Below are 51108 nucleotides of genomic sequence, written 5' to 3'. Positions count from 1 at the left end.
ACCAAAGGCATTACCCGTTAGCGAGACCACACTGCTGGTACCAATGGCTAATCCCCGCAAGAGATTATTCTGGCCCAACTGCACCACACTGCTGGCGGTGTTGTTTAAAATAGGAGCCGCTCCGCCCGTGCTGGGTAAAGCCGCGCTTCCTGGCGCAGGGGTGATGCCTGCTACTGTGCTCAGACTGGCGGTAGCACCCTGCCCAATCAACTTCTGGTCGTTCAACAGCATCAACGGCGTAGTTGTGCTGGCGTAGGTGCCTGAGTAGACAAAGATGTTATCCCCCGCTGCTGGATTATTTCCCGAGCCGTTATTAGCGGCCTGGAAGGCGTTGAGCGAGTTGAAAGGTTTGGCTAACGTACCGGTCCCCCCCGCTCCGGCGGCACTGTTGACAAACCAGATCATGTCCTGAATCGTCAACGTAACCACCGCCGAAGAAGGCAGATTCAAGCCATTGTTGGCCGTGTAAGTGAAACTATCCGTACCGGTGTAACCCGCCGGTGGCTCATAGACGAATGTACCATTGGCCGAGACGGTCACCGTCCCATTCTGAACCGTGGTGATGGCTACGCCTACATTAGCCGTGCCCGACCCCCCTCGCACGGTGGTCACCACTCGCTGATCACCCGTGTCGTTGCCCAAAAGCCCGGTAGCGGTGCTGGACTGGGTATTCGTTACGTTGCCGGTGATGGTGTAGGCATTAGGCAGGGCCGTCACGGGGGTACCCACCCCGATGGTGACCGTGGCTGCATCGTTGGGTAACGTAGTAGTGGTAGTGGCTGTGTAGCCAAACCGGTCATAGCCCACAAAACTGCCAGTGGGCGTATAGCTAAACGTACCATCGGTATTGACCACTACGTTGCCTCCCTGATCGGTGGGGGAGGAGTTGGAGCCGTTGGCCACTACGTTAGCCGGGGCGGCCGAGGGACCGAAAGCAGAGACGGTTTTGGTGGGCAGTCCAAAGTCGTTGGTCAGTACGGAGGTAGCGGAGAGGGTGCCTGAGATCAGCGTCGTGTAGGCATCGGGCCGGGCCAGAGCGGAAGTTCTCAGACTGCCGGTGACCAACGTAGTGTTGGTGGGGGCGGGCATGGTGAGGTTTACCCCAGCAGCCGAACCGGAGCCGGTGTTGGAGATGACGGCGGTGTAGGAGAGTTGATCGCCGGGGTTTACCTGTCCGTTGCTGTTGGCATCGCCGGTCAAGGAGACTGACAGCGTACCCGAGACGACGGGTGTCTGGGCGTGAGCTGCGGGAAGCATCAACAGTAAACAAGCAAGCCAGAAGAGAACAGGTAGCAGTTTAGTCATAAAAAAAGCGATCTAATGTCACGTAACGATGGCTTATTGACAATCGACTTAATATGCATGGGCTTCCAGATACAATCTATTTCGGAAGGGGTTTCTGGCGGTGCCGATAGGTTGTCAAGGTAACCAAAGCTATAGAAATATTGCATATTGTTCAATGAATATTTATTAAACGTTGGTATTAGTATACTAAATTGATGCTTTTTAAAACTCATTCGTGTTTTACCAAAGACGAAGTCGCCAATGATTCTTGTTATAAACTGAGTCGATGCCTCATCGCCAGTAAGCAGGATGAAAAAAGTCGGTTTATGTCCTGGATTCGGTTTGGTACGCATAATTTGTACTAAACAGTATTTTGTAAATGGTTCTACAGGCACTCAGCAGAGCATCATCTGCACAACCGGGAGCTACGGTAAAGGATTTGTGGGTATAAGGGGAACCCCAGCACTTGGTGCCGTGGCTGTACCGGTTAGGCTGACGTTAACGTTGGCTGCCGTTACAGTCGGCGTATTCCCATTCGTGTTCCAGGTAGCAACGGCATCATCGTCAATGCCGGTTCCGCCGTCGAGAAAGCCTTGTAGAAACATCAGCGGATTGCTAGTGCCATCCAGATCAGAGACACGCAGCCGCAGAATATTGGTTGGACCTCCGGGAGCAATATCATTGTTAAGAATGTGCGCGTAAACCTGACTGGTTTCGCTAGCCGCTGACGACCCGGCCGTGATATTAATGTTGGCAAGAGCTGTAGGATCGGCATGAAGCGTGTTGTTATTAAGTGTAATATCGAGTCGGGAGGCCTGGATGCGTGCCTGAACATCTATGGGCGTACTGTTGTTTCCGGTACCCATCGTGATTGTATTGCTGCTGACTTCCACGATGGCATGAGCTGTATTCTCCTGCGGCAGAACCCGCACACCGCTACCCCCCGCACCCATTCCGTTAGCTATGATATTCGGATTGTTGTTAATTCGGCCCATCACATCTGCATCAACGAAAGCGGTTATGTTAACCGCTGAACCACCCCGGCTTTGAATCTTTGGATTGCCAATGATATTGAAATAAACCTGACTGGTTTGATCGCCGTTTATGTCAATACCAGCGCCTATATCATTCTCGCAGTCGATAGTAGTATTCGTGATATCGACGTTAAGTATGCAATCACTGCTGGCAAACGTCTGAATGCCCTGTGTTCTGAGTCGCAGAAATGAACTGTTCTTAATTTTAATAGTACTCACCGGACTTCCGGCTGCACTGCTGAAACTCCGGAATTGAAAACCACCCTCACCGTTGCCGTTCGTCGGGCCTCCTGATGAAGTAGTCTGCGTGTCGCGGAAGGTAGAGCCGTCAATCGTCAGGGTTAAATTCTTGTCGCGGTTGAAGACATCGACCGTATTTGTTTCTGAAAAAGAAAGGGTTGAATTAGTGATAAAACATGTTCCGGAGAGGTTAGCCATCCGAATTGCGTCTTCAAAGTTTCCGCCACCTGCAACATACACGCCGTCGCCGGCATTGGTAATGGTGCTGCCAGTCAGCGTAAAATTACTGACATTCACGCCGGTGATTCCCATTTGTGCAGTTGTGCCACTTATATCGATATTGTTCAGATTGATTCCGGACACGCTGGATAGATAAATGACTCCATTTGCTGCCGATGCACTTGGAAATGAAGGTACTTCGGATTCGGAACCCATATCGTTAATTGGCGCGGCTGCATCCTGGGTATTGGCGTTTATAAACGTAATGTTTTTGAGCGTTACGTTTTGGGAGTTGATGAGTTGAACACCACGTTGGGCGATGTTCTGAATCGTCCCTCCCGAACCATCTGTACTACCCGAACCAGTTACAGCAAAACTTCCGGTCGTTGTATTTAAATCAATTCCGATTGATGCTCCATTGCTGGCTACACTCCGCAGAATTATTCCAAGTACCGTATTGTCAATATCTATGGCGGTCTGATTCCCCGAGTTGATTGTGCCGTCAGTGGTATTAACCGTTCCCGCATTACTGGCGAAAATGCCGGTGCCGCCACCATTTCTGGCTACGTCTACATCACCTAAGTTTTTGGTTCCAGTACTGCTGCTGATATTCACGGCTGTGCCCGTCCCACCTGTCACATTGATACTACTGAAGTTGATACCGCTTACCCCTGCGTTTGTACTGCCGATGTTGAGTGCATTCCCATTTCCAACTTTAATGATGGTATTACCTGTACCCGTTACGTTCACTGTGCCGCCACCCGTTGCGTTGAAACCCGTACCAGTGCTGGTGGCGATGGCTAAGTTATTGCCCCCGAACGTAACACTACTGCCCGTGTTGCTGGTTAAATTAATGGCCGTCGTAGTGCTGGTGCTGGCCGTGATAGCGCCGTTAAAGCTGGTTGTGCCTCCGGTCTTGCCCGTGATGTATACAGCTGTGGTGGCGTTATTGGTCTTGATAAGGCTGCCGTTATACGTAACGGTCGGCGTGCTGGTATCCTCCCGATAGGTAATACCTGATGGGTTGGTGATGCTGGTATTACTGCCAAAGCTAAACGTACCGCTCGACCCATTCGTGATGTCGATGCCCGCATCGCCCCCGTTCAACGTAGTGGTTCCGTTGAAGTTATACGTTCCATCGGCATTGTTGAAATTCAACCCGCTACCATTAGTAGCATTGAGCGTACCGGTCTGGAAGGTGATCATACCCGAATGACCAGCCTGCACATCAACCATTTGACTATTGTTAGCTTGATTTAGGCTACCATTGTAGGTTATGTTCACGGTGCCTCCGAATATACTGAATGAGATGCCACTGGCCCCACTCCATAGGCCTCCGTTGATGCTCAAACTGCCGTTTACATTGCTAAAAGCAATATTGTTGTTACCTGCTGTGGACGTGATGGAGTCAAAACTACCTATCACCGTGCCATTCGTGAGGTATAAGCCCGGACCGGCATTATTAATGGTCGTTTCGCTCACTGTCAGGGTGTTGAAGTTAACACCCGAAATGGCAGCGGAGGTAGTTGCGCCACCAACAGTTATACCCCGCAACAGGTTATTCTGGGCCAGCCCTATTACATGGCTCCCTCCCACGTTGTTGATAATTTGCGGTGCCGTTCCACCTGTGCTGGGTAAAGCTGCACTGCCCGGTGCGGGCGTGATGCCCGCAATGCTGGCCAGGCTGGCAGAAGCACCTGCGCCTATGAGTTTCTGATTGTTCAATAGATCCAGCGTGACCGTATAACTACCCGAATATAGGAAGATGTTATCTCCCGGATCACCGTTCGTGGTGCCTCCTGCACCAATGTTAATGGTCTTGAACGAAACCAGATTGTTGAAAGGCTTAGCCAGCGTCCCCGTCCCGTTCGTTGCTGCCCCTGCGTCGACAAACCAGATCATGTTCTGAATCGTCAAGGTAACCACCGCCGAGGAAGGTAGATTCAGGCCATTGTTGGCCGTGTAGGTGAAACTGTCACTGCCCGTGTAACCCGCTAATGGCTCATACACGAACGTACCATTGGCCGATACGATCACCGTCCCATTCTGAGCCGTGGTGATGGCTACGCCTACATTAGCCGTGCCCGACCCCCCTCGCACGGTGGTCACCACTCGCTGATCACCCGTGTCGTTGCCCAAAAGCCCGGTAGCGGTGCTGGACTGGGTATTCGTTACGTTGCCGGTGATGGTGTAGGCATTAGGCAGGGCCGTCACGGGGGTACCCACCCCGATGGTGACCGTGGCTGCATCGTTGGGTAACGTAGTAGTGGTAGTGGCTGTGTAGCCAAACCGGTCATAGCCCACAAAACTGCCAGTGGGCGTATAGCTAAACGTACCATCGGTATTAACCACTACGTTGCCTCCCTGATCGGTGGGGGAGGAGTTGGAACCATTGGCTACTACGTTAGCCGGGCTGACCGAGGGCCCGAATGCGGAAACGGTTTTGGTGGGCAGTCCAAAGTCGTTGGTCAGTACGGAGGTAGCGGAGAGGGTGCCTGAGATCAGCGTCGTGTAGGCATCGGGCCGGGCCAGAGCGGAAGTTCTCAGACTGCCGGTGACCAACGTAGTGTTGGTGGGGGCGGGCATGGTGAGGTTTACCCCAGCAGCCGAACCGGAGCCGGAGTTGGAGATGACGGCGGTGTAGGAGAGCTGATCGCCGGGGTTTACCTGTCCGTTGCTGTTGGCATCGCCGGTCAAGGAGACTGACAGCGTACCCGAGACGACGGGTGTTTGCGCCTGAGCAGTGCGGGTTAGTACCCCCAGAAAAATGAGCCAGCAAAGTACCAGTAGAGATTTCCGCATAAGCAAAAAAGAGGAAAAGTGTTATAAACAATGATCTGACCGTTGGTTGAGGCCACCAACCGATCAGAAGCATTCGTAGTAGTTAATCTCAGGTGAGATGGGATAGATGAGGGACGTAAAGATTGCTATAATTTTAAGAACATTTTATGATTAAAAATAAATAATTTATTAAGTATACGTTACGGTTCTGTTAATTTGATATATTAATAAATCATAAGATTTGTTACTATTGATAGATTTTAATATCTTCTTAGTTGAATTTACGCATAAACTGGATGCACTTGATGTCAAAATACTAATACCAATTCAGAATAGCTTTTGCCTAAAACCAACATTGAATTAGTATAACAGCTTTATTTTAAGGAAAAACGAGGAGGAATAAACAGACTCTACGTTATCGCACCAGCCATTTTACGGATTCACTACGTTAATTGGATTGCCTTCCAGAAAGGCTTTCAGGTTGTCGACGGCTATCGCCATGAGTCGGCTTCGGGCTTCTTTCGTGCCCCAGGCTATGTGAGGAGTAATCAGGCAGTTTTTGGCAGAAAACAGCGGATTATTGGCTGGGGGCGGCTCAACGGATAATACGTCAATGGCAGCTCCGGCAATGACACCTTTATTCAGGGCGTCGGCTAAATCCTGATCAACAATGATGGGGCCGCGCGCCGTATTGAGTAGAAAGGCCGAGGGCTTCATCAGGGCCAGATTTTCTTTGTTGATAAGGCCCTGCGTTTCGGGTAATAGAGGAGCATGAATACTTACTACGTCCGATTGTGCCAACAGTTCAGGAATGTCGGCCCACTGAAAATTTTTCCGATGCGACTGGTCGGTACGTTGCCGTTTCGACCCGATGATGTTCATGCCAAAGGCAGTTGCTACGTTGGCCACTTGTTCACCAATGCTGCCAAAACCGATGATACCCATCGTTTTCCCCGCCAATTCAATCAGCGGATAATTCCAGTAACACCAATCCGCCGAGCGGCTCCACTGCCCCTCTTTAACCGAATCGCTGTGGCGCTGTACATGCTGGGTTAACTCCAATAGCAGCGCAAACGTAAACTGCACTACCGACGACGTACCATAGCCCGGTACGTTGCAAACAACGATTCCTTTCTGCTTCGCTACGTCGGTATTCACTACGTTGTAGCCCGTCGCCAGCACACCAATGAATTTTAAATTAGGTAACTTTTCTAAAACAGCTTCGCCAAGTGGCGCTTTGTTCGTGAAAAGAATTTCTGTGTCGGTAGCTCGTTCAAGCAGTTCGTCGGGCGATGTACGGTCATATACAGTCAGGTCACCGAGTTTTTCTAATCCGTCCCAGGACAAATCGCCGGGATTTAACGTGTAGCCATCTAATACGACAATCTTCATGTTGCACTAATTTCGTTTCAGGGTGTATTTAATTTCTAACTGGTTTTATTGGTTCATAAAATCAATTCGTGTAACCAGCAGTTGGTTGCTTTTTACGAGAATTTATCAGGATGAACGACGCTATCGCAACCAGTAAAATACCCAGCAAAAGTAAGTAGGTGTAACCTTTCGATACGTCGGGGGACGTAGTGGTTTTTGTCGAACTGAGCATTTCATAAGTCGGAATTACCCAACTCACTACGTAGGCTTGTCCCAACGTAATGAGGCAGATGAACGCCAGCATGATGAAGCTGTGTTTCACCGTGAACCGGAACAACTCCGACTCCCGCCCGACTAAATCGCCAGCCGCAGCCGCCACTGCAATCGACTGGGGAGAAATCATTTTACCCACAACACCCCCCGATACGTTGGCGGCTACCGTTACCACCGGATCGACACCGATGGATTGTGCCGTGGCATACTGAAGCTTACTGAACAGGGCATTGGCTGACGTGTCGGAACCCGTAATGAAAACGCCCAGCCAACCCAGCACCGGCGCAAAAAACGGGAATAGTACACCCGTATTGGCGAGCGCGTCGGCCAGCGTCAACGTAATGCCGGAATCATTGACGATATAGGCAAAACCCAACACAGCGGCTACGGTTAAAATCGGGAAACGTAGCTGACGTAACGTAGCACCGAAAATACGAAGTCCCTCGCCAAACGTAAGGCCAACCAGTGGAATAGAAAGTAGAGAAGCTATAAGGATGGCAGTTCCAGCGGCCGATAGATAATTGAACTTAAAGATCTTAGCCAGCAACGTACCGTCCTGTCCCTGAATGGCATTGTGCAGCCCCGGAAATTCAAACTGAATCAGGCCATTCGCATTGAGCACATCTTTGATAGACTGCAATCCCCAGAAAATGACCATAATCGTCAGAATCAGAAAGGGCGACCAGGCACGTAGCATCTGGTGATTGGTGTAACGTATCGTTGTGTCGAAAGTAGGGGCTGGTTCGTTGCTGAATCGCCAGACGGTGCGGGGTTTCCAGAAACGAAGAAAGATCATCAGAGCAATAATAGAACCTAATCCGGCAATGACATCGGGTAGGGAAGGGCCCAGGAAATTGGAGGAAACGTACTGAAGGAAGGCAAACGTAACGCCACATACCAGCACGGCGGGCATCACTTCCCGCGCCTTCTGGAACCCGGCGATAATAGTTACCAGATAAAACGGCAGCACAATCGACAGAATCGGCAGTGTTCGGCCAACCATCTGAGAAATAGGTAATTCGGGAATGCCTGATACCTGTGAAGCTACAGTAATGGGGATACCGATGGAGCCAAAAGCTACCGGAGCCGTGTTGGCAATCAGACAAATTCCGGACGCATACAACGGATTGAAACCCAACCCGACCAGCATGGCTGCTGTGATGGCAACCGGTGCGCCAAAACCGGCCGTTCCTTCCAGAAAAGCACCGAACGAGAAGGCAATTAGCAGCGCCTGTAGCCGCCGGTCGGACGTAATGGACGCCATAAAATGCTTGATGATTTCGAACTGACCACTTTTTACCGTCAGGTTGAAAAGAAACACAGCCGTCACGACCAGCCAGCAGATCGGAAACAAGCCATACATAGCTCCATGAGTCACTGATAACAGGGCCAGTTTAATGGGCATTCCGTACACGGCAATGGCAATAATCATGGCAATGCCTATCGCTATCAGACTAGCCTGATACCCTTTCATTCGACGGATAATGAGCGCCCAGAAAATGAACAGAATCGGTACCAACGCTACCAGAACCGATAACGTAATGCTGTTGAACGGGTCAATTACTTGTTTCCAGACCATGATTTTTGGCGTAAAAATTACGGGTTTTAGTATCAGCTATTTGGTCTAATAAATTGGCGTTTTTGTCATGTTGAGGAACGAAGCATCTTAACGTTTCTTTACAAGCGAGTGATAATACGTTAAGATGCTTCGTTCCTCAGCATGACAAAGGCATGTGTGCAATCGTTACGCTAAATCCAGTGCTACGATTTCGTGGTCCAGAATTTTAGGAACGACGACGGTTATTCGGTTGCCGTTACGTTCGAATTTTGGTTTTTGCCCGCTCATGAGCAGGCTGACACCCGTTACGTTGGCACCCGTTGGGACCTGAACAGAAACCCCCGCTTCGACCGGAATCAACTCGCGGAATGGCCCTTTCATCATCATCGGGTTCGTGAGATTTACTAAGTGAACGGTCATGGATTTGTCTTGACGCCAGACTGTTACGTCGATAACGCCCGGCCCTGTAACGGAAGCGACAGGCTCTTCATCGAGTGCCCAGTTTACTACGTTGCTCAATAATTGACCATGATCGACGCTGAGTAATTGCCAGAACGACCGGTCCAGGTCGCCCGGAATGTAGGCCACCCGCCCTTTGCCAACCTGACGCAAATACAACTCCCGCGTGTCGGTTTGGGCAACGCGCGGATAAACGTCCTCCATCGGCAAATCGGGGTAGGTTGGAATCAACGTAACGGGGCTGGGGAACGTAGCGGTTGGCGTTACGTTGACCTTATAAATCGCGTTGATGATACGTGGCGTATCGCCTAAGCCTCTCAAAATCAACTGCGTCTGACTATCGGGATTGGGCTGAAGCCGCAGGTAGCTGTTGCGCATGGGGCCTTCCACTTTCTGGCTGTACAATACCCCGAATAAGCCCGCCAGCCCAAAATCGCTACGTTGCTTGCCTTCTTCGTCGTAGAGCGAGGTTTCGAACGTAGCAACCAGACTCCCTCCACGTTCAACAAAAGCTTGTAATTGTTTGCATTGAGCGTCGGAAAGGGCTGCGATGTTGGGGAGGATGAGCAATTTGAACCGCTTCAGATCGTCGGGCGTCAAAAGTCGGTCGTTCACCATGTCGAACGGAACCCGATTTTCGACCAGATTGTGGTAGAAGCCATCCAGATGGTCGCCACTTTTCTGCTGCCAGGGCTTGCCGCCGTAGTTTCGTTCGGTTTGTTCCGAATAGACCAGCCCCACTCGCGCCATCGGAGCCGTGTTACGTAGGTATTTCTCGTTCTTGTGATAACCTTCGTACAACGTAGCAACCGATTCCATCCATCGCTTGTCGAAAATGTCACCACCGAATTTTACGAAACAGGGGCGCATGCCGTTGGCCGTTCCTTCGGCCACCCAAATCCGGATTTCGGCGTCGCTCTGGACAGAATCTTTCCAGCGAAATTCTTCTTCAATGCCCACACTGAAAATGCCAATCAGGGGTTTTAGTCCCAATGTAGAGCGTAGTTCTTTTGCCCCTTTCCCATTCGACCAGGGTGGAATCAGTCCCCGGCGAGCCTGCTGGTCGGCGAAGAACAGGTCGGCTTCGCGGCCTGTCATGATTTTATCGGGAAAACCGTTGGGAATGAACCGGGATGTGGGCTTTTGCTTCCGAATGCCGGAGTCCCAGAGCGCCCACACTTCCCGCAGTCGCTTCATGCGCCACTCTGCCCACTTGCGATACGTTGGGTCGAGTTTATCGGCTTTCGGAGGAATGTCCAGAGCGGCGTAAGTCTTGAAATTACGTTTGCAATGTTCGCAGTAACAAATATCGTGACCCGCCCAGCGATTCGAGAAAATACCTTCGGGCCCAAATCGCTCCATGATTTCCGCATTTATCTGCGGCATGAACTCAAAATTATACGGCCCCAACGCACAGGTAACCCACAAGTCGGGATTGGCCCAGTGACGGCGTTTCTGCCCATCGGCGGTCACGGCAATCCAGTCGGGGTGAGCGTCGTATACATTTTGTCGGGCTGCGTGAGGGTCAGTACGTAGCATGACTTTCATGCTTTGTTTCCGGCAACCTTCGACCAGATATCCCAACGTATCAGAATTACCCATAAAATCGCTGCGGTGGTGCAGCGGAATCTTTGTTGGGTAAAACGCTACAATGCCGCCCGCACTCAACAGCGCCCCATCGGCGTGGATACGTTTAAAGTAGTTTAGCCAGAAATCGGGATCATAATGGCCGGGGTCGCGTTCCACAAAAGCAAGCTGCGCCCAGCGCATGGGACCATCGAGCCAATACGTATCGGTGGGTGCTACGTTGGTTGACGAGATCGAAGAATTAGCTAGAACAGACATACCTGATAAGGCGTAAGCACCGCTAATTAGTCCACTGGTTTTTATAAAGTCTCGTCGTTCCATACGGCCTGAATTGCGTTACGCTGGGGGAAGAAAAAGATTGGGTCAGCTACGACTTTTTCTAAAAGACAACTAGGTCAAATTAATACCCCGTCGGCTTTTGCACGTAGCGAAAGATGGCTTTGGTTATAAGCTTTTTTGTCATGCTTCGTGTCTCAGCATGACAAAACCACTCACTCAAACGTTTGAACAAGTTCGTTGTCAAGTAAATCACTACGTTCTGGTACTTTCTTCATGCACAATTACTTCCGTTCGTTATGCGTTTTTTTCTCCGTATTACGCTCCTGCTCTTTTTAGCGTTTACTAGTTTTCTCGCTAATGCCCAGGTCGATCATCTGGCTAACGTTACGTCTGTTCGGGGGCATCCACGACTGTTGCTGGCTGCCGGTCAGGAGAAAGTGATTTCCCGGAAAATTGCGAATGATCCGCTGATCAAAAAACTCCATGAAGCGATTCTGGGTGAAAGTAGTAAGATAGTCCAGATTGCCCCGCTGGAACGTATCAAAACAGGCCGGAGGTTGTTGAGTGTCTCGCGGGAAGCCTTGCGGAGGCTGTTTTTTCTGGCGTATGCGTATCGGATGAGTGGCGATGAAAAATACCTCAAACGCGCCGAGCAGGAAATGCTGGCCATCTCGGCATTCAGTGACTGGAATCCATCGCACTTTCTGGACGTAGGTGAAATGACGATGGCCCTGGCGATTGGTTACGACTGGCTGTACGACAAACTGCCTGAATCGTCACGTAGCACAATCCGGGCAGCCATTCGGCAGAAAGGAATCGATGCGTCGCTGATGTCGGAGCATAACAGCTGGCTCAAAAGCTCGAATAACTGGAATCAGGTTTGTAATGCGGGCATGGTCTACGGCTCCATTGCGACCTACGAAGACGACCCTGCGCTGGCGAAACGTATCATCAACCGCGCTCTTGAAACCGTTACGTTGCCTATGGGTGACTACGCACCTGAAGGCGCATACCCGGAAGGGTACAGTTATTGGGGATATGGTACTACGTTTAACGTACTGATGATCAGTGCACTGGAAAACCTATTCGGTACGTCGTTTGGCCTGAAGGAGAAGCCGGGATTTCTGCAAACGCCTTACTATCTGGAAAACATGACTGGCCCTACACGGCTGCCGTTTAATTACTCCGATGCGGGTAGAACTAGTGGTTTGCAGGCGGCTATGTTCTGGTTTGCGCAACGCCTGAAAGACCCGTCGCTGCTGTGGGTTGAGCGCGATAATCTACGGAACGGAAGCATGGAAGGTCATCTGAAAGATAGGGTTTTACCAGCGTTGTTACTTTGGATGGGCGATGCCAATCTGAGCAATATCAACCCGCCGAAAGAAACTGCGTGGACTGGTCAGGGCAAAAGTCCGGTGGCGCTGCTACGTACCTCCTGGACTGATCCCAACGCCATTTTCGTGGGCATTAAAGGTGGCAGCCCGTCGGTTAGTCATGCCCATATGGACGCCGGTTCGTTTGTGATGGAAGCCGACGGAGTGCGCTGGGCTATGGACTTCGGGATGCAGGACTACGAATCGCTGGAATCGAAGAAGGTGGATTTGTGGACTATGAAACAGAACGGACAGCGGTGGGACGTACTGCGGTATAATAATCGGTATCATAACACGTTGACCGTCAATGATAGTTTGCAGCGGGTTAGCGGAAAAGCACCGCTGACGCACGTTTCCAAAAATCCCGATTTCATGAACGCAACCCTTGATCTGAGCGAACTCTATCAGGGCCAACTCGCCACTGCCAATCGGGGTATCGCCATTGTGAACGGTGAATCAGTACTAGTACGCGATGAGGTAGAAGCACCCACTCAACCTGCCGTTGTTCGCTGGACGATGGTTACGCCCGCAACGGTCAACCTCTTAGCACCCAATCGCGCTGAACTGACGAAGGACGGCAAAAAGTTGATCGTGGAGGTAGCTGAACCGGCCACTGTTACGTTAAAAACATGGCCTACTGATCCTGTTCACGAATATGATGCGCCCAATCCCGGCACTACCCGACTGGGTTTTGAGTTGACCATTCCAGCCCAGACAAAAGCGGTTTTCACGGTTCGGTTATTGCCAGAGAAAGCAGTTTTGAAGAAGAGGGAACCCGTAAAGAGTCTGGCACAGTGGTAGATACATTACAAGCTTGATAGCTATTAATCAACGTACTGTCGCTACGTCTCCGCGAACATCTGTTGGTTCTAGTACGTTGCTACTGCATGGCTTCGTCTAAAACCGCTATTTACACCGCTCTGGCGGCCAATTTGGGAATTGCCACCACCAAATTTGTGGCGGCCGCCGTTACCGGAAGCTCGGCCATGCTTTCGGAGGGCATTCACTCGCTGGTCGATACGTTAAATGAAGTGCTGCTATTGTTGGGCATTACGCGTAGTCAGCGCCCGCCCGATCAGAAGCGCCCGTTTGGTTACGGGCGAGAACAATATTTCTGGTCTTACGTAGTGGCCCTGCTCATTTTTGCAGTTGGTGGGGGCGTTTCGTTCTACGAAGGAATTGCTCATATCCAGAACCCGGAAATTATCGAAGACCCGTTCTGGAACTACATCGTTCTCTCGATTGCGCTCGTTCTGGATGGCTATTCCTTGTTGACGGCCTGGCGGGCTTTCAATGCACAGCGGGGCGAAAAAGGCGTCTGGGCGGCTATCAAAGACAGCAAAGATTCGGCGACGTTTACTGTGTTATTTGAAGACATATCGGACGTAATGGGGCTGCTAATCGCGTTTTTGGGCGTATTCCTGAGTCACACACTTCGAAACCCTTATCTCGATGGTGCCGCGTCTATTCTGATTGGATTGCTGCTGGTATCGGTATCTGTCGTGTTGGCGCGCGAAAGCAAAAGCCTGCTGATGGGGGAGGGAGTCGATGAAGAAACGAGCCAGCGGATAATTGCCCTGACCGAATCGGACGTAGCGGTTCTGAAATCGGTTTCTATAGGCACTATCTATTTAGGACCGGAAGAAATTACGCTGGTTCAGGGTGTGGCCTTTCAACCTGAACTGACAACGGAGGCTATTAATCAGGCAATTGTCAGAATTCATAAGTCTATTCAGCAATCGTTTCCTTCCATCAAACGTCCGTTTATACAGCCCGTGGCTCTGGTAGAGTAGGGGATGTACGGATATTTATAGAATTAATGATTGCTTACTAAGGGTTTATCGGGATTTTTGTCATCCTTCCTCCGTCAGGATGACAAAAAGTAGCTACCCATAATTCGTAGTATAAACGCCTAATCAGCCCGAAGCCATGAAATTGCAGTATCATCGGGTGCCTGCCAATACTCAGGATGCCTTCACCGCCCGCCATGACGTAACACGCATTCAAAATCGGGGTTCGATCTGGCATTATCACCCGCAGTTGGAGCTTCACTGCGTGATTCGTGGGGAAGGCGTCCGTTTCATTGGTGATAGCATTGCGAACTTCTCTCCGGGCGAGATCATTCTGTTGGGAGAAAACCTGCCACATAACTGGCAGTGCAACGAAAGTTACTGGCAGGCTGACCCCGATGCTCATTTTGAGGCTATTGTCATACATTTTCTACCGAACTGGCTGGGAGAGAGTTTTCTGCATCTGGCCGAAGCAGTGCCCATCGCCAAACTCTACGAACGAGCCAAACGTGGTCTGTTGATTCGAGGGGAACTAGCCGAGAAAATCCGCCCACTGATGCAGCAAACGGTCGAAGAGGCTCCGCTGAATCGAATTGCTGTACTGTTAACCATCCTCACTCATCTGGCCCAGTCCGACTCGATGGAGACCTTGTCGTCAACCTACGCGTTTCACCAGTCGAATGAGCTGGAAACGGTTCGGTTAAACACGGTGTGTGAGTTTACCTTAGCCAACTACACCCGCGAAATCACCCTGGAGGAAATCTCAGCCATTGCCAACCTGAGTATTACGTCGTTCTGTCGGTATTTTAAGCTGATGACGCGCAAAACGTATAGTCAGTTTTTGATCGAAGTACGTATTAGTTATGCCTGCCGAGCCTTGATCGATAATAAACAGTCGATTGAAGTGGTTTGCTATCAGAACGGATTCAATAATCTGTCTAATTTTTACCGTCAGTTCAAAAAAGTACAGGGCATTTCTCCTTTGGAATACAAAAAGAAATACCTGAATAATGCGGGCCAGTTTGGCTGGCAGACCAGAATCGGTTCAAGGACTGTTTAATCACTGGTTAAACTTGTTAAGCTCGTTGAATGAAAGGATAATCCAGTACAATGATTGTTCGGTAAAAGGCAATTTATTTGTAAAATAATTTAATCGCGCTCACTTTGCGGGTGCATTTTAACAATCAGCTTGTACTATTCTATTGACTAGATTATAGAAAATTTCCCTAACTACCGAATAAATAATTATGAAAACGCTTCCAATTGTTGACCTGTTGGTGATTGTCGGATACCTGGCCGGAATGGTAGGCGTTGGGGTTTATTTTTCCCGGAAAACCAATAATGCCGATCAGTTTACGACCGCATCGGGCAAGATTCCAGGCTGGGCTATCGGTATGTCGATTTACGCTACGTTCCTGAGTAGCAATACGTTTCTGGGTGTACCAGGGAAAGCTTTTGGGTCAAACTGGAATTCCTTTGTTTTCAGTCTATCGATGCCTTTTGCGGCCTGGGTAGCGGCCAAATACTTCGTTCCGTTTTACCGACACACGGGCGAAGTCTCGGCTTACACTCACTTAGAACACCGATTTGGTCCCTGGGCCAGAACCTACGCCGTCGTTTGTTTTCTGCTCACGCAACTGGCGCGAATGGGGTCCATTTTCTTTGGTATTGCACTGAGTTTACAGGCGTTGACCGGCTACCCGATGGCAACCATTATGCTTATCGTGGGAAGTTGCATCATCATTTATACGGTGCTTGGTGGTATGGAAGCCGTAATCTGGACGGAGGTGGTGCAGGGTGTTGTGAAAACCGCTGGGGCTGTCATTATCCTCTGGCTGGTAATTGCTGGTATGCCTGGCGGCATGGGTCGTATTCTGGAGGTTGGTCAGGTCGATCATAAATTCAGCTTAGGCAGTTTCTCTCTTGATTTCACTCAATCGACGTTTTGGGTTGTGCTGCTCTACGGATTTTTCATGAACCTGAACAACTTTGGCATGGATCAGAACTACGTTCAGCGGTACCACACCACTACGTCGGTTAAGGAGGCTACGCGGTCGATCTGGTTGTGCGTGTATCTCTACGTTCCGATTTCGCTGCTCTTCTTTCTTCTGGGATCGTGCCTGTACGCTTATTATCAGGCAAATCCCGACTTGCTGAATGCAGTACGTATGAGTGTGGCTGCCGAGCGGTTACCTGGTGGAAGTCAGTCCGCTATTGCTCAGTTAGCGGCAACGCTTGGCCCCGCCGACATTGGCGATAAAGTGATGCCGCATTTTATGGTCAACAAGGTTCCAGCGGGCTTGGTAGGGCTGATTGTAGCGGCTATTTTGTCGGCGGCCATGAGCACCATCAGTTCGGGTATGAATGCTTCGGCCACCGTGTTTTCGGTTGACATTTACGGTCGGTATATTAACCCAAATCTGACTGATAAACAGTCGCTACGTCTGCTATACATTGCTACGACAACATTCGGTTTGCTCGGCATGATCACGGGCATTGCCATGATCGGTATCAAGAGCGTGCTCGACATCTGGTGGATGTTGTCGGGGATTTTTGCGGGTGGTATGCTTGGCCTGTTCCTGTTAGGGATCATCTCCCGCTCGACACGTAACGCCGAAGCCCTAACCGCTACGTTGATCGGGGTACTGGTTATTGTCTGGATGACCTTTTCAGGTAAGCTATCCGATGATTTTGCCGCGTTACGTAATCCACTGCACCAAAATATGATTATGGTGGTCGGAACCCTAACTATTTTTCTGGTTGGTCTGCTGCTGACCAAGTTACGCACAAACCGGAGCGGGGTTCAATCAACCTCATCATCCGTGCAACGCGAATTCAATTAGTTGATTTTCAGTAAGTAATTCGATACTTCCTCTACTATTATGGCCATGTCCCAAAATACTGCTCATTCACTGCCTCGTGGGTTTATTCCTGTGATGCTCACCCCTTTTCTAGAATCTGGAGCCGTCGATGCATCGGGCCTGGATCACCTCACCGATTTCTACCTGGAATCGGGTGCTGCCGGGTTGTTTGCCAATTGCCTGTCGAGCGAAATGTACGAACTGACCGATGCGGAGCGATTAGCTGTGACCAAACAGGTCGTTGATCGGGCAGGAGGGCGGGTGCCCGTGGTGGCAACCGGTACGTTCGGTGGTTCAATTACGGAGCAGGCCGATTTTGTTAAACGTATATACCAGACCGGCATTCAGGCGGTTATTGTCATCACGAGCCAGTTAGCCAATCCCGACGAAAGTAATACGGTTTTTCTAGACCGTATGCATCAACTCATGCACCTTACGGAAGGGATTCCGTTAGGATTTTATGAATGTCCGGTTCCCTATAAACGACTCATTAACAGTGATATTCTGGCTGACCTTTTACCTTCTGGTCGGCTCATTTACCACAAAGATACCTGTCTGGATGCCGATGAAGTCGCGCGTCGCTTACAGGTAGCTGAAGGCTATGAGTTTGGTCTTTATGATGCGTATATGGTGAACGCCTTTTCGTCGCTGAAGGCTGGTGCTGCTGGGTTGTCGTGCATTCAGGGAAATATTTTTCCGGAATTAATTACCTGGATTTGTGCGAATTTCAATGATCCGGCGCGGCAGAATCAGGTTGGTCGGGCGCAGCAGTTCATAACCGATTGTATGGATTTGGTGCATACGGCCTACCCGATTATTGCCAAGTACAGTCTGCAAAAACGGGGCCTGCCGATTTCGCTCTACACCCGCCGACTGGTTGATCCACTTACGGCAGCCGTGCAAGCAAAGACCGATGTTCTACTGGAAGAGATCGATAAGCTTTATGAAGAGCTTGCGATTAATGTTACGTATGCGTAAGTGATTATTTACAATTTTTACAGAAAAAAAAAGCAGTGATTTTGTCATGCTGACGCAGGAAAGCATCTCAGCGTATCCAAACAAATGGGTAAGGATACGCTGAGATGCTTTTCTGCGTCAGCATGACAAAACACGGCCCAAAAGGTCATGAAACAGCTTATCCACATTTGGCTCTTCAGTTTCGTTACGTTGTCTATTGCCTGGGGTCAACGTTTCCCGAACGTACCGGGTGTCGTCATCGATCACCTACCTAAATCGGCGGGTAACTTTCTCGGCTCGCCCAGCATCGTTATTCTGCCCGATGGAAAATACGTAGCGTCGCATGATATTTTCGGAAAGGGCCCAACGCCACAACATACGCATGTTTTTGAATCAGCAGACAAGGGAAAAAGCTGGCAGAAAATCGCTGAACTGGATAGTCTGTGGTGGGCTACGTTGTTCATGAATAAGGGCGCTTTGTACCTGTTGGGAACCACAAAAGAATACGGCCGAATGAGTATCCGGCGGTCAGCCGATGGGGGACGAAACTGGAGCAGCGTAAACGAAGGTTATTTGAGTACAGATCAGGGTTACCATTGTGCATCGGTGCCGGTTCAGGTGTTCAACGGGCGCGTCTGGAAAGGGATGGAACGTAACGTGCCAACCACTAGCTGGGGTAACTTTCGGAGTTTTGTGGCATCCGCTCCCGTCGATGCCGATCTGCTCAACCCTAAAAGCTGGTCGTTTACCCAGCACCTCGTCTACAACAAAACCGACTGGAAACCAGGGAATGCCTGGCTGGAAGGCAACGTAGTGATGAACCCTAAAGGTGAAATCTGGAATATACTACGTGTCAACAATCTGGAGGACGATCAGGCCGTGACGTACCGGGTCAGCAACGACGGCCAGACAGCGGATTCTACCACCGTCAGGTTCATAAAACTCCCCGGTGCCTGCAAAAAATTCAACATTCGCTTCGACCCAAAAACGAAACTGTACTATACGTTCACAAACTACGCATTGCCCAAACACCGCGTTTTTAAGCGAGAACGCGCCCGAAATTCGCAGGTCATGCTATCGTCGCCCGACCTCGAAAATTGGACTATTCGCGGGATTATCCTCTACAACCCAGATGTCGAAAAACACGGATTTCAGTACGTCGACTGGCAATTCGACGGCAAAGACATTATCGTTGCCTGCCGAACCGCCTTTGACGACGGTATGGGCGGTGCTAATAACCAGCACGATTCCAATTTTCTGACGTTCCATCGCGTCAAAAACTACCGCAAGTACCGCACTCCTGACGAATGGAAGCCGCTTTTGGAAAACATCACTGATTTTGTCGTCCTGAAATAGAGTTTCCTAATCCTTTATTTCAATCGTATAGGACGTTATTTCGGCCAGCTTCCCATTCTCGAAGCGATACCAATCGCAGGAGGCCACGTTTGAGCGCTGCTGTTCGTCATCTTCGTAAGTAGATAAGCTGTCGATCACTACGTCGTTCTCCGTTCCAAGCACTAAAAACTTATCAAACGTAGTGGTGACGGTTTTCAGATAATCCGCTGATTGATCACACGTAGCAATGACATGCTGCTTTCCGTTAATTGTTTGGCTGCCAACCAGATTCCATTGGATTGCATCGGAGAGATAAGGATACGTACTCGCGAAGTCGTGGCGAGAAAAGGCTTCTGCGATTTGTTTAGTGGTCATGTTCATAAGTCGTTGTTGTTATTATGCAGTCAAAAGTAGTCGAATTGATTGACTCCTGATATGTGTGAAAACGACAACATAAGGGGCCGATTGCGACAATCGACCCCTTCCTTTTCGCACTACGTTAATTCTGGTTATCTCGCCGTTAAAATGCCCTGACGAGGTATTTTAAAGAACGTAAGGTTAAAAGCTTAATAACAACGTATCTCTAGTAAACTCACTGGCACCGTTGGCAGAGCAGCCTTCAAGTGAATTGTAAGTGTTTGGGTGTCAACGGGCTCGTCAAATATAATGGTGTTACGTGACTGGTGATTATCCGTACATTGATAAATACGTTCCTGTCGGTCGTTGCAGAGAACGTAGTCGCGGACGCAGAACGGCGATTCGGTTTCGGGATTCCGCATGATTACGTTTTCGAGCGGATGGTCGAAGTCCGTATCGAACGATAAGTCGACGCGACTGATCCGTTGCGGGCTGGGCCAGCTAAGGGTAAGGGTCGGATTCGGATCGGTCAGGTCGGCTACCCAGGCGTTAGGCTGGTTAGTCGGTCGTTGCATACCATTGCGAACGTTTTCAGGTGTAAACAACCGAATCCCCGGCTCGATTTGGAGGGCGATATTATTCCCTTTTGGTCGGCGTTCGGGGCACCAGAACTCGAAGGTTTCTACGCCAATATCCTCCGTTGGTTCCTGCTTGCCATAATTTGATACAGCAGGATTAGTCTTGTTGAATACAGATAGGACGCCCGTTAGTCGTGTCAGGCTATAACGCAGTTGAATATGCTCGTTTTTCAGGAAGCAGATAAATACGTACTGCGCCTGATCGAGGTTGGCATCGAATGGGAGCGATACCGCCTGTTTCCCTTTCTGAACCGGAATCGTAAGGACTTGCAGCGTTACGTCGGGTGTGTGATTATCACGTTTACGGCTTCGACGTAGTTCAACGGTTAACGTAGTGTCCTGCGTGGCTACCACAAAAGCCGTTAGCTCCGGCACCCGACCAGCCGGAAGTGGGAGCATCTGGGCAGCCGAATCGGTAAGTGGTGCCAACGGGCCATTAGCTGGTAATTCGCTCAAAACCAACTCGCTGGATACCGACAACGTAGCAGTGTGCGTCAGGTCGGCTGGATCGTGAAGCGTAACACCCGGCAGATGTTGCCCGATTTTCAGCAACGACTGCTGCAAGCTTGCCATCCGGTTTGGCTCGGTGAGGTCGCGGGGAAGCAGGCCGTTTTGTGTCGGTCCGGCGTTCCGGCACAACGCAGCAGCCATGCCCACAGCCTGACCGCCGTGTGCGCTCGTGCCCATTACCCGCGCGGAGCCAAATGCTACGTGGCTGGCCGAAATGATACGTCCCGCCAAAAACAGATTTGCTACGTTGCGGCTGTAGTAGCAACGGTACGGAATGCCATAGATGCCTTTGCTGTGCCACTGATTGCAGCCCGGTTTTTCGGAAAAAACACCGTCGGCGGGGTGCAGATCGATGCTCCAGCCGCCAAATGCTACCGTATCATTATGTTCTCGTTGTTCGACAACATCCTGTTGGATAAGCATATAATCGCCCTCAAATCGACGGCTTTCCCGTTTGCCGGGAATCGTACCGACCCATTCGAGCGTCATGGTTTCGGCTTCCGGGAAAAGGCCGGAATTTTTGATATGATTCCAGACGCCATACACTACTTTCCAGAGTTCCCACTTGATGGTTTCGGTTTCATGAACGGTATCCAGCCGACCGCCGTACTCGATCCACCAGAGCTGACAGCCGTGTTCCTGCGCGTTGAATTTCTGATAACGCGGAATTTTAGTGATGTCGTCCAGTGCGTAGGCAGGCGGTACGAACCGCACCGGACGGCCTGTGTCTTTAGTATAAAAGTAGAGCGAATGCCCCAACAACTCACCGTATTCGGCACTGGGCGCGAATTTTTCGCCAAACTCCTCCGCCGATTCTGCTCCCATGCGGAAGGCGGCTCCAGCTTGAAAACCAACGATGCCATCGCCCGATGCATCGCAGAATAACGGCGCGTCCAGATCATACATCGTGCTGTTCTGCGAACAAAACGCCCGAATCGACGCTATCCGGTCGCCGTTCATGGAAACATCGAACACAGCCGTGTTTAACAAAAGCGTGATATTCGGCTCCGAAACAACTTTTTCGAGTAGGATCGTATCGAAAATCAGCGGATTACCTTCAGGATTACGGTACCAGTTTTCGACCAGTAGTTCGTCGATTACGCCACCTTCGCGTGCCCAGCGGTTGTTGTTGCCCATGTGCGACGTAGCGCCCAGTACCCACAGCCGCACTTCGGACGATGAGTTCCCACCAAGTACAGGCCTGTCCTGCACGAGTGTGACCCGAATGCCCGCCCGCGCGGCTGTAATGGCACAGCAAACGCCGGATAAGCCTCCTCCGACAACTACCAGGTCGGACGAGAGTGAGTTTGTTTTTGGGGTACGTTTAGGGGTTGCTTCTGCCTTTACCATCAGATTGACTCGTTATCGTGGATGAATAGTCCGATTGGCCCGCATCGTTGAGCGTCGCCAGCCGGAATTGATAGGATTGTTTTGGATCAAGATTATTCAGTAGAATGCGGCCAGTCTGGGCAGTCGGGATGGTTTGCTGCTGCCAAGTGCCCTTTGCAGACTGGTATTCGAGCCGATAACCCGTGGCTTTTCGCACGGGTTCGAAACAAACCAGTGCTGACCCGCCTTGCCGCACTACACCCTGTAAAATCGGCGCTGCTGGACGTTGCCCACCATCGGGCGTAACGCTACGTTCTTCCGACCAATCGCTATCGCTCCAGCTATCGGTAACGCGCTGGAATCGAAAAGAATACGGTTTCCCATTCGTGAGTTCTGAGACGAATAATGTACCGGGCGTAGTTGTCTGTATGGTACGGGCGTTAGTGTAATTTCCAGGCTGGGTTGTTACCTGAACGCGGTACGTATAGTCAGCTTCGGGACTGGCATAACCGATGAAAAAACCGCCATCGGCAGGCTCTACATGCTGAATAATCGGTGGCGCAAACTGCGCTGTATCAACCTTTATCTTACGAATTGCGGACGACTGGGTTTCTCCAGCGTTATTCACAGCTACAAGCGCAACCTGATACGTTTTGCCCAGCGTTAGCTTTGGAATCTCAATGTAATCGTTGATTGTCGTTGGGGTTTCCTGATCTAAGCCCGTTTCCCCGTAACGTACTTTATACGCCGTTGCGGTTGGGTTTTTCTGGTAATGAACACGTATCACACCGCCACCGCTCGTGCCGTTATAATAACCTCTTCCGCCATTGGTATAGGTTGGCTGAACGGGCGTTGGCTTTTGCAGAAACAACGTAGTATCAGCCAGTACGTCACCGGTCGGAGCGAGCAGTTCAACGCTCATGGCAACGGCGTTGTCAGATTGCCAGTTGACCGTGTATGTCTTCGCAGCATCGCCAGGACGAATGTCGGGTAAGGGTAGCAAACCGCCCTGCCCGATTTTGCCGGTTGCGTCAGTACGTTTCCAAAGCAGTTGGTAGCCGTGTAGTGGATAGACTGGTAAGTCAAGAACTCCCCGTGGAGTAACTGTTAACGTAGCGGACGTACCGTTCGTGTTAAGAGTTAATTCACGTAACGGACTGTATTCTTTCCGAATTGATTCGTACGCCCGTTTCTTGTTTCGATATACGTCCACAACACCCCATGCACGGTTTCCCGAACCTTCTTTGGTGCCATTGAACCGACTCCGATAATCGTTGAACGTCCACAACGAGCCTCCAATCAGGTAAGGAATGTTTCGGATGGAATCAACCAGCAGATGGGCATTGAAGTTACCATCGAGGTTTTCGACAAATTGCGTGATGCCGTATTCGGTATAGAAGAGTGTTTTAGCTGGGTGCTTTTCGTGAATAAGGCGGATGTTAGGACTTAAATTCTGGCTGTATCCGTTCACCAGACCCATATCGCTAAAATCGACAACATCGGGTGTAAATCTGCCCGTATGACTCACCGCCGATACGTGACGAGTGCTATCTAACGTACGGGCAAACGGAATCGCTTTTTCCACATAGGGAAGCGACTTGGGGAAATAGCCGATTTCATTTCCCACGCTCCACATAATCACACTCGGATGATTATACTGATTGGTAATCAGACGAGTAAGCCAGTCGCGCGACGTAGCACTGGTCGGATCAGCGAACCGGTCGAATCCCCAAAGCGGAATCTCGGAAATAACTAGCATACCCCGCTCATCGAGGTAATCCATCACTTCTTCGGGCAGACACAAGTGCGACAGTCGCGTCATGGTGCAGCCCACGCCTTTCAGCAGATCGATGTCTTCCTTAATACGCCAGGTAGGCAACGTATTGCCCGTCGTCCGGTCGTCGGGCACCAGATTAAAGCCCATCGGTCGGACAACATCGCCGTTGAGTTTCAGTGTGTACGCTTTATTGTCGATTTCAATCTTACGAAGCCCGAAACGATTGACCTGCTTCTCTACATTGGCCAACGTAGTAGTCGCCGTATACAAAAATGGATCGTCGAAGTGCCAGAGATGCGTTTCTTTGGGTGTGAGCAATGTTTGGACGACGGCAGAAGTTGTGCCGCTAGCTGGTACGCTCACCTTAAATGGCAATGATCGCGTAAAACCATTGGCGGCAGTCAATTGCACCGTTCCCGTTACGTTAGCAACCTGACCCCCATAATTTTGAAGAGAAATCCGAACAGAAACCGTTGCCGATTTTTTGCTTAAATCAACCGAAGGTGTGATGTGTTGCCGAACAATCCGAACCGGCTCCGACACTACTAAAGAAACCGGCCGACGAATACCACCCCAATTCCAGATGGCCCCGCGTGTGAGCGAGTTATCCGCACAAACGACCAACGTATTCGGCCCGTTGGGATTCAGCAGTTTCGTTACGTCGAATTCAAACGGAAGAAAACCGCTATGATTTTCGCCCAATTTCTGCCCGTTGAGCCATACCGCACAATCGTGGTAAACTGCTTCGAAAAGCAGTCGTGCCACTTTATCACCGTTACGTTGAGACGTAGCAAACGAGCGACGATACCAGCCTTTCCCAACGTAGCTGGCATATTCATTTCGTAAATCCCAGTTTCCCGGAACAGGCAGTGAATCCCAATTTGCTACGTTAGCGTTTGCCCGAAACCAACCCCGCTGTTCACCTATATCGTTAGGGTCTGTTCGGAAGGCCCAATTGCCGTTGAGCGATGTATTCTGTGCAAGAACTGTCATCGTCATTGCCAAAAAAATGAAGGCAATTTTAAGTAGATTTGTAAAAAATGAATTACAGGATGGCAACACAAAGCGCTTCCTCATTGAGCAACCTGCAGCGGGAGTTACTGAAACTCTATCCTTACAACGTATCTGACGATCAGCTTCAGGATATTCGGCGGTTGTTAGCTGATTATTTTTCCCAGAAAATTGATAGTGAGCTGAATCAGCTTTGGCAGGAGAAAGGCTGGAGTGAGCAAACCATCGAGAATTGGAAACAGGAACATCTTCGTTCGCCAAAACCCTGATTATGCGCGTTGTTCTTGATATAAATGTTCTCCTCATTTCATTACCAGTTACCTCTCCATATCGCCCAATTTTTGATGCGCTGAAAGCCGGGCAGTTTGAATTAGTTGTCAGTAATGACATTCTGTTCGAATACCACGAAAAATTGGCAGAGAAAACTTCGCCAGCTGTTGCTGATAACGTCATAAAACTGCTTTTATCCCTTGAAAATTGCATACTGTAAACGGTGTATTTTGATTGGGGTTTAATGGAAAATGATGCCGACGACAACAAGTATGTCGACTGCGCCCTAGCAGCAAATGCCCTGCATTTGGTTTCTGAAGACCGCCATTTTTCCATCCTTCGCTCCATTGATTTTCCTCGATTATCAGTCATTCGAATTGATGAATTTTTCCGCCTGATTCAAGGCTAAATCGGTTTGTCTATTTCTTGCTGCCCTCCAGGGAATCAGCGCGGCCAGCAAAATCACTACCCCAATAATGGACGTAACGGTCCCACCGACATTAGCCAGAAAGCCTAACCCAAACAGCATGATTGCCGTGAATACCAACGAACCCGCAATCACTTTCAGCCCAAATCGATTTTGCTGAACAATGGCTTCCTTTTCTTCGATTGAAGTAGCTTCTGATACGTCGTCGCGCTTCTGCTGTCGGGCTTTCTGATAGTGTAAATGCTCATCGGCGACCAAATCTTTCGAGCGAGCGTAGAGTTCATAAATCAATAGTAGCACTAGCGTCAGGCCAACCCCGATTACGGTTTCCATCGCACGCGACAATTTGAAATCCAGCAGAGCAGGTGACAGCACTTTGAAGAACAGGTTAACCGACAATCCAACACCGGTAATCCATAACGTAGCGCGACTGGTTAGCCTTTTGGAGAACAGCGCCCAGAGTGGAGGAGCCAGCAACGGCCCGCCCGTAATCGAAGAAATACTCAAAACCACTTCCACAATTCCACCCGCTTTGGGTACCAGCAACGCAATGCCAATCATTCCCAACCCAAACACCCACGACGAGCCACGTGCCACGCGAATAAGCTGTCGGTCAGACGCTTCCGGATTCATTAAACCCTTGTAAATGTCATTCGTAAATACCGCCGAAACTACATTAAGCGCCGTGTTTGCACTGGCTGATGTAGAGAAATACATGCCTGTCAGCATCAGGCCGAGTAAGCCGGGAGGCAGCACTAACTGGCAGATTTTCAGATAAGCATTTTCGGTATCCAGCCCCGTCAGCGAAGGGTCAATAACGTGATAAATCATCGGCGGCATCATCCAGATAACCGGACTAATCAGGTATAATCCAGCAAACAGAAAAGCCACTTTTCGCGCCGATTTTGGGCTGTCGACACTCGTATAGCGTTGCACAAACGTCCAGTTGCCTCCAATGTATGCGATGTGGTAAAAGACAAAAGCCAGCACGAACCCGAACGTATACTCGCCGTTCAGGACATTAAAAAAATCGTCGGGAACAGCCTTTACAAAGCCATCGAAACCACCCACACGGTCAAGCGATAAAGGAAGCAGGATAAACACAGCTGCTGACAATACCACAAATTGCAGAATATCGGTCACCATGACGGCCCACAACCCACCCACGGCGGTGTACGCAATCATAAAAATGCCCAGCCCAATCGTTGTGGGTACCAGCGGCAGATTCAGCGACGAGCTCACCAGTTTGGCCACCGGATACAGCACCGATCCTTTGATGAAAATGCTGACCAGCGTAAAAATAAAAATGTAGGCTTTCTGCACTGTCAGCCCAAGTCGTTCACGGATGAATTCGGCGGCTGTGAGAGCACCTGTTGCTTTCCAGCGCGGAGCCAGATACAGGCCGGTTACGAGTGCGCCAATGCACATCGTCCACTGAATCGTAATGGCGACCCAGCCGTATTTGTAGGCAATGCTTCCCCAAGCCACGAACGTACCAGCCGAGAAAAAGCTCATGAACAGCGACAATCCACCAATGAACCAGGGTACGGCCTCTCCACCCGCAAAAAACGATTTCAGGTTGCGTCCTGTCCGGGCAAATAACATCCCAATTCCCAGCACGAAGGCTGAGAAAATGACAATGACGGCGGTATCGATGGTCGTGTTCATGAATTAATTACGTAGCGTAATAGGGTCGATGGCGATGGACTTCCCATCCAGACCAATTCCTTCTAATTTGTATTCCAATGCTTGTTTCGGGTCAGCCAGATGGACGCTGAACTCATAGGGATAGCGCGTATCCTCAACCGTTTTCCACTCCTGATTCCCAAGCCGATAACGTAGCGTCACCTGTTTGAGCGTTTTTTCGGTCGCATCAGTGAAGATGTACGCATCCGAAAATTGCGGCACTAGATTAAACAGCATCCCTGTCACAGTGCCTAGTTGCGTAGCAGTTTCTTTTCTGCTGAAAGCCTGCTGCGGAGACGTAGCAACACTGGCCGACGTACCATTTCCGGTTTCTAGAGAAGCCTGTTTCTGTAACGGTACGTCCACCTTCAATCCGTGAATCTTGATGCCAATCAAACCAATCGCCGGTACGTTGGCAGACAGTTTCCCATCGGTCATCGTGCCTTCTACTGACGTACCGTCAGCCTGATAAATTGTAAGTTTATACGTCTGGGCTTTGTTCCACGGAATCAGATCAGGTTGCAAATTGAGCGTTGACGTAACGGCTTTATTCGCTGTATTCATCAGTACCACGTAGAGATCGTTCTGCCCAACGCCAAACAGATGATTCAGCGCGATGTCATTTACTTGTAAAGCATTCGCTGGGAGCCACAGCCGTACGTCTTTATTCCCGAAAATCTCACCCGCTTTATGCCCATACACCTTACTACTCAGGTAGGCATAACCGGGCGCGTAAGCCGACGGGAAATTCACCTTCCCTTTCGACATCCGATACGCATCGCTGACCAGAAAATCCATCACCAGCGCAATGTGCGGCCAGATGTGGTTGAAAAAAATGAAGTTGAATTTGATGTCCCAGTAATCATGCAGCGGGTAATCAGGCGACTGATAGACGTTGGTATTCAACGTAGTAAAATAATAACCGGGGAAATTAGCGTATCGCCCAACGACCGCGTTATAAGCTGCATCTCGAAACAACGTATCGTTGGATAGATGCGCCAGCCGAAGCAGGTAAGCCGCATGATGAGCCAGCATAATCGGGCCATTGCCGACGTAGGTATGCGGCTGCTCGGGTGATAAACCCACCAGCGACGTACGCCAGGCGTCGATTTTCTGTTCGGGAGCCTGAATCGTGGCGTCAAATCCGGGCAAAAAATCAAGGCTGTTAATCTTGTAGCGTTTATGCGCCTGCCCCTTCACCATTCCCCCCTGATTGACAGTAATGGTCGAATCAGGCGCCATCGGATTGGAACGTAACCAGAGCAACATCTGACGTGCGCCGGTAATCGAAGCCTCCAAATACCGCGGTTCCTTTGTCTCTTCGTAAAGTTCGAGCAGGTCGAGCCAGCGGGGCGTAAAATCGGTGTAAAACAGGGCTTCGGTATCTTTCAGGCCCGCATTGGTCTGGAAGTTGGTTGGGTATTTGCCTAGTTCCTGCTTGATGGCGGCATCCGCTTGATGGCGCGTTTTTTCGAGATCAGCGGGGTTACGTAGCATCCGGTAGCGGGCCAGAAAATCCTGCCATGAATCACCACCGGTAGCCGTATTCAGATTCAGTTTTCGGGCCGTACCGAAAATGCGCTCCGTTTCGAGCCGAAACGCCGAAGTTCGTCCGCCCGTCATGTCGTGCAGACCTGATAGTTCACCGATTTCAACGCAAGGGCCTTTTAGAAAGTGCGACGGACTTTGCAGCCGTATCGTGTCGGAAATAGCATACAGGTATTTCTCCCGCGACATTACGTATTCCATCATCGGCAACGCCCGACGGCGGTAGATTTCCATACTGCCCGTACTCAATGCCACACCCAACGCGTGCAGAGCCGATACGTTCTTCACCGAGCCCACCACATCCTGCACGTAATCAGAACCTTTCAACTCTTCGACCCAACCACCGTACGGCCCCATCGCATAGTCAATCATGTTCTGAAGCGTCTGATTGAGGGAAACGGTGGCGTTCTGGCGTTCTTTTTTGTAGTGAAAAATATCGCGCAGAATGAATTGCGTACCAGCGTACCAATCGCCTGGATGCAGGACGTAACGTAGTTTGAACGAATACGTTTTGCCGGGTGCCATCTTCGAATCTTCGCCACCCAGAATCGGCGCAAACAGCATCGGGCGGGCTTTTCCGGCTTCGTCACGTAGCACCAAACCAAAGCGCGAATTTTTGGTAAACGCGTACCGATACGGGATTTCGGACGGATCAGGCGCGACACCTTCGGTCAGTCCGTTTGTATTTATGAACGTAGCAGCCGTGAGTGCAAACGCTTCGGGCGCCAGGTACGATTTGTTCGGAAACCTCCGCCACGACCAGGTCATGGGCTGATACAGAAACTGGACATTGGCCGTATCAGTCGGCGTTAAGCCTGTGAATCCCAACGAATAATACGCTTCCGCTTTTGGAGTTAACTGCATCTCAATCACAGGCGCTCCCTGGCCTGATGGCAACGTAACACGCAGCGCCAAACTGCCTTGCGACGTTTCTTTAAACGAAAAAATCAACTCGCTACGTTGCCCTTGCCGAACGCTCACTGCCTGATGATACGTAGCGGGTGCGACCTTGAAAGCATCACGTTCGATGTCGGTCGCCGAACGTTTCCAGCCGCCAATCGGGTAGCGTGTTTTCTCAGCCGCCGTATTTTGCAGATTTGGGTTCTCCGTCGTGGATTGCAGCAATAATTCAGGGCGAATATTCCGGCGTAAATTGCCTTTCGTGATAGTCAGCACCGACTTTGCATTGAGCCGAGAGGGCACCGTAATCTGGTACGTATCGTTGCTGATAGTCAGCGTTTGCTGCGACCAAGCTGGTAGGCTGGCAGCCAGCATCCAACTACTAAGCAGGGCGAAAACCAGATTCTTTAAATTCATGAACGATTGCGTTTAGGTCTGTTACGTTGAGTTTTATTGCCATTCGTACGACCAAACCGCAATTCCGAAAGCCGGAAGCTGAATGGCAGGGTTGGTTCCAGACAAAGCTTTGCCGTCGGACAAGGATTTCAGATTTCCTTTTCCAGTACGTAACACTTCTGGTTTTAGCTGAATATTGGCGGTCGTAGCCTGCGCCCGATTGTTAAGTAATACGATAAATAACTGTTTTTTATCAGGTGATTGGGCCAGTACGTATTCTACGTTTGGATTATCTGGAGTCACTACGTTCTCGCGAACCAGCAATTCTGCCGGTTTTCCATAGATACGTCCGGGTGCGAAGCCGTACGTCTGGTGCGGACCAACTTTGGGCGTCACAAACCCGCGCGGAAACGTTACGTTACCCGCCGAACGTAACTCGGCCTCGGCCAGTAGATAATCGGTTAGCCAGCCAATTTGCCACCAGGCGTGGTGCGGATACGGCCCAGCGCCCTTGTTCATGGCATTCCAGTAGTAAGAAGCCACACTAGTCTGCGGGTCGACAAACGCATAACGACCGACGGCGGCTGCCCGCGCCATATCCGCAAAAATAGGTTCTTTGGTCAGGCCGTACATCCGAATGAACAACCCTGCGTGACTTGCCAGTTGAATCGGTCCGTGCCGCGTGGCCGATCCGAAAATGCCGCCATGTTCGAAACTCAAACCCGTCTGACTGATTTCCCAATCTTCGCGGGGAACACCGTTCACTGTTTTCGGTTGATGGCTGGCAATTGGGTGCGTGTAAATTGAGGTTGTGTACACTTTGGCTGCGGTGATAGCGGCTTTCTGGTAGCGCGCGTCTTTCGTCAGGTCGTACAAATCCAGAAAAGCCTGCGCCGTTTGCCCGGTCGCGAAGTCGGGTGCGTAGCGCGCATCGCCACAAACGCCGAGGTAACTACCGGTTTCGATGGCATTTTTGAGCATCCACTCCGCCCCTTTTCGAGCGGCATCCAGGTATTTTTGGTCTTTCAGCAAGCGGTAGGCAACTAACAGGCCGTAGAACGTAGGGCGAACGTCCTGCACATCCTTAAAAATCTCAGCGTCAGTATGATGGTCATACGCTACGGCCCAACTTCCGTCGCCCTTCTGCCAGCTCAACAGACGGTCGGCTCCTAACTTCAGCCGTTGTTTTAGCTCAGCGTTATTTGGCTCAAACAGGAGCATGTTCCCGACGTCGAGCATGGTGTAGTACGTAACGCCGATGGGTTCCATTACGTCACCCCACTCCTCCACAAACTTTTTGGATTTGGCAAGATAATATTGTCCTCTGACAGCGCCTTCAAAAAAACCGGATGTAGTCTGTTGCTGTACCAGTTTGAAATTCAGCGCATAAGGCAATACGTTCTGCGTCAACAGCGGGTCTTTGGTAGCCGTGGCCAGCATCCACATCGCGCCATAATCCGAATTTTTCATGGCGTCTTTGTTAGAGCCAACTACACCACCCAGATATGATTGTGCACCGATTTTCTTTCCGTCAAATTCCTCTACGTTCCAGAGCGACGTTTTCGGGTCGATGAGGTAGTGGTGCATTTTCTGGATCCGGTCGGTCAGCGATTGCTTGTTTTGCCGGATCGATAGTGATTCCTTAAACTTATACACATCGTACACAGCATGATTCAGGGCTTTGAACCAGTCTCCATCGGTCAGGCTATAGCGAAAGGTGTAGCTCACCGTTTCGCCAGCTTTCATCGCTGATTTCTCTTCGCCCAAAACGGGGTAGTACAGTGTCGGCGAAAGTTGCGCCTTGCGATTCATGTGCGACAGACCAAGTTGCCAGTCGGTCTGCGTAATTTTGTCGTTCGCCCACGGATCACGAGACAGACCGGGTTCAGGAATAACAGACAACGTGATACCGTTACGTATGCTAATCATGGGCGACAACGTACTGGCACTACGTTCGTGATACACAACCGGCAGTGTCGGAATTCCGTGTCCGTAGGCGTAGGCGAGCGCAAAGTTTTTCTGGAACGTATTACCCTGAAAATAACCCGGCACTGTTGCCCAACTCAGTTGCGATTCAGCAACTGTAGCGAGTGTTGGGCTTGCCAACGAAAAATAGCCTTCTTTTTTAGCCGTTAGCCGTTGCGTCACTACTACGTCCGATGGAAATTTTGGGTCAAATCTCCATTCTGTCGTAATCGTTGCTACGTCGGTTTCCTGGCGAAACGTTACGTTATTCTTACCGTTTGTCTGGACGCCTTTCGGGAAAAAGTGAATCGCTTTTCCGGCCGTATTTAATGAGACAGAACTCGTCGTTTCTGACCACTGTGCCTGTTGGTAATGGTATTTCGGGCCGGGAAATTCTTCGCCGGTAATGCTTTTGAACGTAGTGTCTGGCTTGTCGGATGGTTTTTCGACGGCATACAGCAAGGTATTTTCGCCCGATGGCGTACCGATTGTCTGCCAGCCATTTCCCCGCCGAACCTGAAGTTCCTTTAACGCGAAACCACTGGCTGTTTTTGTCCAAGTCAGTTTCACGCGGTCATTCGCCAACTGAGGCAACCCCGACTGACTTTTTGCTACGTTACCTACCGCAAGCAGCAACGCAAGTACATAAACGAAAAAGAACGTACTGTTTTTCATAAAGTTTTCACGCCATTGGTGGCGAATACCTGGAGCTTACCCTCACTATCGGTATAGAGTAGATAAGCATCTAATTCGGGGTGGGTTTCTAGAAAACGCTTCGTTTTTTCCAGTCCCATCACCATAAACGCGGTATCGTAGGCATCGGCCGTCATAGCATCGGCGGCAAATACTGTTACGCTCAACAAGTCGCTTTGCTCCATCAGACCCGTTTTTGGGTTAATAATGTGGCCGAATACCTGCCCGTTCGATACGTAGCGATTCCGGTAATTTCCTGCCGTAGTCATGGCTCGATTCGTTAGCGGCATTTTGGCCTGCAACTGCTCAGGACGTAGCGGATTGGCAACGCCTACTGTCCAGAACTGCCCCTCCCCTTTTTGTCCTTTTGCCCGAATCTCCCCTCCAACTTCTACCATGTATTGATTAATACCTTTACTTTCCAACAGCTCCACCAGCACATCAACCGTGTACCCTTGTGCGATGCCATTCAGGTCGATGCGAACGTTTGATTTTGCTTTCCTGATCAATACCGCATCGAACGTAACGTATTGAAATCCGACCAGTTGAAGCAACGAATCGACGTTTGCGTTTTCCGGCGATCCTACTTTTTTAGCGCCGAATCCATACGCTTCGACCAGTGGCAAAACGGTTGGATCAAAAGCGCCCTCGCTGGCTCGAAAAACCTCAGCCGCTTTTTTAAGCACCGGATAAAAATGCGCCGATCGAAACCGATGCGTCTCCCCCCGATTAAACTGAGAAATCTCAGAATCAGGCTGATACAGCGACAAACATTTGTCAATATCGGTCAGTACCGACTCAACTTCGGCTTTGACGTTACGTTGCCGTTCGTCGCGGTATTTGATGTGATACGTTGTTCCCTGCGCTTCCCCTTCCAGACTGATTAACGGCGTTTCTGTTGCCATTTTCATTCCGGTTAGTAGGAACAGAAACGATAATAGAAGCACCCCCAACCGATTCGTCGGACCGCCCCTAAAGGGGACTAAAGAAGCCCCCTTTAGGGGCGGTCCGACGAATCGGTTGGGGGTATCATCAGGGTTTAGCAGTAGTCGGTTCATCTTTGATAATCCCCATCAGTTCAGGCAGGTGCGCCTGATAAACGCCCCGTGGCGACGTATTATATTTTTTCGCTACGTAGGCGGCAATGCCAACCACTTCGCCCATCATGCCACAGGTGCGCATCACGCGGGTGCTGCCGAATGCGACGTGAGTCGTGCTGATGTTACGTCCGGCCATGAACAGGTTCGAAATATTTTTCGAGTATAGGCAGCGATATGGAATGGTGTAAGGGGCAACTTTGATGTGCTTCGTTCCGGCGAAAAACTCCTGTCCTTCAAAGTATTTACTGTTTTTGGCGTCGGGAAAATGTAGGTCGATGGTCCAGGTAGCGGTAACGGTGCCATCGGAGTGTTGCTTGCCTTCCTGAATGTCCATCTGATTCAGAATGTGGTCGCCAATGATCCGACGCGATTCACGTTTGCCTCCGATGTAGGCAACCCAGGCGAGTTCGCGTTTGGCGTATTTTTCTTTCTTGTTGTTTTTCAGGTACGACCAGTTTCCGAAAATGGCCCGTAGGTTATGGTCGCGGATTTTTTCAGCATCGGTGATAGTGTTGAAATTGCCGAAACCCGTTTCCCACTCCCAGTCAGCTTTGGGGCTGTCGATGTGATATTCGTCCGTGAAGGGAAGCGCCCAGGGCGTTTCCGGGAACGCCGATACGGTATCACGCTCCAGCGATGCCCACAGATTCGACGTACCCAGCGTGAAATCGTCTGATTTTTCGGCCGCCAGCGATTCGCCCGTTTCGGCTTTACTTTCGCGCCCAAACCGGTATTCGGCACCAACCAGATGTCCCAACGTGCCGTCTCCGGTGCAGTCGGTGAAGAACGTACCACTGAAACGTGTTTCCTGATTCGTGGCAATGTCGCGCCCGACTACTGCTACGACCTTGTCGCCCGATTTTTCGGCTTTGTAAACGTGTGTGTTCAGGAATAACGTAATGTTACGTTCGGCTTTCACGATGTTCGTTTTGCGCGCATCGCCGTATTCCTTTGCGTCGGCATTACCGTTTCCGGGGTCGCCGTTGTCCATTTCGCGCACGATACGTCCGAGTTTGGGGTAATGGTTTTTGTCAGTATCACCCATCAAATGCACCCGAATTTCGGAACTATTGTTGCCGCCCAAGACCGGCCGGTCCTGAATCAAAGCTACTTTCAGACCCATACGAGCCGCCGAAATAGCCGCACAAGTACCAGCAATTCCACCACCCACAACCACCAGATCAAAGTTGCCCGCATCGGTAGTTTTGCCACTCAGATTCAGCAGCTTGTTCCGAAACGCAGTCAATTCTTCCTGCTTGTTGGGGGGCGTAAATTTGGGGGTGTTCGTAAACAGAATCGCGTCGCAGCGGCCATTAAAACCGGTCATGTCGTGCAGGGCAAGAGCAACTTGTTCGTTCGTTACGTTCACTTCGCCCCCGTCATACCATTTCCACTCGTCAGAACCGCTTTCGCCGAAAATCATCGGTAAGGACTGGTTATCGAGTTTAACCTGAAATTTGCCCGGCCCTTTCGGAAAAGGTGCCCAGTCTTTGGTACGTACCCAAACGCGATACTTCCCTTTCTTTGGAAATTTGACGGTTGTAGTTGCGTCTTTTACGGGTCTGCCCATGCCGTGCGCCATGATGTACGACGAACCCTGTACTACAAACGATTGCTGGTCGATAACCCAGCCTCCTTTATTTTCGAACGACTCCGTTTCGACGAAAACCTGATCCTGCGCCAACAGTTTCAGACTGACTATCAGGCAAAATAATAGGCTGAATAGTGTTTTCATATTATTTATTGGTTTGAGTAGCGCTACGTTCAAATGTCTTTAACTGAGCAATAACTTGCTGATTTTTAGACTTCAACTTCGTAAGCAATTGATAAATCGCATTACCCTGTTCCGAATTGGGGGCGTTGAGCCGGCGGGCTAACTGTACCTGTGCTTTGTCAGATAAACTCGGTTGTTTCGCCAGCAGCTTCAGCATCATTCCCGATTGCTCCTGATTGGATTTCGGAATTTCCTGAGCAATGGCTTCAGCTAATGGTGCGCGAAACGGTACGTTCGTCAATTTTTTCAGGATGGCGATCTGGAAGGCATAACCGGCTTTCTGATACGTTTCCCACAACCAGCTTTGGCGACTGTCGGTCTGAAAAAATCGGTTAGACAGTTTTTGCAGCGCGTGCCGAGCCGTAAACAGGTTTTTCCCCTGAACAATTTTCAATACGTCGGGCATGAATCCCGGATAAATGTCGCCCTCTGACGTAATAACCCGTTCCATTGCCCAATACTGATAATCAAAGTTGTTGCTGCCCAGAAACCGATGCAGCAACGTATCGTCCTGATAGGTTTCGGTTATCCGCCGAATCTCATTCACTACGTAGCCGTGGGCAATGTGCCAGAGTGTATAACACGTATAAACGGCTCCGTCAATAACTTCATTCTTAACCGTTTTCAACGTAGCGCCTGCCTTCGCATCGACCGAATCTGCCAGATTTTCAGTGCCTTTACCAACCAGATCGTTCATCGCTACGTCCTTCAGCAGCGAACTGGGATTGTGTAAAATTCCCTGCAACTTATCGTAGTCTTCCTGTTTGAATTCCTTGTGATCCATCTTGGTAAGCACCTCGCCCGGTGGAAAATCGAAGCGCTGGTAGTTACCCAACAGATCCCAGTAGAAATTGATGTAAACGGGTTTGCACTCACCCGTCAGACAAACCGGCGTGAAAATGTTCCGAAAGAAGTAGGCTGGTTGACCAGCATCGTCAAGCACGAGTATGAGCGTGTACGAGGTTGTGTCGTTTTCACGGATGTGAAACTCCCGGATTTTTCCGGGGTCAATCGCGTACGACTGCCCGAAAAAAACAGCTAGCATCAACCCGACAATGACCAACCAACCGCGCCGTTTCATTTTAAACCTATTATGGAACCGCACCAGCGGCCCGGGCGGACTTTTATGACCCTTTGATTAAACCTGTTTAAACTTTTACTCGATTGCGACTTTTGTCATGCTGACGAAGGAAGCATCTTAAACTTTCCTTATTAATACGTTAGGATGCTTTAAGATGCTTCCTTCGTCAGCATGACAAAAGCGCACATTTAAGACTTGTTCGAAAACTAAAACAGGTTCAATCATAAGGAGCATAAAAATCTGCGTTCTATCTATCTCAACTTATTTCCAGTCCGGATTTTGCTCCAGTTTCAGGTTTGCGTTTAGCTCATCCTGTGGAATCGGGAAATATTTGTTCTTCGCTGTTACCGTACGAGTTGGATACACAGCGTTTACTGCTTTCGGAATTACCGTCAGGAACTTGTTGGTACGTGTCAAATCATACCAGCGGTCGCCTTCGGCGAAGAATTCCCAGGCGCGCTCCTGAATAACGGCATCGATGAACGCATCTTTGCCGAGGCCAGCCTGTAAATTAGGGAGTCCTGCCCGTGTGCGTACGGTGTTGATATACCCATAAGCGGCTGCCGATCCGCCATTCAACCGGGCTTCGGCCTCAGCCGCAATCAGGTATGTATCAGCTAGTCGCAGAATCGGAATGTTTGAAATATTGCCCTGCGTTGAATTCGGGTCCTGATATTTTTTGATCAGCACGGCATCCGTCGTAATCGGTGTAATGCTCCGTTGGGGAATAATTTTTCCGCTTCGGTCGACATAGTTTGTATCGAGTAGTAGCCGCCGTTTATCAATGGGATTAAACGATCGATAAAAGGACATATACGCGAACATCGAGCCAAAAGTCGTTCGTCCGTAATCAACGCCAGCACTACCCACCGGACCACATAAACCTACCAATTGATGCCCCCGGCCCGGCGAGATAGGGTCTGATTCGAAGGCCCACATGTTTTCGATACGTGCAGCATCTTCCTGGTCGAATTTGTAAACGTTACGGACATCGGGCACCAGCGAGTATTTACCCGACGTAATAACCGACTGCGCTTTTTCCAGTGCTTTTGCCCAATCTTCGTTATACAAAGCTGCCTTGGCGTATAACGCATTGACCACTTCTTTCGACGGGCGACCTTTATCTACTGCTGGATACGAGACTAAACCAGCCGCAAACGCCTGATCCAGATCGGCGTAAATCTGTTTGTACACGTCGGCTTTAGGGCTTTTGCCTACTACAGCATCCGTTTCCGAATAGCTTGGCGTCGTTTTGATGGGCACATCGCCGAAGTTTTTGGTCAACGTAAAGAGGTAAAAAGCCCTCAGGAAATACGCTTCGCCGATGATCTGTTTCTTGCGTGTTTCGGCCATGTTGGCGGCTGGCACTTTGGCGATAATCCAGTTGGCCTTTTCGATGCCATCATAACCCGATGCCCAGATCTGCTGGGGCGATTCCATGGTGCGGTTGTTACTTTTCTGAACCGTATAGTTGACGTCGTACGTAAAGAGTGTCAGCGTATTACGTCCAACCACGCCACGTGGGTAAGTTTGGTCGTCACTGAAATCAGGCACCAGCGTTAGCGCGGGTCCGCTACACATATCGGCCAGTGGATCATAGGCCGCAATCAGGCCTTTTTCGGCATCGGCCGCCGTCTTGTAGAACGCTTCGGTATAGATGGACGAGTAAATGGTTTCGTCCAGTTTGCAGCCTGCCAGGCAAAGCGCTGCGAGTATGGGGATGAGTATTTTTTTCATTTGAATATGTCTTGAACCAGGATTTTAACAGGATTGAAAAGATTTACAAGATTGAGACTAGAAGACAAAATCTTGTAAATCTTTTCAATCCTGTTAAAATCCTGGTTCTGATTTATAGCGTGATCTGCAAACCTCCCAAAAACGACTTCGCTTGTGGATACACGAGGTTATCGATACCAATTTGTGTGTTAGAACCAGCGTACGTATTGACTTCGGTGTCGAAGCCGCTGTATTTCGTGATCGTGAACAGGTTGTTGGCGCTCACGTACACCCGAAGATTCTGAGTGCCTTTGATGCGGGGCAGCGTGTAGCCCAGCGTTACGTTCCGGCAACGCAGGTACGAACCATCTTCCACTACGTAGTTGGTAACAGGCAGGCGACTTCCCTGCGCCGGACTAACGTACTGATTGCTGGGGTTAGTAGGCGTCCAACGATTGACGACGCCCTTGAACAGGTTACGCCCACCCAACGGAACTTCGAACGATAGGCGGCTGGCGTTATAAATGTCGTTGCCCTGCGTACCCGACAGGAAGCCGCTGAAATCGAAGTTTTTGAACGAAAGATTTGTCGAAAAACCGTAGATGAACTTCGGATTCGGATCGCCTGTAATGACCTGATCGGCAGCCGTGATGGTGCCATCGCCATTGACGTCTTTCACTTTGTGGCCACCCAGCCGTCCATCGTAGCCCGGCGTAATCGATTCGCCAGTTTGGTTGATACCATCGAATACGTAGGTTTTGAACAGGCCGAGCGGGCTGCCTACTTTCAATACGGTATAAGTCGTTACAAAACGTTCCTGCGTAGTGCCTCCGTCCAGGCTCAGCACTTTGTTGCGGTTGAACGTAGCGTTGGCCGATACGCTCCATTTTAGGGGGCCATCCAGAATCCGGGCATTGGCAGCCAGTTCGAGTCCTTTGTTTTCGAGTGCTGCGAAATTACCCGTAATGGTGCTGTAACCCGAACTCAGCGGGAGGGCTTTTACGTAGAGAAGATCATCGGTTTTTTTCTGATACACATCGACGATAAAGCTGATACGGTTGTTCAGTAAACCAATGTCGAGGCCAACATCGGTCTGGGCTGACCGCTCCCAGCGCAGATCCGGGTTGGCAATTCCCGACGGATTGATGCCCGTTACGTAGGCGTGGTTGATGTTATAATCGCTACCCGAGGCCGAAACCGTTGCCAGCGACTGGTACGGATCGATTCCTGCCGCATTCCCTGTAATGCCGTAGCTGGCGCGTAGTTTCAGGTCCGATAGCCAGCTAAGCGATTTGGCAAATGGCTCTTCGATAATGCGCCAGCCCGCCGAAATAGCCGGAAAAAGACCATATTTATTGTTGGCTCCGAACCGGCTCGAACCGTCAATACGGGCCGTCAGGTCCAGAAAATATCGATCCTTGAATCCGTAGTTGATACGTCCCATATACGAGTCGAGCCGTTGTGTGCTGCGAGCACTGCTCACAGTGCGATTCAGCGCCAGTTGCAGGGCTTCGTTTTGCGTTGCATCGTTCGGAAAACCAGTGGCACTAATGCTGTTTGAGTTTGACTGACCCGTTTGGGTAGCAAACACGGCCGTAGCTTTGAATGAATGAACTTTGGCGAACGTAGTACCGTACGTCAGAATGCTCTCGTGCAACAGCGTGAGATTGTTCGAGTTGGTCTTCGAACCCGACCCTGAGTTGTCGTTCAAATCGGTAAGGCTCACAATTGATCGGGGCGAATACGTATCACGGATTCGGTTGTCCATGTCGAGATTAAACGAAGCCCGGTATGTAAGCCCTTTCATTAACGTAACATCGGCATACACATTGGCCAGCGTCCGTTGAATCACTAACTGATTCAGTATGGCTAAGTAATTCAGCGGGTTCGCATTTTCCCGATACCGACCGTCGGCCTGTTCGCCAAACGGCCAGATTGTACCATCTTCGCGGTAGGGCTTCAGAAGAGGTGGGGCACCAATTGCCGAGCCCATAATGGTACCTACTACGGCCCCACCGTCGCCAATCGTTGTCGAACCAGTCGTTACGCCGGAGTTGGTGGAACGGCTTCCCAGAATACTGGTTCCGACTTTGAAGCGGTCGCTGATGCGGTGATCGAGATTAAGACGTAATGAATACCGTTTGAAATTGGAGTTGATTATGATCCCATCCTGATCAAAGTAATTGGCCGAGAGCGACAGTTGCGTTTTTTCAGACCCGCCGTTTATCGATAACTGATGGCTCTGAATGGGCGCCTGCCGGAAAATAAAGCTCTGCCAATCGGTTCCTTCGCCCAGCGATTTCGGATCGGTGTAGAAGTTGTTCTTAAAGGTTTCGTTTTCCAGTTGGGCAAACTCGGCGGCATTCAGCAGGTCCAGTTTTCTGGCTGCATTCTGCACCCCATAATAACTATCCAGCGTAACGCGCGTCGCGCCGGTTTTGCCTCGTTTGGTCGTAATCAGTACGACCCCATTGGCCGCGCGTGAACCGTAAATAGCTGACGCCGAAGCATCTTTTAAAATCTCGACCGATTCAATATCGTTCGGATTGATGCTCGACAGCGGGCTGACATCATTAATACCGCCACTGTTCGAAATCTGAATCCCATCCACTACGTAGAGCGGTTCCGAGTTTCCGTTGATCGAGTTTGTTCCGCGAATCCGAACGCTGATGTTTCCGCCGGGAGCCCCTGTATTCTGGTTCACCTGTACCCCCGATACGCGTGCCTGCAAGCCCTGCGCTACGTTGGATACCGGGGTTTGTATCAGTTCCGACGATTTTACCGACGCAATGGAGCCCGTGGTTTCTACTTTTCGTTGCGTGCCATAACCAACCACCACAACTTCATTCAGCGAACGGTCATCAGATTGCAGTGTTACGTCGAGCGTTGAGCGATTACCAACCGTTACGTCCTGTGATACGTAGCCGATGTACGAAAAAGTCAGAACGGCGTCGTTAGGAAGGTTAGGGATTGAGAAACGTCCAGAAGCATCCGTAGTAGTTCCGCGTTGCGTGCTTTTCAGGACGACACTAACACCTGGTAGATCGCCCCCATCGGGCCCAACAACGCGCCCACTTACGGTGCGATTCTGCGCCCACGCATCCGATCCCATAAATAGGATCGTTATGAGAAGGCATACTAGAAAACGTATTCGTGTTTTCATGAGAGGCATTTCTAGGAATAGTTAAATTTTTAATGATTTAATTACGTAGCACAGTAAAAACGAAATGTTCAATTAGAGTGGGGTTAAAAAGGCACTGGACGCCTGTTTTCTCTGGGCTATTTGAATTTGGCAGATAAAGTGGCTTTTGTCAAGGAATAGTTTGATTATTTTTTTGGGAACATTCCCAAAAAAAATTGGGAACATTCCCAAAGTTAACGTCCTTGTTCAGGCCAATTTGTAAGGAAAATAGTCGAAAATTAGAAAAATACAATATCGTGCAGCGACACTTAACAACCATCATTGATATTGCGCGGCAATTAGGCATATCGAAATCGACCGTTTCGAGAGCGTTGACAGATCACCCCAATGTTAACGCCAAAACTCGGCAACGCGTGCTGGAGCTGGCCGAACAGCTAGACTACCAGCGGAATCAGTTGGCCATTTCGCTGCTCACTAATCAAACCCGGACCATAGGAATTCTGGTACCGGAGTTTATTTCCTACTTTTTTCCGAGGGTGATTATCAGCGCCCAGCAGGTACTGACGAAGGCGGGTTATAACGTAGTGATTTGTCAGTCGGGTGAGTCGTATGAAATGGAAGTATCGAATGCTCACACGCTGTTGGCGAACCGGGTCGATGGGCTGCTGGTATCGCACACCAAAGAAACCCGCAACTTCGATCACCTCCGTACATTTCAGCGAAAAAGTATTCCAGTGGTATTTTTCAACCGGGTTTGCGAAGACATGAACGTACCGAACGTAACGGTAGACGACTATCGGGGGGCGTTTGTGGCGGTCGAACATCTGATTCAATCCGGTCGTCGACGGATTGCCCATTTAGCGGGTCCCGATTCGCTGCCCAATACTCGTAATCGGTTAAATGGCTACCGTGATGCCTTGCTACACTACGGTTTGCCTATTGAACCAGAGCTAATTATCTCGTATGACCTCACGCTCGAAAAAGCGAATATCTACATCAACCACCTGCTGAATCTGCCTCAACCTCCTGATGCGTTGTTCACCATTAACGATCCTACGGCCATCGAAGTACTGAAAGTTTGCCGTAGCCGAGGATTGCACGTGCCCAATGAATTAGCGATTGTCGGCTTCAGCAACGACCCAATCTCCGAATTAGTTGAACCGGGCCTGACGACCGTCGTGCAGCCCGTTGACGATCTAGGACGCGAAGCTGCCCGGCTTCTGCTCAATGCCATGGAAGGTTCTGCTACCGAAATGCCTGAACGAGTGGTTCTGCCTACTCAACTTATTGTGCGTGGGTCAAGCTAAACACGTAGTAATGAGCGTTCAGGAGAGGGTATTCACTAAATCCAGGAGTTTAGTCAGTGATTTTGTAGACAACGTACCACTAGGGTCCCGGTGGTACGTTGTCACGTTTTGTTCTAGTTCTGTTTGGCACTTTAGGCCTGCTTTGATTAAACTTTGGGTTCCCAACCTTTCTCGTAATCGCGACGCCAAAGTTTCTGAGCTTCTTTATCATCCAGAATGTGACCGTTCTGAGGATCAATCTTCAGATCCCGGCCCACTCGCCAGGCAATGTTGCCGAGTTGCATGGCCACCACACTTTTGTAACCCAGTTCGACATCGCAGTTTGGACGCCTGTTGGATTTTATAGCATCCAGAAAGTCCATTACGTGGAGATTGTCCATACCTAAACTTGGACTTGCCGTATTACGTCCCTGCACATCACTTTCGGCGACTGATGGATTCACTTCCTTTACTAATTTGCCATCCAGATCATAAACTTTGTAACTATCGCCACCTGTATCTAAACTGCCGTTTTCACCATAAAAAATAATGCCCCGGTCGAGCCCTTCAATTTTTCGTCCGTTTGAACTTCGGGATTCCCACATTAACGATATTCTTCCCGGATAATCCATAATAATAATCTGTGTATCAGGCGTCTGCCAATCGTCTTTGAATTCATACCGACCTCCTACCGAACTAACTCGTGTTGGGAAATCAACACCCAGACCCCAGCGTGCTACGTCTACTTCGTGCGTACCATTGTTGAGCGCTTCTCCAGTGCCCCAGTGCCAGAACCAATGCCAGTCGTAATGAATTAATCCTTCCTGGTAAGGCTTTCGGGGAGCGGGGCCCTGCCATAAGTCATAGTCCAGCCACGAGGGTACTGTGCCGGGTTTGAGCGTAGTGGCTTTTCGTTTGTTGGTGTACCAGGTTTTAGCCAGATACACCCGGCCAATAATGCCCTTGTGCAACTGCTCAATACCTTCTGTCAGGGTTGGTGCAGAACGACGCTGCGCCCCCATCTGCACCACGCGGTTGTATTTGCGGGCAGCGGCAATCGCCAACTCGCCTTCATGAGGATTGTGGCTTAATGGCTTCTCAACATAAACGTGTTTGCCTGCCTGACAGCCCATAATCGCTAGCGGAGCATGCCAGTGATCGGGCGTGGCGATATAGATAGCATCGATTGATTTATCTTCCAGTACCCGACGGCAGTCTTTTTCCGATTTAGGTTTCAGTGTTTGCTTGGTTTTGGCAATGGTTTGTATCGCCTTGGGAATAGCCCGTTCATCGACGTCGCAAACGGTGCCTACTTCCCCATTTTTTTGCTGGGCAAACGTACCGCCCATGCTGTTTCCCCGACTATTTACACCAATGGTAGCTACCCGGATCAATTCATTGGCTCCGATGATCCGATTGTAACTTTTGGGGCTAAAGCCAGCCAACGTACCGCCTACGGCTACACTAACCGAACCAGCCGCTGCCTGCTTAAGAAAATCACGTCTGTTTTGCATAGGGTTGATTATACTATTTTGATGGTTCCAAACGAGATGCATGCTACGTTCCTACGACAGAATACGCCCTTCTTTAACCGTTCCGATCCCACTGATCAGGGTCATTCATTTCTCACGGAGGCATTGGACAGTACTACGTAGTAAAAGGAGGCTGTTACGTTATTCTCCTGCCTGATGCAGGTATTACCGTGATTACAGGGCCTTACATTTACTTGACGACGTACACTAATGCATTAGTCGGCCCTTGATCATCCAGACTTCAACTTCGCCCCGGCCTGAATAGCCATTGGTGCTGGTGAGGGCAATGATGGTCGAATCAGCCAGAATACTTAGACTATTCCATAATCCTGACTTTCCGGCAGGAATACTAAAGGGGACACTTTTCTGGCTGAAATTACGCGCATGGCTGTCACCGACAACGACTTTCATTTCGGCATTGGCCATTCGATTGATTCGGTTCTCAGTGCCCTGATAGGACAGTAAGGTTTCGCCCGTTGGTAACTGCCTTAAGTAAGGCGCGCCTGCATAAAGCGTATCGGGAATCGGTTCGGCCAGCGCATACCAACGGTCAGCACTATTGCCAGTTACAGGCTGATGCCAATTTTGCACGATAGTCGAATGGATCAGATAAGGTTTAAAATTATGGAAGCCATTATCTTCGATAGCAAACACAAGATCGCGGCCGTTCCTGAGCAATAACGGCGCAGGCATGCCATCCCGGCTTCCCGCCCGAAAGCTGACTATGGATGGTTCGTTTGTCCAGCTCAACCCGTTATCGGTTGAACGTAGCAGCGAAATATTTTGCTCATTCGAGGTCTGGTAGATTCCTTCGTTGGCGAAAAACAACTGGATCTCACCGTTGGGTAACTGAATGGCGGCTGGTTCCCAACAGCCGTTGCTGAATTCAAAACCAGCTTCGTAAAGGAGCCGTTCATCCTGCCAGCTTTGCCCACCATCGTAACTTTTTTTGGTACGTATGCTAAACCGGCGGGACGGGTCAATTTTGTAGGGTCGGGGATTGTAGCAAACCAGAATCGAATGATCTTTTAATTCTACTACGTCGGGAACAGCCATATTGATACCGTCCTGTCGGGGAGCTATGGGTATAGGCACCGACCAACTATCCCCTAAATCGGTACTTTTTACGGCGACAACGCTACCCGATGCCTCATAGACGGCCAGGAGTGATTGGTCATGCAATTGAATCAGTCGGGCATAACCGCTGTATCGAACGTTTGAGCCGGAAGAAACCTTACGTAGCGTTTTCTGATCCCATACAATCTGGCCTGCGTTTGAGGAAATGGCGACCGGGCTATTACTAATGGGTATAACGTAGTCAGTCAGGCCACAGCGTAGCATGAATAAAACAGAAATGAATAGCCCGAAGCGCATCGTTATTTAGTTATGAATGAGGGTTTTTGTAAACAGAAAAGTTGGCGAAAAACAAGGGCAGTTCGGACAATGGTAAGGAACGTCTTTTAGGACAATGAGTAGTAGCTAACTGGTTTCACTTGACATTACGCATAACTCATTAGTTATCAGAAGGTCAGAAATTATGAAAAGTAAATCTTCACGTCTATTTACCATCAATGGAAGTATATCAGAACTCCATGTCAAAATAGATACGGGAAATAAATAATCAGGGCGCATACTACAGCAAAGAGGCAAATGATGGTTACGGCTCCCGAAGCCAGATCTTTTGCCTGACCAATCAGTACATCCTGGTCTTGAGTTATCCGATCGGCTACTTTTTCAAGGGCGGTATTAAAGGCCTCTGCCATCCAGGCCAAGCCGATCAGTATCAGTGTAATGAGCCATTCTGTCCGACTGATCTGAAGCAGATAGTTGACCAGAATAACACCAACCGCAGCGATCAGATGAAAGCGCATGGCAAATTCATACCGGAAAGCGAGTTTTATTCCGCGCATCCCATGTTTATAACTGGCGACGTGTTTCCTGATACCGTTCATCTGCATTCTGATCGTTTCGTGTTAGGCTAAGACATGGGATAAATAGACAATACCATACGAGAATAAGCAGACCATCCTTTTACCGTCTAGAGAGGTCAGTATATTCTGCTTATCCAGTTTGTCATCGGCAGCAAAAACAGCAATGAACCAGCAAATGAGCGAGATCAGAATGTCCACCAAATCAAATCGACCATTCGTAATATGAAGTAACTGCGCTATTTCCAGACCAATGCAGACGATAAGCGGAAGGCCCGCACCATTGATTCGCACGTTTTTGAACTGGATATAATAAGGCCTGGATGTGAGCGTAATGCAAAACACCCATAATCCCTCAGGCAGCGAATAGATTATCAATTCACTCAGCGGTAAAAACCGATTGACTGCATTCCGTAAAGTAGTGTAGGTGTCGAATGAAATTATACGAATGGCGATTTCATTAACAATCGTTTTTTCTGTTCGATAGAACAAATAGATAAACAAACTGACGAGTAGCGGGGCTATGATAAAGTAGAAATGCTTTCTCACGGCTTCTGGTAAATTAAAAGTTTGAAATAGGAAGCTGAGCCAAATCGAACTTCTTTCAGCAGCTTGAATCGTCTGATTGTCGTTAGTTCATGGATGTAAAAAACTGATTTGAAGTGAACCATTCTGGCGAAAATTCTGAAAGCAAAGTCTACCTGTTTTAGCCAGTTATTTGGGGTAAAATGGTTCAGAATAAAAAGCCTTCCATTAGGTTTTAACACCCTGAATACTTCCTCTACCAGTTGTTCAGGATTATCGACGACGGCAATCACATGGGATAGAACAACGTAATCGAACTGTCCATCCCCAAACAACAGGTCTTCTCCATTCATCAGCAATAGCCGAACCTGTTTATGATATCGTTTGCTGGCAATTGAAAGCATCTCGAAAGATGTATCGATGCCAGTAACGCGGTGCTTTTTATACAAGGGCAAATTTGCCCCGTTGCCAACGCCAATATCAAGTAGATTACCAGCGGGCAATTGGTTGACCTCATCAAATAATCTAGTCTTTTGTGGTCTCAGGAAAAAATCGACCAGGGGGTAAAAGACTGAAAATTTATTATAGAAGGAATGGGTTTGACGACTCATATCGAACTACGTCCAGATTCATGGTTACTTCGTTTAAATGCTTATCCTACGTTATCAAATCAATCATTAAATAATTGGTTTATATCCCGAGTATAGACCAATTTCCAGCTTGCCTGAGTTTACTTTGAAATTCAAAGTAATAGTAGAATTTGTATTAAAACAAGCGTTGCTTTAAGAATTGACATCTAATTTATACGATGGCCTAAACTGTATATTATCAGCTAAAAGTAGACAGTGCAGCCAATCATAAGAGAGAAAAGAGTATTCAGTTTTTACTATATCAACAAGGATTAGAAGAAATCGATATTGTCGTCACAAATACATATAAGATACCTTTTCTGAAAGTATGGACACTTTTGATTACCGATAAGTGAGTAGCAGTAAGTCTCTTAATGGTGCGATGTGATGCTTCAGGTTGCATAATTTCGCCAAAAACGGCCTCTGATAAGAGCCAGCTTGTAAATACCAAATATTACTTAAAACCCACTTTCAGGGTTTTAAGTAATATTTAGTAATGAATGTAAATCGTTTGTTAAGTAGTCTTACTTTCCGATACAGAACTTGCTAAAAATAGAATCTAATAAATCATCGGTTGTAATTTCTCCTGTTAATTCCCCCAGATGCTGTAAGGCAATGCGTAAATCCATAGCTAGCCAGTCAGGTGTTACGCCTGCATCCAAACCCTTTGTGGCATGAGCCAATGCGTCGTCGGTGCCAGTCAAGTGTTCGTAGTGGCGCGCATTGGTAACGACAGCGCTTCCTGTCTGTACTGCGGCATCAGTGCGGACACGTAACGAAAGGGCTTCTTTCAACGTATCAATCCCTGCGTGGCGAGCTGCCGATATCCATACAATAGGCTCAATCGCTACATCTTCCAATTCCTGTCGTCGGCCAGTTGTCAACGTATCAAGTTTGTTTCCAACCAGCAAATAAGGCTTACCTGAGTCTTTCATTTCGGATATTGCGGTTTGCAGATCGTGAGGGAATATAAATTGAGCATCAAACAGATAAATAATCAGGGCCGCATCGCGCATTTTCTGCTGTGTTCGTTCAATACCGATAGCTTCAATCTGGTCGGTGGCCTGTCTCAGACCAGCTGTGTCGATCAGTCGAAAGCGAATTCCGTTGATGAATAATTCATCTTCAATTATATCACGGGTAGTGCCGGGAATGTCAGACACAATCGCTTTTTCTTCGTTTAATAACGCATTCAGCAGGGTCGACTTTCCAGCGTTGGGCTTACCGACAATTACTGTCGGAACGCCATTTTTTATAGCATTACCGACCGAAAACGATTCAATCAGTGGATGCAACACACGCCGAATATCAAGCATCAACTGCCGAAGTCTGTCTCGTTGTGCGAATTCGACGTCTTCTTCGCCAAAATCCAGCTCCAATTCGACTAGAGCTACAAAATCAATCAGTTGCTGGCGTAGTTCCTTCAGTTGTTTCGAAAACCCACCTCGTAATTGCGTTAAAGCCGCCCGGTGGCTGGCATCTGAATCCGACGCGATCAGGTCAGCAACAGCCTCCGCCTGTACCAAGTCGAACTGACCATTCAGAAACGCACGTTGCGTAAACTCTCCCGGACGAGCCAAACGAACCCCTTCCTGCGTTAGCCGACGAAGAATTTGCTGGATAATAAACTCCGAACCATGACACGAAATTTCAACCACGTCTTCTTTCGTGAATGATCTGGGCCCCCGAAAAACCGTCGCTAAAACCTCGTCGATGATACTACCGTCAGGTTGTCGTATCGTACCAAAATGCGCCGTATGTGACGCCTGTACGGTAAGGTCTTTTCCCCGAAAAATCCGGTTAGTTAACGTAATAGCTCCCTCGCCCGACACACGTAGCACTGCGATAGCACCGATGCCTGGAGCTGTAGCCAACGCAGCAATAGGTTCTAATTGAATAATACTCATCTCTGTGAATCTCCGTGTCATCTCTGTGCATCTCCGTGTTCCAGTTATTACACTCAGATGCACAGAGATGACACGGAGATTCACAGAGGAAAAATAGGGAAGCGATTTAATAACCCGGCGATTCGTTTTTCGACGGGTGCGTTCGGTATACCAAGCCAGTCGGCATACGTATCGCCCAGGAAGAAACGCATTTCACCGGCCGCGAGGTTCCGGAGTGTTTCGGGTCGTTGATTGCTTGATAGATCTGGGATACCGGCAGCAATAGCGTTGAGTAGGGAGCTAGTAAGTCCTATACCCGCTTCGGACGTAGTAAAATGCCGTCGGCTAATGGCCCGGTCGAGGTGATACGCTTCACGAAGATTTTGAGGTAGTAACTCTGTTGCCACGCCATTCAGAAAACCAATGACGTTGCTGTGATGCAGGTAATCTTCTTCCTGTTGCTCACTCAACGTAATACCCGACTTCCGAAGACCACGTAGCACGATGTAGGAAAACGCTCCGTTTGTTCCGGCCATATCTTCCTGATTAACAGGATGTCCCCATGCCATATCCCACCGATTGGAACGTAGCGTGTACCAGCGTACTCCGGCGTGAATCAGTCTGACTTTCAGGGTACGTATAATCGCTTTACCAGTTGCCCACTCTTTTGGATTATTGACGGCATATACCCATTCGCTGGTTTCCTGTAGTCGGCGCTTAGTATCGTGTTTGATACGTTCGGTGAGCCAAAGTACCTGCGCTCCCTGCGCACCCAGATAGCAATAGGGGAGGGAATAACAGCCCAGCAGAAGCCCAATGAGCCGGTCGTGCTTTTGAAACACATCCATACTACGTTTCATGCGACTCTGATCTGCCCAGTCGGGCAGATGAGCGTATTGCTCAAAAAAACGCTGAACCGCTAATGGCTGATCAATAGTCGTTACGTTATCTACGTCGGCCAGCCAGCGCATAAGTGTATGTAAACCCGTTGGCCCTTCTGCTTCGACGATCGACGTAATGACCGTATCCGCAGGAATATCTCCCTGCTGGCGATATTGATCCAGCAATTCATCGGAAAACGACCGGGAAGGTTTTACAGTCAGCACCATAGGGTTTTGTATTCTAAACACGTAACGCTACGTTGCAGGAAATGGTTTGAGGACCAGTTAGGACTGCTTTTAAATCAATCTCATAATTTGATTTGCATTCCATCATAACCCAGCCGAATAGAGGGGGGAAGCTCTTTTTCTACTTCCTTATGAAGCCCCAACTTATGGCTGATGTGCACGAAATACGTTTTGTCGGCGGCTACACGCTGGGCGAGGGCAATGGCCTGATCGAGGGTGAAGTGCGAGATGTGCGGTTGTCGTTGGAGGGCATCCAGAATGAGAACTTTGGTTCCGTATACTTTCTCCAGTTCTTCGTCGGAAATGAAATTAAGGTCGGTGAGGTACGTAAAATCGCCTACTCGGTAGCCAAATACGGGTAGGCGGTGATGTAGGGCTTCGATGGGAATAAAAGGTACGCCCAATACCTCAAACGGCTTATTTTCAACGATATTTAACTGAACATGGGCTACGCCTGGGTACTTGTGCTCGGCA

The 51108-nt window shown here is 49.5% G+C and carries 33 protein-coding genes (1 of these 33 running past the window's edge); 9 read left to right on the top strand and 24 right to left on the bottom strand.

What is annotated here, in order from left to right:
- The 5 genes from IC229_RS21120 to IC229_RS21100 all read right to left on the bottom strand — a co-directional run.
- Nucleotides 1–1305, bottom strand: a 1305-nt coding sequence (locus IC229_RS21120; RefSeq protein WP_223834110.1) for an Ig-like domain-containing protein, incomplete at its 3' end; no start/stop codon positions are given.
- Between the two features lie 404 nt (nt 1306–1709).
- The gene (locus tag IC229_RS21115) at nt 1710–5579 is read right to left on the bottom strand and encodes a beta strand repeat-containing protein (RefSeq protein ID WP_190889000.1); all 3870 of its coding nucleotides are present in this window, start codon (nt 5577–5579) and stop codon (nt 1710–1712) included.
- Between the two features lie 411 nt (nt 5580–5990).
- Nucleotides 5991–6950 carry a D-2-hydroxyacid dehydrogenase gene (locus tag IC229_RS21110; RefSeq protein WP_190888999.1) on the bottom strand — a complete coding sequence of 320 codons (960 nt, stop codon included), beginning with the start codon at nt 6948–6950 and terminating at the stop codon, nt 5991–5993.
- Nucleotides 6951–7011: 61 nt separating this feature from the next.
- Complete coding sequence (locus tag IC229_RS21105; RefSeq protein WP_223834109.1) at nt 7012–8781, bottom strand: L-lactate permease; 1770 nt, start codon at nt 8779–8781, stop codon at nt 7012–7014.
- 165 nt (nt 8782–8946) lie between these two features.
- A complete protein-coding gene (locus IC229_RS21100; RefSeq protein ID WP_190888998.1) occupies nt 8947–11127 on the bottom strand; it encodes an alpha-amylase family protein in 2181 nt (726 codons plus the stop codon).
- Between the two features lie 254 nt (nt 11128–11381).
- Here IC229_RS21100 and IC229_RS21095 point away from each other — a divergent pair, with 254 nt between their 5' ends.
- The 6 genes from IC229_RS21095 to IC229_RS21070 all read left to right on the top strand — a co-directional run bounded on the left by IC229_RS21095 (nt 11382) and on the right by IC229_RS21070 (nt 19422).
- The gene (locus IC229_RS21095; protein WP_190888997.1) at nt 11382–13259 is read left to right on the top strand and encodes a heparinase II/III domain-containing protein; all 1878 of its coding nucleotides are present in this window, start codon (nt 11382–11384) and stop codon (nt 13257–13259) included.
- An 86-nt stretch (nt 13260–13345) separates the two neighbouring features.
- The gene (locus tag IC229_RS21090) at nt 13346–14251 is read left to right on the top strand and encodes a cation diffusion facilitator family transporter (protein ID WP_190888996.1); all 906 of its coding nucleotides are present in this window, start codon (nt 13346–13348) and stop codon (nt 14249–14251) included.
- 136 nt (nt 14252–14387) lie between these two features.
- Entirely contained in the window at nt 14388–15308 is a 921-nt protein-coding gene (locus tag IC229_RS21085; protein ID WP_190888995.1) for an AraC family transcriptional regulator, read from the top strand.
- A gap of 187 nt (nt 15309–15495) precedes the next feature.
- Nucleotides 15496–17091: a sodium:solute symporter gene (locus IC229_RS21080; protein WP_190888994.1), complete on the top strand. Its 1596-nt coding sequence runs from the start codon at nt 15496–15498 to the stop codon at nt 17089–17091.
- Nucleotides 17092–17130: 39 nt separating this feature from the next.
- Nucleotides 17131–18087: a dihydrodipicolinate synthase family protein gene (locus IC229_RS21075; protein WP_190888993.1), complete on the top strand. Its 957-nt coding sequence runs from the start codon at nt 17131–17133 to the stop codon at nt 18085–18087.
- A gap of 147 nt (nt 18088–18234) precedes the next feature.
- On the top strand, nt 18235–19422 hold the full coding sequence (locus IC229_RS21070; RefSeq protein WP_223834108.1) for a sialidase family protein: 1188 nt from the start codon (nt 18235–18237) through the stop codon (nt 19420–19422).
- Nucleotides 19423–19428: 6 nt separating this feature from the next.
- On the opposite strand, the gene IC229_RS21065 is transcribed toward IC229_RS21070, so the two are convergent.
- The 3 genes from IC229_RS21065 to IC229_RS21055 form a co-directional block, all read right to left on the bottom strand.
- Nucleotides 19429–19776 carry a nuclear transport factor 2 family protein gene (locus tag IC229_RS21065; RefSeq protein WP_190888992.1) on the bottom strand — a complete coding sequence of 116 codons (348 nt, stop codon included), beginning with the start codon at nt 19774–19776 and terminating at the stop codon, nt 19429–19431.
- A gap of 191 nt (nt 19777–19967) precedes the next feature.
- The gene (locus IC229_RS21060) at nt 19968–22256 is read right to left on the bottom strand and encodes an FAD-dependent oxidoreductase (RefSeq protein ID WP_190888991.1); all 2289 of its coding nucleotides are present in this window, start codon (nt 22254–22256) and stop codon (nt 19968–19970) included.
- Nucleotides 22231–25005 (bottom strand): sugar-binding domain-containing protein, encoded by a 2775-nt coding sequence (locus tag IC229_RS21055; protein WP_190888990.1) that lies wholly within the window; start codon nt 25003–25005, stop codon nt 22231–22233. The genes IC229_RS21060 and IC229_RS21055 overlap by 26 nt, the downstream gene beginning before the upstream one ends.
- 59 nt (nt 25006–25064) lie before the next feature.
- Here IC229_RS21055 and IC229_RS21050 point away from each other — a divergent pair, with 59 nt between their 5' ends.
- A complete protein-coding gene (locus tag IC229_RS21050) occupies nt 25065–25292 on the top strand; it encodes a hypothetical protein (RefSeq protein ID WP_190888989.1) in 228 nt (75 codons plus the stop codon).
- A 2-nt stretch (nt 25293–25294) separates the two neighbouring features.
- Nucleotides 25295–25513 carry a PIN domain-containing protein gene (locus tag IC229_RS35370; protein WP_223834107.1) on the top strand — a complete coding sequence of 73 codons (219 nt, stop codon included), beginning with the start codon at nt 25295–25297 and terminating at the stop codon, nt 25511–25513.
- Nucleotides 25514–25657: 144 nt separating this feature from the next.
- On the opposite strand, the gene IC229_RS21040 is transcribed toward IC229_RS35370, so the two are convergent.
- The 8 genes from IC229_RS21040 to IC229_RS21005 all read right to left on the bottom strand — a co-directional run bounded on the left by IC229_RS21040 (nt 25658) and on the right by IC229_RS21005 (nt 41691).
- A complete protein-coding gene (locus IC229_RS21040) occupies nt 25658–27388 on the bottom strand; it encodes a sodium:solute symporter family protein (RefSeq protein WP_190888988.1) in 1731 nt (576 codons plus the stop codon).
- A gap of 3 nt (nt 27389–27391) precedes the next feature.
- Entirely contained in the window at nt 27392–30271 is a 2880-nt protein-coding gene (locus IC229_RS21035) for a hypothetical protein (protein ID WP_190888987.1), read from the bottom strand.
- 33 nt (nt 30272–30304) lie between these two features.
- Complete coding sequence (locus IC229_RS21030; RefSeq protein WP_190888986.1) at nt 30305–32890, bottom strand: glycerophosphoryl diester phosphodiesterase; 2586 nt, start codon at nt 32888–32890, stop codon at nt 30305–30307.
- Nucleotides 32887–33966 (bottom strand): FAD:protein FMN transferase, encoded by a 1080-nt coding sequence (locus tag IC229_RS21025; RefSeq protein WP_223834106.1) that lies wholly within the window; start codon nt 33964–33966, stop codon nt 32887–32889. Before IC229_RS21025 ends, IC229_RS21030 begins: the two co-directional genes overlap by 4 nt.
- Nucleotides 33941–35743 (bottom strand): FAD-dependent oxidoreductase, encoded by a 1803-nt coding sequence (locus IC229_RS21020; protein WP_190888985.1) that lies wholly within the window; start codon nt 35741–35743, stop codon nt 33941–33943. The genes IC229_RS21025 and IC229_RS21020 overlap by 26 nt, the downstream gene beginning before the upstream one ends.
- A gap of 1 nt (nt 35744) precedes the next feature.
- A complete protein-coding gene (locus tag IC229_RS21015; protein WP_190888984.1) occupies nt 35745–36863 on the bottom strand; it encodes a hypothetical protein in 1119 nt (372 codons plus the stop codon).
- A 261-nt stretch (nt 36864–37124) separates the two neighbouring features.
- Nucleotides 37125–38600, bottom strand: coding sequence for a RagB/SusD family nutrient uptake outer membrane protein (locus IC229_RS21010; RefSeq protein ID WP_190888983.1), 1476 nt, complete (start codon nt 38598–38600; stop codon nt 37125–37127).
- Nucleotides 38601–38712: 112 nt separating this feature from the next.
- On the bottom strand, nt 38713–41691 hold the full coding sequence (locus IC229_RS21005) for a SusC/RagA family TonB-linked outer membrane protein (protein ID WP_223834105.1): 2979 nt from the start codon (nt 41689–41691) through the stop codon (nt 38713–38715).
- Between the two features lie 326 nt (nt 41692–42017).
- On the opposite strand from IC229_RS21005, the gene IC229_RS21000 reads away from it, so the two are divergent.
- Nucleotides 42018–43028, top strand: coding sequence for a LacI family DNA-binding transcriptional regulator (locus IC229_RS21000; RefSeq protein WP_190888981.1), 1011 nt, complete (start codon nt 42018–42020; stop codon nt 43026–43028).
- Between the two features lie 146 nt (nt 43029–43174).
- Here IC229_RS21000 and IC229_RS20995 read toward each other — a convergent pair whose 3' ends face one another.
- The 8 genes from IC229_RS20995 to IC229_RS20960 all read right to left on the bottom strand — a co-directional run.
- Nucleotides 43175–44521, bottom strand: coding sequence for a Gfo/Idh/MocA family oxidoreductase (locus IC229_RS20995; RefSeq protein ID WP_190888980.1), 1347 nt, complete (start codon nt 44519–44521; stop codon nt 43175–43177).
- Nucleotides 44522–44746: 225 nt separating this feature from the next.
- Nucleotides 44747–45880, bottom strand: coding sequence for a sialidase family protein (locus IC229_RS20990; protein ID WP_190888979.1), 1134 nt, complete (start codon nt 45878–45880; stop codon nt 44747–44749).
- Between the two features lie 254 nt (nt 45881–46134).
- Entirely contained in the window at nt 46135–46491 is a 357-nt protein-coding gene (locus tag IC229_RS20985) for a diacylglycerol kinase (protein WP_190888978.1), read from the bottom strand.
- 21 nt (nt 46492–46512) lie between these two features.
- A complete protein-coding gene (locus IC229_RS20980) occupies nt 46513–47016 on the bottom strand; it encodes a hypothetical protein (RefSeq protein ID WP_190888977.1) in 504 nt (167 codons plus the stop codon).
- Complete coding sequence (locus tag IC229_RS20975) at nt 47013–47603, bottom strand: class I SAM-dependent methyltransferase (protein WP_190888976.1); 591 nt, start codon at nt 47601–47603, stop codon at nt 47013–47015. The genes IC229_RS20980 and IC229_RS20975 overlap by 4 nt, the downstream gene beginning before the upstream one ends.
- A gap of 542 nt (nt 47604–48145) precedes the next feature.
- Complete coding sequence (gene mnmE / locus IC229_RS20970; protein WP_190888975.1) at nt 48146–49528, bottom strand: tRNA uridine-5-carboxymethylaminomethyl(34) synthesis GTPase MnmE; 1383 nt, start codon at nt 49526–49528, stop codon at nt 48146–48148.
- Nucleotides 49529–49608: 80 nt separating this feature from the next.
- Nucleotides 49609–50616 carry an oxygenase MpaB family protein gene (locus IC229_RS20965; RefSeq protein WP_190888974.1) on the bottom strand — a complete coding sequence of 336 codons (1008 nt, stop codon included), beginning with the start codon at nt 50614–50616 and terminating at the stop codon, nt 49609–49611.
- An 80-nt stretch (nt 50617–50696) separates the two neighbouring features.
- A protein-coding gene (locus IC229_RS20960) for an MBL fold metallo-hydrolase (protein WP_190888973.1) crosses the window boundary here: on the bottom strand, nt 50697–51108 show its 3' portion. 350 nt of this gene lie beyond the right edge of the window; 412 of the gene's 762 nt are visible here — the last part of the coding sequence; its start codon lies off the right edge, out of view; it ends in the stop codon at nt 50697–50699.

The organism is Spirosoma profusum (assembly GCF_014699005.1).
In the GTDB taxonomy this organism is placed as follows: Bacteria; Bacteroidota; Bacteroidia; order Cytophagales; family Spirosomataceae; genus Spirosoma; species Spirosoma profusum.
This window is presented reverse-complemented; position numbering and strand designations above follow the sequence as displayed.

Excerpts from the sequence above, each read along its gene's own strand:
- IC229_RS21115 (WP_190889000.1), bottom strand. The coding sequence starts at position 5,579 with ATGCGGAAATCTCTACTGGTACTTTGCTGGCTCATTTTTCTGGGGGTA.
- IC229_RS21110 (WP_190888999.1), bottom strand. The coding sequence starts at position 6,950 with ATGAAGATTGTCGTATTAGATGGCTACACGTTAAATCCCGGCGATTTG.
- IC229_RS21105 (WP_223834109.1), bottom strand. The coding sequence starts at position 8,781 with ATGGTCTGGAAACAAGTAATTGACCCGTTCAACAGCATTACGTTATCG.
- IC229_RS21100 (WP_190888998.1), bottom strand. The coding sequence starts at position 11,127 with ATGGAACGACGAGACTTTATAAAAACCAGTGGACTAATTAGCGGTGCT.
- IC229_RS21095 (WP_190888997.1), top strand. The coding sequence starts at position 11,382 with ATGCGTTTTTTTCTCCGTATTACGCTCCTGCTCTTTTTAGCGTTTACT.
- IC229_RS21090 (WP_190888996.1), top strand. The coding sequence starts at position 13,346 with ATGGCTTCGTCTAAAACCGCTATTTACACCGCTCTGGCGGCCAATTTG.
- IC229_RS21085 (WP_190888995.1), top strand. The coding sequence starts at position 14,388 with ATGAAATTGCAGTATCATCGGGTGCCTGCCAATACTCAGGATGCCTTC.
- IC229_RS21080 (WP_190888994.1), top strand. The coding sequence starts at position 15,496 with ATGAAAACGCTTCCAATTGTTGACCTGTTGGTGATTGTCGGATACCTG.
- IC229_RS21075 (WP_190888993.1), top strand. The coding sequence starts at position 17,131 with ATGGCCATGTCCCAAAATACTGCTCATTCACTGCCTCGTGGGTTTATT.
- IC229_RS21070 (WP_223834108.1), top strand. The coding sequence starts at position 18,235 with ATGAAACAGCTTATCCACATTTGGCTCTTCAGTTTCGTTACGTTGTCT.
- IC229_RS21065 (WP_190888992.1), bottom strand. The coding sequence starts at position 19,776 with ATGACCACTAAACAAATCGCAGAAGCCTTTTCTCGCCACGACTTCGCG.
- IC229_RS21060 (WP_190888991.1), bottom strand. The coding sequence starts at position 22,256 with ATGGTAAAGGCAGAAGCAACCCCTAAACGTACCCCAAAAACAAACTCA.
- IC229_RS21055 (WP_190888990.1), bottom strand. The coding sequence starts at position 25,005 with ATGACAGTTCTTGCACAGAATACATCGCTCAACGGCAATTGGGCCTTC.
- IC229_RS21050 (WP_190888989.1), top strand. The coding sequence starts at position 25,065 with ATGGCAACACAAAGCGCTTCCTCATTGAGCAACCTGCAGCGGGAGTTA.
- IC229_RS35370 (WP_223834107.1), top strand. The coding sequence starts at position 25,295 with ATGCGCGTTGTTCTTGATATAAATGTTCTCCTCATTTCATTACCAGTT.
- IC229_RS21040 (WP_190888988.1), bottom strand. The coding sequence starts at position 27,388 with ATGAACACGACCATCGATACCGCCGTCATTGTCATTTTCTCAGCCTTC.
- IC229_RS21035 (WP_190888987.1), bottom strand. The coding sequence starts at position 30,271 with ATGAATTTAAAGAATCTGGTTTTCGCCCTGCTTAGTAGTTGGATGCTG.
- IC229_RS21030 (WP_190888986.1), bottom strand. The coding sequence starts at position 32,890 with ATGAAAAACAGTACGTTCTTTTTCGTTTATGTACTTGCGTTGCTGCTT.
- IC229_RS21025 (WP_223834106.1), bottom strand. The coding sequence starts at position 33,966 with ATGAACCGACTACTGCTAAACCCTGATGATACCCCCAACCGATTCGTC.
- IC229_RS21020 (WP_190888985.1), bottom strand. The coding sequence starts at position 35,743 with ATGAAAACACTATTCAGCCTATTATTTTGCCTGATAGTCAGTCTGAAA.
- IC229_RS21015 (WP_190888984.1), bottom strand. The coding sequence starts at position 36,863 with ATGAAACGGCGCGGTTGGTTGGTCATTGTCGGGTTGATGCTAGCTGTT.
- IC229_RS21010 (WP_190888983.1), bottom strand. The coding sequence starts at position 38,600 with ATGAAAAAAATACTCATCCCCATACTCGCAGCGCTTTGCCTGGCAGGC.
- IC229_RS21005 (WP_223834105.1), bottom strand. The coding sequence starts at position 41,691 with ATGGGATCGGATGCGTGGGCGCAGAATCGCACCGTAAGTGGGCGCGTT.
- IC229_RS20995 (WP_190888980.1), bottom strand. The coding sequence starts at position 44,521 with ATGCAAAACAGACGTGATTTTCTTAAGCAGGCAGCGGCTGGTTCGGTT.
- IC229_RS20990 (WP_190888979.1), bottom strand. The coding sequence starts at position 45,880 with ATGCTACGCTGTGGCCTGACTGACTACGTTATACCCATTAGTAATAGC.
- IC229_RS20985 (WP_190888978.1), bottom strand. The coding sequence starts at position 46,491 with ATGAACGGTATCAGGAAACACGTCGCCAGTTATAAACATGGGATGCGC.
- IC229_RS20975 (WP_190888976.1), bottom strand. The coding sequence starts at position 47,603 with ATGAGTCGTCAAACCCATTCCTTCTATAATAAATTTTCAGTCTTTTAC.
- mnmE (WP_190888975.1), bottom strand. The coding sequence starts at position 49,528 with ATGAGTATTATTCAATTAGAACCTATTGCTGCGTTGGCTACAGCTCCA.
- IC229_RS20965 (WP_190888974.1), bottom strand. The coding sequence starts at position 50,616 with ATGGTGCTGACTGTAAAACCTTCCCGGTCGTTTTCCGATGAATTGCTG.